This is a genomic window from Amycolatopsis benzoatilytica AK 16/65 (assembly GCF_000383915.1).
GTDB classification, from domain to species: domain Bacteria; phylum Actinomycetota; class Actinomycetes; order Mycobacteriales; family Pseudonocardiaceae; genus Amycolatopsis; species Amycolatopsis benzoatilytica.
In genome coordinates, this window is record NZ_KB912942.1 from 4,715,025 (window position 1) to 4,772,695 (window position 57,671).

Annotated in this window: 46 protein-coding genes (2 of these 46 cut by a window edge); 20 read left to right on the forward strand and 26 right to left on the reverse strand. The window is 70.4% G+C overall.

What is annotated here, in order from left to right:
• Nucleotides 1-713, forward strand: the 3' portion of a protein-coding gene (locus tag AMYBE_RS0121655; protein WP_020661483.1) for an FAD-binding oxidoreductase. It extends 649 nt beyond the left edge of the window; the window shows 713 of its 1,362 coding nt (coding positions 650-1,362); its start codon lies beyond the left edge, outside the window; it ends in the stop codon at nucleotides 711-713.
• Nucleotides 714-741: 28 nt separating this feature from the next.
• A complete protein-coding gene (locus AMYBE_RS0121660) occupies nucleotides 742-2,007 on the forward strand; it encodes a class I SAM-dependent methyltransferase (RefSeq protein ID WP_020661484.1) in 1,266 nt (421 codons plus the stop codon).
• Nucleotides 2,008-2,141: 134 nt separating this feature from the next.
• Here the strand turns inward: AMYBE_RS0121660 and AMYBE_RS0121665 are convergent, their stop codons facing one another.
• On the reverse strand, nucleotides 2,142-3,449 hold the full coding sequence (locus tag AMYBE_RS0121665; protein WP_020661485.1) for a flavin-dependent oxidoreductase: 1,308 nt from the start codon (nucleotides 3,447-3,449) through the stop codon (nucleotides 2,142-2,144).
• Between the two features lie 118 nt (nucleotides 3,450-3,567).
• The gene (locus tag AMYBE_RS0121670) at nucleotides 3,568-4,488 is read right to left on the reverse strand and encodes a prenyltransferase/squalene oxidase repeat-containing protein (RefSeq protein ID WP_154676269.1); all 921 of its coding nucleotides are present in this window, start codon (nucleotides 4,486-4,488) and stop codon (nucleotides 3,568-3,570) included.
• A gap of 260 nt (nucleotides 4,489-4,748) precedes the next feature.
• Between AMYBE_RS0121670 and AMYBE_RS0121675 the strand changes: the two genes are divergently transcribed.
• A complete protein-coding gene (locus AMYBE_RS0121675) occupies nucleotides 4,749-5,135 on the forward strand; it encodes a ribonuclease domain-containing protein (protein WP_020661487.1) in 387 nt (128 codons plus the stop codon).
• Nucleotides 5,136-5,274: 139 nt separating this feature from the next.
• On the opposite strand, the gene AMYBE_RS0121680 is transcribed toward AMYBE_RS0121675, so the two are convergent.
• The 7 genes from AMYBE_RS0121680 to AMYBE_RS0121710 form a co-directional block, all read right to left on the reverse strand.
• A complete protein-coding gene (locus tag AMYBE_RS0121680) occupies nucleotides 5,275-5,970 on the reverse strand; it encodes a 3-oxoacid CoA-transferase subunit B (RefSeq protein WP_020661488.1) in 696 nt (231 codons plus the stop codon).
• 1 nt (nucleotide 5,971) lies between these two features.
• A complete protein-coding gene (locus AMYBE_RS0121685; RefSeq protein WP_020661489.1) occupies nucleotides 5,972-6,757 on the reverse strand; it encodes a CoA transferase subunit A in 786 nt (261 codons plus the stop codon).
• 12 nt (nucleotides 6,758-6,769) lie between these two features.
• Complete coding sequence (locus tag AMYBE_RS0121690) at nucleotides 6,770-7,570, reverse strand: hypothetical protein (RefSeq protein WP_020661490.1); 801 nt, start codon at nucleotides 7,568-7,570, stop codon at nucleotides 6,770-6,772.
• A gap of 89 nt (nucleotides 7,571-7,659) precedes the next feature.
• Nucleotides 7,660-9,960, reverse strand: coding sequence for a hydantoinase B/oxoprolinase family protein (locus AMYBE_RS0121695; protein WP_020661491.1), 2,301 nt, complete (start codon nucleotides 9,958-9,960; stop codon nucleotides 7,660-7,662).
• 29 nt (nucleotides 9,961-9,989) lie between these two features.
• Nucleotides 9,990-12,119 (reverse strand): hydantoinase/oxoprolinase family protein, encoded by a 2,130-nt coding sequence (locus AMYBE_RS0121700; RefSeq protein ID WP_020661492.1) that lies wholly within the window; start codon nucleotides 12,117-12,119, stop codon nucleotides 9,990-9,992.
• 32 nt (nucleotides 12,120-12,151) lie between these two features.
• On the reverse strand, nucleotides 12,152-12,580 hold the full coding sequence (locus AMYBE_RS0121705) for an acetone carboxylase subunit gamma (protein WP_020661493.1): 429 nt from the start codon (nucleotides 12,578-12,580) through the stop codon (nucleotides 12,152-12,154).
• Nucleotides 12,581-12,605: 25 nt separating this feature from the next.
• Entirely contained in the window at nucleotides 12,606-14,519 is a 1,914-nt protein-coding gene (locus AMYBE_RS0121710) for a hydantoinase/oxoprolinase family protein (RefSeq protein WP_020661494.1), read from the reverse strand.
• Nucleotides 14,520-14,728: 209 nt separating this feature from the next.
• Between AMYBE_RS0121710 and AMYBE_RS0121715 the strand changes: the two genes are divergently transcribed.
• From AMYBE_RS0121715 to AMYBE_RS0121740, 6 genes are all read left to right on the forward strand, one after another.
• Entirely contained in the window at nucleotides 14,729-16,576 is a 1,848-nt protein-coding gene (locus AMYBE_RS0121715) for a sigma-54-dependent Fis family transcriptional regulator (RefSeq protein WP_020661495.1), read from the forward strand.
• Nucleotides 16,573-18,144 (forward strand): class I adenylate-forming enzyme family protein, encoded by a 1,572-nt coding sequence (locus AMYBE_RS0121720; RefSeq protein WP_020661496.1) that lies wholly within the window; start codon nucleotides 16,573-16,575, stop codon nucleotides 18,142-18,144. Before AMYBE_RS0121715 ends, AMYBE_RS0121720 begins: the two co-directional genes overlap by 4 nt.
• Entirely contained in the window at nucleotides 18,141-19,325 is a 1,185-nt protein-coding gene (locus AMYBE_RS0121725) for a thiolase domain-containing protein (RefSeq protein WP_034287166.1), read from the forward strand. The genes AMYBE_RS0121720 and AMYBE_RS0121725 overlap by 4 nt, the downstream gene beginning before the upstream one ends.
• Before the next feature lie 160 nt (nucleotides 19,326-19,485).
• Nucleotides 19,486-20,685 carry a L,D-transpeptidase gene (locus tag AMYBE_RS0121730; RefSeq protein ID WP_027927878.1) on the forward strand — a complete coding sequence of 400 codons (1,200 nt, stop codon included), beginning with the start codon at nucleotides 19,486-19,488 and terminating at the stop codon, nucleotides 20,683-20,685.
• Between the two features lie 342 nt (nucleotides 20,686-21,027).
• Nucleotides 21,028-22,098 (forward strand): NAD-dependent epimerase/dehydratase family protein, encoded by a 1,071-nt coding sequence (locus AMYBE_RS0121735; protein ID WP_020661499.1) that lies wholly within the window; start codon nucleotides 21,028-21,030, stop codon nucleotides 22,096-22,098.
• Between the two features lie 4 nt (nucleotides 22,099-22,102).
• Nucleotides 22,103-23,683: a phytoene desaturase family protein gene (locus AMYBE_RS0121740; RefSeq protein WP_020661500.1), complete on the forward strand. Its 1,581-nt coding sequence runs from the start codon at nucleotides 22,103-22,105 to the stop codon at nucleotides 23,681-23,683.
• Nucleotides 23,684-23,910: 227 nt separating this feature from the next.
• On the opposite strand, the gene AMYBE_RS0121745 is transcribed toward AMYBE_RS0121740, so the two are convergent.
• From AMYBE_RS0121745 to AMYBE_RS0121770, 6 genes are all read right to left on the reverse strand, one after another.
• The gene (locus tag AMYBE_RS0121745; RefSeq protein WP_020661501.1) at nucleotides 23,911-24,375 is read right to left on the reverse strand and encodes an SRPBCC family protein; all 465 of its coding nucleotides are present in this window, start codon (nucleotides 24,373-24,375) and stop codon (nucleotides 23,911-23,913) included.
• 270 nt (nucleotides 24,376-24,645) lie between these two features.
• Entirely contained in the window at nucleotides 24,646-24,930 is a 285-nt protein-coding gene (locus AMYBE_RS0121750) for a DUF4235 domain-containing protein (protein ID WP_020661502.1), read from the reverse strand.
• Nucleotides 24,931-25,528: 598 nt separating this feature from the next.
• Nucleotides 25,529-26,056 (reverse strand): hypothetical protein, encoded by a 528-nt coding sequence (locus AMYBE_RS0121755; RefSeq protein ID WP_020661503.1) that lies wholly within the window; start codon nucleotides 26,054-26,056, stop codon nucleotides 25,529-25,531.
• Nucleotides 26,057-26,936: 880 nt separating this feature from the next.
• A complete protein-coding gene (locus AMYBE_RS0121760; protein ID WP_020661504.1) occupies nucleotides 26,937-27,593 on the reverse strand; it encodes a winged helix-turn-helix domain-containing protein in 657 nt (218 codons plus the stop codon).
• Between the two features lie 10 nt (nucleotides 27,594-27,603).
• Nucleotides 27,604-29,253, reverse strand: a complete 1,650-nt coding sequence (locus AMYBE_RS0121765) for a right-handed parallel beta-helix repeat-containing protein (RefSeq protein ID WP_020661505.1) — start codon at nucleotides 29,251-29,253, stop codon at nucleotides 27,604-27,606.
• Nucleotides 29,253-29,957, reverse strand: a complete 705-nt coding sequence (locus AMYBE_RS0121770; RefSeq protein WP_020661506.1) for a helix-turn-helix transcriptional regulator — start codon at nucleotides 29,955-29,957, stop codon at nucleotides 29,253-29,255. The genes AMYBE_RS0121765 and AMYBE_RS0121770 overlap by 1 nt, the downstream gene beginning before the upstream one ends.
• Before the next feature lie 135 nt (nucleotides 29,958-30,092).
• Between AMYBE_RS0121770 and AMYBE_RS0121775 the strand changes: the two genes are divergently transcribed.
• Both AMYBE_RS0121775 and AMYBE_RS0121780 read left to right on the forward strand, forming a co-directional pair.
• Nucleotides 30,093-30,758, forward strand: a complete 666-nt coding sequence (locus AMYBE_RS0121775; protein ID WP_020661507.1) for a response regulator transcription factor — start codon at nucleotides 30,093-30,095, stop codon at nucleotides 30,756-30,758.
• Complete coding sequence (locus AMYBE_RS0121780) at nucleotides 30,755-32,056, forward strand: sensor histidine kinase (RefSeq protein ID WP_020661508.1); 1,302 nt, start codon at nucleotides 30,755-30,757, stop codon at nucleotides 32,054-32,056. Before AMYBE_RS0121775 ends, AMYBE_RS0121780 begins: the two co-directional genes overlap by 4 nt.
• Nucleotides 32,057-32,092: 36 nt before the next feature.
• Here AMYBE_RS0121780 and AMYBE_RS0121785 read toward each other — a convergent pair whose 3' ends face one another.
• From AMYBE_RS0121785 to AMYBE_RS0121805, 5 genes are read right to left on the reverse strand one after another with little or no spacing between them, the layout of a single operon-like run.
• Nucleotides 32,093-32,521 carry a hypothetical protein gene (locus tag AMYBE_RS0121785; RefSeq protein ID WP_245573404.1) on the reverse strand — a complete coding sequence of 143 codons (429 nt, stop codon included), beginning with the start codon at nucleotides 32,519-32,521 and terminating at the stop codon, nucleotides 32,093-32,095.
• A gap of 5 nt (nucleotides 32,522-32,526) precedes the next feature.
• On the reverse strand, nucleotides 32,527-33,000 hold the full coding sequence (locus tag AMYBE_RS0121790) for a hypothetical protein (protein WP_020661510.1): 474 nt from the start codon (nucleotides 32,998-33,000) through the stop codon (nucleotides 32,527-32,529).
• Nucleotides 32,957-38,272, reverse strand: a complete 5,316-nt coding sequence (locus tag AMYBE_RS46275) for a WXG100-like domain-containing protein (RefSeq protein WP_051124762.1) — start codon at nucleotides 38,270-38,272, stop codon at nucleotides 32,957-32,959. Before AMYBE_RS46275 ends, AMYBE_RS0121790 begins: the two co-directional genes overlap by 44 nt.
• A 12-nt stretch (nucleotides 38,273-38,284) precedes the next feature.
• Complete coding sequence (locus AMYBE_RS0121800) at nucleotides 38,285-38,611, reverse strand: hypothetical protein (RefSeq protein ID WP_020661511.1); 327 nt, start codon at nucleotides 38,609-38,611, stop codon at nucleotides 38,285-38,287.
• A complete protein-coding gene (locus AMYBE_RS0121805) occupies nucleotides 38,608-38,991 on the reverse strand; it encodes a YbaB/EbfC family nucleoid-associated protein (protein ID WP_342663886.1) in 384 nt (127 codons plus the stop codon). The genes AMYBE_RS0121800 and AMYBE_RS0121805 overlap by 4 nt, the downstream gene beginning before the upstream one ends.
• Nucleotides 38,992-39,132: 141 nt before the next feature.
• Here AMYBE_RS0121805 and AMYBE_RS0121810 point away from each other — a divergent pair, with 141 nt between their 5' ends.
• Genes AMYBE_RS0121810 through mycP form a run of 3 tightly spaced genes read left to right on the forward strand, consistent with a single transcriptional unit; the run spans nucleotide 39,133 to nucleotide 41,758 of the window.
• Complete coding sequence (locus AMYBE_RS0121810) at nucleotides 39,133-39,477, forward strand: hypothetical protein (protein WP_020661513.1); 345 nt, start codon at nucleotides 39,133-39,135, stop codon at nucleotides 39,475-39,477.
• The gene (locus tag AMYBE_RS0121815) at nucleotides 39,462-40,406 is read left to right on the forward strand and encodes a DUF6177 family protein (protein ID WP_020661514.1); all 945 of its coding nucleotides are present in this window, start codon (nucleotides 39,462-39,464) and stop codon (nucleotides 40,404-40,406) included. Before AMYBE_RS0121810 ends, AMYBE_RS0121815 begins: the two co-directional genes overlap by 16 nt.
• Before the next feature lie 53 nt (nucleotides 40,407-40,459).
• Entirely contained in the window at nucleotides 40,460-41,758 is a 1,299-nt protein-coding gene (gene mycP, locus AMYBE_RS0121820) for a type VII secretion-associated serine protease mycosin (RefSeq protein ID WP_020661515.1), read from the forward strand.
• Nucleotides 41,759-42,110: 352 nt separating this feature from the next.
• On the opposite strand, the gene AMYBE_RS0121825 is transcribed toward mycP, so the two are convergent.
• On the reverse strand, nucleotides 42,111-42,410 hold the full coding sequence (locus tag AMYBE_RS0121825; RefSeq protein WP_020661516.1) for a hypothetical protein: 300 nt from the start codon (nucleotides 42,408-42,410) through the stop codon (nucleotides 42,111-42,113).
• Nucleotides 42,411-42,451: 41 nt separating this feature from the next.
• Nucleotides 42,452-42,793, reverse strand: coding sequence for a hypothetical protein (locus AMYBE_RS0121830; protein ID WP_020661517.1), 342 nt, complete (start codon nucleotides 42,791-42,793; stop codon nucleotides 42,452-42,454).
• Nucleotides 42,794-42,938: 145 nt separating this feature from the next.
• Here AMYBE_RS0121830 and AMYBE_RS0121835 point away from each other — a divergent pair, with 145 nt between their 5' ends.
• Genes AMYBE_RS0121835 through AMYBE_RS0121855 form a run of 5 tightly spaced genes read left to right on the forward strand, consistent with a single transcriptional unit; the run spans nucleotide 42,939 to nucleotide 50,366 of the window.
• Nucleotides 42,939-46,889, forward strand: a complete 3,951-nt coding sequence (locus AMYBE_RS0121835; RefSeq protein ID WP_020661518.1) for a type VII secretion protein EccC — start codon at nucleotides 42,939-42,941, stop codon at nucleotides 46,887-46,889.
• Between the two features lie 29 nt (nucleotides 46,890-46,918).
• Entirely contained in the window at nucleotides 46,919-47,275 is a 357-nt protein-coding gene (locus AMYBE_RS0121840) for a hypothetical protein (protein ID WP_020661519.1), read from the forward strand.
• A gap of 9 nt (nucleotides 47,276-47,284) precedes the next feature.
• Nucleotides 47,285-48,661: a hypothetical protein gene (locus AMYBE_RS0121845; protein ID WP_027927880.1), complete on the forward strand. Its 1,377-nt coding sequence runs from the start codon at nucleotides 47,285-47,287 to the stop codon at nucleotides 48,659-48,661.
• A 9-nt stretch (nucleotides 48,662-48,670) separates the two neighbouring features.
• Entirely contained in the window at nucleotides 48,671-49,147 is a 477-nt protein-coding gene (locus AMYBE_RS42115; protein WP_020661520.1) for a hypothetical protein, read from the forward strand.
• A 10-nt stretch (nucleotides 49,148-49,157) separates the two neighbouring features.
• Nucleotides 49,158-50,366 carry a hypothetical protein gene (locus AMYBE_RS0121855; RefSeq protein WP_020661521.1) on the forward strand — a complete coding sequence of 403 codons (1,209 nt, stop codon included), beginning with the start codon at nucleotides 49,158-49,160 and terminating at the stop codon, nucleotides 50,364-50,366.
• A 194-nt stretch (nucleotides 50,367-50,560) separates the two neighbouring features.
• Here the strand turns inward: AMYBE_RS0121855 and eccB are convergent, their stop codons facing one another.
• Together eccB and eccD are read right to left on the reverse strand one after the other, a co-directional pair.
• Nucleotides 50,561-51,991: a type VII secretion protein EccB gene (gene eccB, locus AMYBE_RS0121860; RefSeq protein ID WP_020661522.1), complete on the reverse strand. Its 1,431-nt coding sequence runs from the start codon at nucleotides 51,989-51,991 to the stop codon at nucleotides 50,561-50,563.
• 3 nt (nucleotides 51,992-51,994) lie between these two features.
• Nucleotides 51,995-53,371 carry a type VII secretion integral membrane protein EccD gene (gene eccD, locus AMYBE_RS0121865; protein WP_020661523.1) on the reverse strand — a complete coding sequence of 459 codons (1,377 nt, stop codon included), beginning with the start codon at nucleotides 53,369-53,371 and terminating at the stop codon, nucleotides 51,995-51,997.
• Nucleotides 53,372-53,472: 101 nt separating this feature from the next.
• On the opposite strand from eccD, the gene AMYBE_RS0121870 reads away from it, so the two are divergent.
• Complete coding sequence (locus AMYBE_RS0121870; protein WP_034289026.1) at nucleotides 53,473-54,909, forward strand: serine/threonine protein kinase; 1,437 nt, start codon at nucleotides 53,473-53,475, stop codon at nucleotides 54,907-54,909.
• Between the two features lie 128 nt (nucleotides 54,910-55,037).
• Here AMYBE_RS0121870 and AMYBE_RS42120 read toward each other — a convergent pair whose 3' ends face one another.
• Both AMYBE_RS42120 and AMYBE_RS0121880 read right to left on the reverse strand, forming a co-directional pair.
• Nucleotides 55,038-57,245 carry a transglutaminase TgpA family protein gene (locus AMYBE_RS42120; protein ID WP_084470115.1) on the reverse strand — a complete coding sequence of 736 codons (2,208 nt, stop codon included), beginning with the start codon at nucleotides 57,243-57,245 and terminating at the stop codon, nucleotides 55,038-55,040.
• Nucleotides 57,242-57,671, reverse strand: the final stretch of a protein-coding gene (locus AMYBE_RS0121880) for a DUF58 domain-containing protein (protein ID WP_020661525.1). The gene runs 704 nt beyond the window's last position; the window shows 430 of its 1,134 coding nt (coding positions 705-1,134); its start codon lies beyond the right edge, outside the window; the stop codon is at nucleotides 57,242-57,244. Before AMYBE_RS0121880 ends, AMYBE_RS42120 begins: the two co-directional genes overlap by 4 nt.

Here is a 57,671-nt window from a genome sequence, read left to right on the forward strand (position 1 = left end):
ACCTGACCGTGGGCACCTTCACCGACACTGCGCCGGCGACGAGCGACTACACGTGGCTCCAGATTTATTACCAGTCGATCCGGCGCCGGTCGACCGACTACCTCTCCGTTCGCGACTACCTGTGGCGTTGGGACACCGACTGGTTCTGGTGTTCCCGGGCGTTCGGGGTGCAGCACCGGCTGCCGCGGTTGCTGCTCGGCCGTCGGCTGCTGCGTTCGTCGGTCTACTGGAAGATCGTCGCGTTCGAGCGTCGGTTCCAGATCGCCGCCCGGCTGTTGCGGCTGCGGGGCTTGCCGCCCGAAGAGACGATCGTGCAAGACATCGAGGTGCCGCTCGCGCGGGCGGCCGAGTTCCTCGACTTCTTCGAGCGCGAGATCCGGATCAGCCCGGTGTGGGTCTGCCCGATCCGGCCACGGCCCGGCGGAGCGCGCTGGCCGTTGTACGAGCTCGATTCCGGAACGCTCTATGTCAACTTCGGGTTCTGGTCTGCCGTGCCGCTCGCGCCCGGCGAGGATGACAGTGTGCACAACCGCATGATCGAAGCCGAGGTGACGAAGCTCGGCGGGCGCAAGTCGCTGTATTCCGACAGCTTCTACCCGGAAGACGAGTTCTGGCGGCTGTACAACGGCACCGCCTTCCGGAAGCTCAAGGGCGACTACGACCCGGAGGGACGGCTGCTCGACCTGTACGAGAAATGCGTCCGCCGTCGGTGACTGTTCGGCCGCGTGAAGAGAGACGAGCATGAGCAAGGCAACGAAATCTGTCGGCGAAGTGTTCGAGCGAGTGCTCGGGCCGACCGCAGCGGTGTCGATCACCGCCTATGACGGCAGCAGTGCCGGACCGGCCGACGCGCCGGTGGCGATCCGGGTGTGCTCGCCGCTCGCGCTGGACTACCTCATGTCCTCGCCCGGCGACCTCGGTCTGGCGCGCGCCTACGTCTCCGGCGCCCTGGAGGTCACCGGCGACTTGTATGCCGCGCTGCGCACCCTTGCCGCCCACGTCGACCAGCTCCGCCCAGCGGACCGGCTTTGGCTGCTGCGCGCCCTCGGGCCCCGGCACCTGCGCCGGGTCCGGCCGCCGGCCGAGGAACTGCCCGGGCGGGCGCAGCGGACCCTGTCGGGACTCCGGCATTCCCGGGCCCGCGACAGCGAGGCGATCTCCCGGCACTACGACGTCTCCAATCGGTTCTACGAGCTGATCCTCGGCCCATCGATGGCCTACACCTGCGCCGTCTACCCGGCCGCCGGCAGTTCGCTGGAGGAGGCACAGGCGCACAAGTTCGACCTCGTGTGCCGCAAACTGGGCCTTGAACCGGGCATGCGGCTGCTCGACGTCGGGTGCGGCTGGGGCGGAATGGTCAAGCACGCGGTCCGGCACTACGGCGTGCAGGCCCTCGGCGTCACGCTGTCCCAGGAACAGGCGCGCTGGGCGCAGAAGGACATCGTGGCCAACGGTCTGGCGGATCGGGCCGAGATCCGATATCTGGACTACCGGGACGTCGCCGAGTCCGGGTTCGACGCGATCTCGTCGATCGGCCTCACCGAGCATATCGGCGCCCGCAACGTGCCGGCGTACTTCCGCTTCCTGGCGAGCCGGCTCAAGCCGCGCGGCCGGTTGCTCAACCACTGCATCACCAACCCGGACACGGGCGTGCCCCACCGCTCCGGCGGCTTCATCGACCGGTACGTCTTCCCGGACGGCGAACTGGAGGCGCCCGGCGAGATCATCACGGCCATGCACGACAGCGGACTGGAGGTCCGGCACTCGGAAAATCTGCGCGAGCACTATGCCGCCACCCTGGCCGGCTGGTGCGCGAACCTGGAAACGCACCGGGACGCAGCCGTCGCGGAGGCCGGCGCGGGCCGCACCCGCGTGTGGGCCCTGTACCTGGCGGCCTGCCGGCTGGCCTTCGAACGCCGCGAGATCGAGCTGCACCAGGTATTAGGCGTCAAGACCGGCGAGGACGGCGCGGCGGGGATGCCGCTGCGCCCGGACTGGGGAGTGTGAGCCCCGGCGGCAGCGAGGCCTCCGCCGCGCGCCCTCCCGGGATACCGGGCACGACTTCGACCCGGGGCGAACTCCCGGCCACGCCTATACGACGCGTGCGCGCCCATGATCGCATCCGCTCGACGACCGTCTGATCAGGGCGCGCTGGAAGCGTCGGGCTCGGGCCGGGATTCGACCGATGAGGGAACCGACAGGGACTCCCGGTTGTTCAATCGGTCGATTTCTGACCCGGTGGTGAGCTTGTAATCGTCGGCGATTCCTTCAAGCTCCTGCCGGGTCATGACGTCGAGAATGTCGTTGAATCCGTCGGGTGCTCGCTCCTCCACGAGGTCCTGACAGCGGTGCGGGCCCGCCTTCCGGTTCGACTGTGCGATCGCGGCCGTCGCGGGGCGGCGTTGGCTGTCGTAGGCGGAGAGAGCCGACTCGATCGTTTGCCGCGACGCGAGTTCGCGGGCCAGCACGCGCGCATCGAGGATCGCCTGGGATGCGCCGTTGCCACCAACCGGATGCATCGGGTGCGCGGCATCGCCGAGGAGAGTTGTGCGTCCGAAGTTCCAGGAGGGAAGAGGGTCCTTGTCCACCATCGGGTACTGGTAGATCACGTCGGCATCGCGAATGAGCTGGACGACGTCAAGAAAGTCGAAGGTGAAGTCGGCGAAAGTCTCGACGACTCGCTCTCGCTCCGCGAGATTTGTCCAGTCCTGCGGCGGCATCCCGGAGGTCGACACCTGGCAGGTCGCGACCCAGTTGATCAATGATCCGTTCCGTTGGTCCGGCACAAGAGAGATCGGGTAGACCACGGTGCGCCGTTTGCTCGAGCCGATGTTCACCATCGAGCGGCCGGACAGAAACGGCGCCGCCTGGCTCACGCCTCGCCACATGAGCACGCCGTTCCAGCGAAGCGGATCGCCTTTCGGGTAGAGGGCGTTTCGAACCGTGGAATGGATACCGTCGCAACCCACCAGAAGGTCGGCCTCAGCTCGCGCGGCAACTCCCGCGGCGTCCCGCCCGATGAACTCGGCCCAGATGCCACCGTCATCGCGGTTGCCGAAACGGGAGAGCTGGTGGTTCGTGTGGATTCGGCCGGGGCCAAGCCGCTTGAGCACGGCCCGGTGCAGCACGCCGAGCAGTTCGCCTCGATGGATCGAAAGCTGTGGCCACCGGTAACCGGCGGCGATCCCCAGCGGCTCGCGCCAAATCTGCTGACCGTGTCTCGAGTAGTAGGTGTAGTCCGCGGTCGGCACACCGATTCGCGAGAGTTCGTCCTGGAGACCGAGCTCCGCGAGCTCCCTGACCGCGTGGGGCAGGACGTTGATCCCTACGCCCAGCTCGCGAACAGCCGGAGCCGACTCGTAGACGTCGATGTCCGCCAGGCCGGCCGCGCACAGCGAGAGGGCCAGGCTCATGCCGCCGATGCCGCCCCCGACGATCACGACCTTCACGATGTGTCCTTCCTGCCTGCCGCGCGTGCGGCCTGCTGCGAGCAGACACCTTGCCTTGAGGTCGCCCCGACCGAGGCACGCGTTACGCCTCCCGGGTCGGCAACGAGACGCCGGGGTACTACGTGCCCAGGTTCCGCTGAATCTCCAGCCAGCGATCGGTCGCCAGCGCGCTGGGCTTTCCCCTGCGAGCGAACCGGAAGCTCTGCCAGGCGCGTGGCGGTGCGTCCACGACGACGCCGTCGTGGTTGGTGTGGGTGCGGAGCTGTTCGAGTGCATCGACGAAACGCTGGTCGGCTCGGGCGCGCCGGTAGTGGGACAGCACGTAGACGTAGTAGAAGAGGTTGTAGCGCCAGAAAGGGTACTCGACCTTCGCGAAGCGACTGCCGATGCCGAACGCGCACGGCCCCAGCGGAATCCGCGTCTCCCAGTGGCGCAGCAGAGAGTCGACTCCCTTGCCGAGAACCTCCTCGTCCTCGGCCGTGTTGCGACGGAAGCGAAACGCGTCGAGAACGAAAAGAGTGGCACCGGGATTGCTCGCGTCGGTCTCGGGCGAGTTGCCCAGCCGGACCGTCGGGCAACGCCAGCCGCCGTCGTTGCACCGGCCGTCGAGCAGCCACCGGTACCCGGCTTCCGCGCGCGCGTCGCCGGCGAGCCCGAGTCGCGCTAGTCCGGCGAGCGCCTGCCCGGTGATACAGGCGAGCTTGCCGCTGGTCGGCGAGTACCGGAAAGCGCCGTCCTCGGCCTGGTTCTGGAACAGCAGGTCAACGGCCCCGGCGAGCACCGGGTCGCTCTCGGCAGTGCCGCCGAGCTCGCCGAGGACGTTCAGCACGAGCAACATCGAGAACCCGGCCGGAGCGTGCAGGTTCCCGTCCGCACGGGACCAGAACGGCCCGCCGTTCACGTGCTCCTGGTCGATGATCGACCGGATCTCTTCCGTCCACGACACCGGGTCCGTCACCACCTCGTGCTCCCGCCGGCTTGGGGCGAGTATGCCAGTGAGGCCCTTGCCGAGCACCGCATCGATCGTCGTATCGCTCAAGCGGCCGCTGGATTCCATCCGGCCGTGCTGAGGCGACGCATGCGCGCCAACCACACTTTGCCGACATTGCGCACCTTCCAGGCAAGCACCTGGCCGACGCGGAAGACCGAAGACGAGAAGTTTTCATCTTCAATTCACCATGGCGGCAAGGCCTGCGGCGCATGATCGTTCGTGGCTTGATCGGGTGATCAAGCCACGGCAGCGCACCTCTCGGAGCGTTGGCGTTTCGTCGATATCGCGCGGGAAGGGTTAGCACCGTCATGAGGAAGCGCATCGCCGCCCTGCTCTTGCCGGCCGTCGTCGGCCTCGGCCTGGCCATGGGCACCGCCCCGGCTCAAGCCAGCACGTACGGCTCCTGCACCATTTCGGGCTGCTCCGACGCCTACACCGCCGAGCAGACCTGGAACTCGCTGGGCGATCCGACCAGTCGCGGCTGGTACGACCTGCCCGACGGCAGCTGTTCCTTTGCCGGCGGCCAGTACTACAACAACGACGGTCAACTGCCATCCGGAGACACCTACTACGAGTACGACGTCTACGAACGTTCCTGCGGTGCGCATCGCGACGCCTACCGCATCATTCACGACATTTCCGCCGACACGTGGTACTACTCGCCGGACCACTACTCCGACTTCTACCTGATGTAGCTTCCGCGCCCGCACGCGGTGCCCGTCCCAACACGTCACGGGCGGGCACCGCCGACAAATGCGCGCGATGGCGACGCGCATCGGAGCCGACCACATCGCCCACCGTCCGCTTCGGACAGTGCCCGCCACGCTGCTGTTCTCAATGCCCGCGTGCGATCCCTTCCGACAGGCGCGGCACCTCGTCGCCGATCGTCGTGGCGAGCGGCCGCAGGATGAGGGGCGCATCAGTGGCGAGCTGAACGTCCTCGGCCGTTACCCCAGGAGCGGTCTCGATCAGCCGGAGCCCGTCCGGCGCGACGTCGATGACGGCCAGGTCCGTGATGATGCGATCGACAACGCCGCGCCCGGTGAGGGGCAGCGTGTTCTCCCGCAGGATCTTCGGTGATCCGTCGCGAGCCCGGTGCTCCATCAACACGATCACCCGGCCAGCGCCGTGGACCAGGTCCATGGCGCCGCCCATGCCCTTGATCAGCTTGCCCGGAACGACCCAGTTGCTCAGGTCGCCGCGTTCGCTGACCTGCATGCCGCCGAGGATCGCGACGGCGATCTTGCCGCTGCGGATCATGCCGAAGCTCAAGGCGGAGTCGAAGAAGCTCGCGCCAGGCAGGGTGGTGACCGTCTCCTTGCCGGCATTGATGAGGTCGGGATCCTCTTCGCCCTCAACGGGATAGTCCCCGAATCCGAGGATGCCGTTCTCGGACTGGAGCACGATCTGCACACCGTCCGGAACGTGCGCCGGGACGAGGGTCGGCAGGCCGATGCCCAGGTTGACGTAATCGCCGTCGCGCAGTTCCCGCGCGGCCCGTGCGGCGAGTTCGTCGCGAGTCCATGCCATTTCAAACCCCTGCCTGCGGCTGAACACGCACGGTGCGCCGCTCGATTCCCTTGCGCGCCGCCTCGGCCGCGGACAGCGGCAGGACGTGCTGCACGAACGCGCCGGGCAGGTGAATCTCGTCGGGCTCCAGCCCGCCGGCCTCGACGAGGTGCTCGACCTCGGCGATCGTCACCTTCGCTGCCATCGCGCACAATGGATTGAAGTTGCGCGCGGCCCGGCGGAACACCAGGTTGCCGTGCCGGTCGCCTTTGTACGCGCGCACAAACGCCACGTCGGGGCGCAGCGCCTCTTCCCGGACGAACTCGCGTTCGTTCCCGTCCCAGGCGAACGTCTCAGTCGGCTTGGCGGCCGAGGCCAGCGCGACGGCGCCATCGGCCGAGTAGCGGATCGGCAGGCCGCCGGTGGCGACCTGGGTGCCGACTCCGCTGCGCGTGTAGAACGCCGCGATGCCGGTGCCGCCGGCCCGCAGCCGCTCCGCGAGCGTGCCCTGCGGGTTCAGCTCGATCTCGACCTCGCCGGCCAGGTACTGGCGTTCGAGTTCCTTGTTCTCGCCCACGTAAGACGCGATCAGGCGGCGAATCTGGCGATTCTCCAGCAAAAGCGAATTGCCGACGCCGACAGTTCCGCAGTTGTTCGAGACAACGGTGAGATCGCGGCTGCCGCGTTCGGCGAGCGCCTGCAACAGGACGGCTGGGATGCCGCAGATGCCGAACCCGCCGCTGGCAAGCATCATCGAATCCTGGACCGCGCGTACGGCCTCGGCCGCGGTGTCCACGGTCTTGTCCATCGGGTCGCCTCCTCAGTCGATCCGGCCGAGCTGTTCGAGCACCCGCTCGGGTGTCGCGTCGCGCGGGATCGTGGCCAGCAGTACATCTCCGTCGGGCAAGGCCCCGCCGTCGGTCCAGTACTCGCTGGGCACGACGCCGAACACCGTCTCCCCCCGCGTCTCGACGCCGTCCGTCGTCCACAGCGCGACGGTCCAGCCAAGATGGTCGGCGACGTTCGTGATCGAGGTGTAGGCGGCAAGCGACTCGGGCGCGATCGCCGCGCCGCCGGCCCCGCCGCGGGCGTCGAAGACGACCAACGCCACCGGCAACGCGCCGAGCTTGCCCAGCCACTGGGCGATGTACATCGACGCGGTGTCCGCGGCGTCGGGGTCCACCTCGGCCACCGGCTTGGCCGCCAGGTGCTGGGCAAGGGCAAGCCAGCGCCCCGGCGACGGGCACGCCAGCACCAGCGGGCGGCGCGTGGCGCTGCCGACCGTCTCGCCCGCGCGCACTAGCTGCTCGATGCCGTCCGGGTCGCCGAGCAGTGTCCGGAGCGCGTAGCCGGTGCGAGAACGTGCGCCCATCGCCTGGCCGAGATCCGGGTTCGCGGCCAGCCGATCCGCGTAGAACGCACCGCCGTCGATCCAGGTCGCGTCCGGCGACAGCAACGCGTTGACCTGGCCGACGAACCCGGTGAACGCCGCGAGTTCGCCCCACGGGATGGGACTCCCCTGCCGAACGACCGCGGTCGCGTAGTCATCGGAATCGAGCAGCAGCGCACGCTGGCGTCCGCTCGGTGGTGCCGCGACGAGGTTGTCTAGCCGCACGGCCATGAGCGTCTCTCCTTATCTGGTCAATCGCGGGTGGCTGGCCGGGCGGGGCGGCAGCGTCTGGAGCCGCCGCCCCACCGCGGGAAGCCGGGTCAGGCAAGGCGGTGTACCTCCTCGCCGTGCTTGTCCTCGAGTTCGAGCACGCGTGCCTCGAGCCGGGCGATTTTCAGTTCGCGCCGATCGGGGATGTTGATCAGCGGCAGCTGCTTGAGCGGTGCCACGACGCGCTCCGCGCCGTCGATGGTGAAGACGGTCGCCGTGATGTCCTCGGTGTCGCCCCACGAGCCGTAGTAGAGGAGGTCCTTCGGCGGCTCGGGCTTGACGAACTCCTTGATGAACTCGGCGTACGGTTTGCCGCGCTGCAAGCGGGCCTGCCGGGCCTCGGCACGGGCCTGTTCGGTGGCCGCGGCGTCGGTTCGGAAGGTCTCCGGGTCGTAGCGGACGCCGAAGATCTCCTCGGCGACCTTCTGGCTGATCCGGCCGAGCTCGGCGTCCTTGACGACCGATTCGGCGAGACGCTCAAGCGGATCGCCATACCCGCCGCCGGCGCCCTGCGAGATCATGTACAGCTCGCCGTCCCGGGCGAGTTCGAACTGCAGCCCCATGTGGTAGGTCGAGTAGCGGCCTTCCTCGAAAGGACGTTCGTTCATGACCTTCTCGATGGACAGGTCGAACTTCGACGGGTCGTTGCGCAGGTGCTCGTAGACGTTGGTGCCCTTGACCATCGCGAGCGGATACGTGCCGCAGCCGTAGCCGCCGTACATGCCGTAGATGGAGGAGAACTTCGCCCCGGACGTCACCGTCATGAAGCCCCAGGCAGGGGTCCCTTCGGCGGCGACGATCATTTCGTAGCCCATGCCGCCGGTGAACTTGCCGAAGCCCATGTTGTCGCGGACCAGGCGCTTGGAGACGAGCTGCATGAACGGCACCTCCTCTTCCATCACCTCCTGCTCGGCGGTGTCGGCCATGGCGCAGAACAACGGGGACACGGCGTCTTCGCCGTCGCGGAACGGCTTCGCGCCGCCCGGCATGCCGTTGAGGTCGGCGCAGAGGTTGCCCACCATGTCCCCGTGCTGGGTGACGCCGCCCCACAGGAAGGTGTTGATCTGGTTGAACCAGTTCGCGACCACGTTGCTGTACTTGTTCGGCGTCGAGAACGAGATCCGGCTGTAGAGCGCCTGCAAGGCCGAGAAACCGCGGAACGATGCCTGCAACGACTGCCCCATCGGCGCGTCGTAGGAGGCGTCGGCCCAGGTGCCCTCTTCGGAGATGATCTCGATGCAGCTCATCGCCGAGGTGCAGCGAGGCAGGTCGGGCCACCAGAAGGCGAGGATTGCCTGCATGAACATCGACTTGACCGAGCAGAGCGGGGAGTTGATCGCCCGGTTCAGGATCTCCGGACCGGTACCGCGCAGGTCGACGGTCATGTGTTCGCCCTTGATCGTGATCTCGCAGGCGAACTTGTGCAGGATGTTCTCTTTCAGGGTGCTGTCGTTGAACTGGTCGAGACGGTAGGTGCCGTCCGGCAGCTCGCCGATGCGGCGCCGCACCTCCATGTCGACGTCCTCGACCGTGGTCCGCAGGGCCGCGACGAAGGTGTCGACGCCGACTTCCTCGATCACCTTGTCGATGCGCTCGATGATCTTGTTGACCGCGGTGATCTTCACCTTCAGGTCGGCCAGTTGGAGCTTGGGGTCGCGGACCGAATGCTGCAGGAAGGTGAGCAGATCCCGGCGCAGTTCGCCCTGCTCGACGATCTTGAACGGGCTCATCCGCAGACCGTCGTCGAACGGGGTTTCCGAGCCCGAGGGCATGCCGCCCGGCTCGCACGCGCCGTTCTCGCCCTCGTGGATGGTGGCCGCGACCCACGCGATGATCTGCTCGTCGCGGATGATCGGCATGATCATCGACTGGTCGGTGTTGTGGATGTTCCCGAACCGGGCGTCGTTGTGGATGAAGCCGTCGCCCGCCTTGATGCCCACGGTGGGCTCGTCCTTCCAGTACTTCATGATGTACCGGATCGGATGGTGCAGGATCGCGCTGAACGCGATCACCCCGTGGCAGGACAGGTAGGAGACGTCACCGGACGCGGTGTAGATCGCGGTCGTGAGGTCGCCCCACTTGGCGCCCGGCGCGGCGCCCTGCGCCTCGCACATTTCGTAGCCCTCGTCGAGGGCGCCGGCGATGCGCTTGCGGATCCGCTCCGCCTGCAGCCGGTCCACGCCCGCGCTGATCGCCAGCTCCTCGTGGTCGGTGCGGGCGGAGATGCTGTGATCACGCATGATCGCCGGGTCCGGGCCGAGGAACAGCGTGGTCTCGTCCATGAACTCGTCGACCCACTCCTGCTCCTGCGCGGAGAGGGCGTTGTCGGGCTTGCCGTGCACTGCGGTCATTTCGATAACTCCTTCAAATCTCGCTCGGGTCAGTCCTGCAGGAACCAGACCGCGCCCTGTCCGGTCGGCTCCAACCGCCAGCCGGGCTCGACCAGGAACGTGGTGTTCTCCGTCGTCACGATCGCCGGGCCGGGGATGACGCTGTCCGCGGTGAGCACGCTCTGGTCGAAGACCGGGGTCTCCAGCGGAGCCTCGTGGCCGATGAAGTGGACCGGGCGGTGGCTCACCGGCACCGGCGCGGTACGGGTTCCGCCGCTGTCGAGGGACTCGAAGTTGACGACATCGCCGTCGACATAGGAGGCCACCCGGATCGTGTTGCAGCGAATCCCGGCTTCCGGCGCGGCCGAGGACGCACCGAAACGGTGGCTGTAGACGTCGCCGAAGACGCGGATCATCGCGAGCACGTCGCCGACGCCGTTCATTCGGGTCAAGTCGTTGAGCGCGACCGCCTGAGTCAGCAATTGGTTGCCGTACCGCATGTCCAGCTCAAGGCGGTGCTTGACGTCCGCGGCCGGGAAGCCCTGCCGGACGAGGTCCTCGCGGCCGCGGGCTTCCAGTTCCGCGACGATCGAGTTGAACTCCTCGTAGTCCTCGTACAGCGCCCGGCTGGTGGCGTTGTACATCGTGACGTGCACGCCGCGCTCGTGGAAGTGCAGCTGCTTCATGTTGCCGGCGCCGCAGGCGGAGAACACCGACGAGAACGGCGGGGCGAGCACCCGCTTGATGCCGGCGTGCCGGGCGATACCGCACGCGTGCAGCGGCCCGTTGCCGCCGTAGGCGAGCATCGTGAAGTCTTCGGGCAGGTATCCCCGGACCCGGAGCTCCTTTCCGATGCCGATCGCCATCTGCTCGTCGACGCTGTCCTTGATGATCCGGCACACTTCGACGACGTCCAGGTCCAGCGGGTCGCACAGCGTCTCCTCGATCGCGAACTCGGCCCGCTTCGGGTTCAGCTTGATGTAGCCGTTGGCGTAGTTGTCCGGATCCAGATAGCCGAGCAGCAGGTCGGCGTCGGTGACCGTCGGGCGCACGCCGCCCCGGTCGTAGCAGGCCGGGCCGGGGTTCGAGCCGGCCGACTCCGGGCCGACCTTGATCGCGTTGTAGATCCGGTCGTACGAGGCGACGGATCCGCCGCCGGCGCCGAGGGTGTCGAGGTGGACCATCGGCACCGACACCAGCCACCGGTCGATGGTCGGCAGGAAGTCGTAGTGCTTGACGCCGCCCTCGGGCACCAGGCCGATGTCGAACGAGGTACCGCCCATGTCGGTGGAGATGACATGGCCGAGGCCGGTCTCGGTCGACAGGTGCTCCGCCGCGCCGACGCCGGCGATCGGGCCGGAATGGATCGTCTGCAGCGCGTCGGTCGAGTTCATCTGGGCCATGCCGCCGGAGTTGTGGATCACCAGCATCGGCTTGTCGTAGCCGAACTCGCGCAGGTTGTTCGACAGCTGCGTGAGCGCGTGGAACATGATCTCGTGCAGGAATCCGTCGATGATGGTCGAGGTCGAGCGGACGTACTCGCCCTTGCGGCCGGAGACCTGGTGCCCCAGCAGGACCGGGATCGCCCCGAGCTCGTGCGCCGGGAATTCGTCGAGGATGATCTCCTGCACCGCGAGTTCGTGCGACGGGTTCTCGGTCGCGTTCACCAGGGAAACGACGATCGCCTCGGCGCCCGCGTTGACGAGGTCGCGGACGGTCTTGCGGACGTCCTCTGGATCAAGCGGAACGACGACCTTGCCGGCGGAGTTCACGCGCTCCTTGATGCTGCGGATCATCGACCGGGGAACCAGTGGCTCGGGACGCTCGGCCGCCGGCAGGTTCTGCTGCATCGAGTCGTCCAGGCCCTCGCCGTATCCGCGACCGCGAGACAGCGGGATGGTGTCCTCGAAGCCGTGCGTGACGATCGCCGCGACCTTCGGGCCCTTGCGCTCGATGAGCGCGTTGGTGCCCAGTGTGGTGGCGTAGCGCACCGAGTCGACCTCGGACAGCACGGTGGCGCGGTCCAGCCCGGCTCGCTGGCAGGCCAGGTCGAGGGCCTCGTTGAAGCCGAGGGCGAGGTTGTGGTGAGTGGTCAGTGCCTTGGCGTCGATGTAGTGGTCGTCCCAGACGAAGAAGCAGTCCGTGAACGTACCGCCGATGTCGACGGAAATGCGCCGCATGCGTGACTCCTTGGGTCAGTGGTCGGTCCGGATCAGCGGACGTGGCCGATTTCTTTGAGGGCGGCCGTGTACTTCTGGGCGTCGTCGCCAGGGCCGTAGTTGTGGACTTCCTCGGCGTCGACGCCGCGCGCCTCCCACTGCGCACGCAGGGCGGCGACGTCGATGACCAGGTCGACGGTCGGCGGGTGGCCCGGCGGCAGGTACTCCGCTTCGATCTGGGTGCCGCAGCCGGGGCAGTAGTACTCCAGGATCCGGCAGTACGCCGGGTCCGGGCTGAAGGTGTACTCGTACCGGTTCGGGTCGATGATCGGCTGGTGGATCTCGCGCGGGTCGCGGTCGTACACGAGCGTTCCGGCCTTGTAGTTGCCGTGGGCCGAGCCGATGTCCTGCGAGCAGACGCGGCAGACCCATCGTTCGGTGTCCAGGTCGATCACCAGGTACTCGGTCATCGGGACGCGCATGGGAATGCTCCTTTCGGAATGGGGATCAGAGGGTGTCTTCGAGGAGGAGGTCGCCGGCCGCGGTGACCCGGAACGTCCAGCCGGGCAGGACGCGCGCGGTGAAGAACGGGCCTTCCACAATCGCCGGACCGGCACCGGCGGCGCCCGCCGGCAGGTCGTCGAGAACGTGCACCGGAATTGCTTCGACCCGGTCGGGCGCACTGCGCACTTCACGCGTTCGCGCGACGGCCGCGGGCGATTCGGCCACCGGGGTGTCTTTCGACAGCTCGGGATGCCCGAGCGGAGCCGTGACCGTCAGTCGCAGCGACAGGCTTCGACCGGGCTCGTCGACGGGATCACCTGCGTTGTATCCCGATGTCGCGACGTGGGTGCCGTCGCTTTCCTCGATGACCAGATCCCACGCGGTCTCGCAGACCTCGAGGTCGTAGCCCTCCTGGAACATGTCGCGCTCGGCTCGCACCAGCAGGTTCGCGTGGGTGGCTGCCGCGGCCTCGGTGGTCGCCTCCGGAACCTGCACCTCGTACGTCTTCCCGACATCGGAGAACGAGATGCCGACCGCGGAGAAAACCGCCGCCGTCCGAGGAATGAGCACTCGCCGGACTCCGGCCGGCCGAGCCGCACCGGCCGCGCTCATCGGACCGGCGCCGCCGAAGGCGGCCAGTGTGGTGTCCGGTGTCACCAGGGCGGCAAAAGACTCCGAAACGGCTTCGAAGTACGCCTGCTCCATCCGGATCAGTGCTTCCTCCAGGCTGATGCCCAGCGGCCGCGCGACCGTCTCGCTGATCGCCGCCCGGGATCGGTCCGCGTCCAAGGTGAAGGTGCCGTCGAGATAGGTGTCGGCGTCGAGTACGCCGAGCAGCAGGTTGACGTCGGTGATGGTGGCTTCCTTGCCGCCGAAACCGAAGCAAGCCGGGCCCGGGGCGGCGCCGACCGACCGCGGGCCGACTGCGATCGCGCCGTCGCGCACGCTGATCACCGACGAACCGCCGACTCCCGCGGAGTGGATGTCGCTCATCGGGTAGGAGATCGGCACGCCGCGGATCTCGCCTCGCAGCGAAACCGCGACCTGGTCGCCGTCGACGACGCCGACGTCGGTGGTGGTGCCGCCGATGTCCATCATCAACGTGTGCTTCAGTCCGTAGACCCTGGCCAGCGCAGCGGTGCCTTCGAGTCCGCCGCGGGGGCCGGACGAGTAGGACTTCAGCGCGATGGACTTCGCCACTCGCGAGGAAGCGCCGTCATTGCGGTAGACCAGCAGCGGATTGGTGACCCGGTACTCCTTGAGCCGCCGTTCGGCGCCGTACAGGAATCGCTCCATGGTCGGGTGCAGGAAAGCGTTGAGGACGCAGGACCACACCCGCCGAGCGTGGTCGCGGTCCCCGGCGAGATCCCAGCTGTAAATGATCGGGATCGAGCCCAGCAAGTGCCGGGGGAACTTGCGCAGCAGCACCTCGCGAAGCCGGTGCTCCTCCGCCGGGTTCGCACAGGCGACCACGACGCGCGCCGCACCCGCGGTCGTCAGCCGGTTGACGAGCTGCACGACCTCGAATTCGATCGTCTCGGCGCTACCTTCGAAATCGATCCGCGCGAGCCGGTCGCCGACCAGACCGTCGAAGAGATCCTGTGCCGGTCCGGTGGCCCGCAGCAGCCCGTCCAGGCCGGGGATCGACGTGAGCACGCCGATCATCGGGCCGCGCCGCTCGACCAGTGCGTTGGTGCCCTGGGTGGTCGAGTAGCGGATGTGCTTGGCCTGGTGCAGCAGCTTCTCGGTGTCCGCCTCGCCGAAATGCGCCGCGGAAACCTTTTCGATGCCCTCGAACAGGCAAGCGGAAAGGTCGTGCGGCGTCGTCAGCGTTTTGGCGAAGGTGAAGCGGTCGCCGTCCCAGAGGCAGACGTCGGTGAGCGTGCCACCGTTGTCGATGTTGATGAGCGCGTTCATCCTGGTCCTTTCGCTCGTCGGAGTCGCGGGGTGCCGTTCTGCACCGGCCACGTCGGGCAAGTAATTCCTGTCACAGCCTGGAGCTGTCCCAGCCGGCTCCGGTGTCCCAAAAGCGGACAGGCCGATTGCTTGCGCATCACCCCCGCCGTCTGGAGCATGGGTGTGGTAAGGGGCCCAGCGGGGTGCCACTGACAGACCGGATCCCAGTTATGCCGACCACCGAGAACCGCCTGCTGCGAGTGGCCGCGGCCCGAGCCGACTTCCTGGACAGCGGACGAGACGGCGCCGCGGGCATGCCCGACGTCCTCGCGGCTTCCTGGGAGCGAAGCCAGGCCGCCGGTGTCCGTACCGAGAGCGCACGGACGGACTACGACGCCGAGTTCGATTCCGGGTCGCTTCTCGTGCGGTGCGCGCGGCCGGTGCTCCAGCGGATCGGCGTGGACGCGGCCGACATCCCGTTGGTGATCGCGGTGACCGACCAGAAAGCCCGCGTCGTCCAGCGCATCGACTCCTCCTCGAGCGTCGGGCGCCTGCTGGATCGCGTCGAGTTCGCCCCTGGCTTCAATTACTCCGAATCGGCAGTGGGCACCAACGGAGTCGGCACCGTCCTGGAGGCAGGGCAGGCGATCAGCATCGTGGGACCGGAGCACTTCACGGACGCACTTCAGCCGTTCGCCTGTTCCGGCGCGCCGATCATCGACCCGGTCTCCGGCCGGGTCGAAGGGGTCGTGGACATCTCCTGTCTGACCCAGACCTGGTCACCGTTGATGCATACCCTGGTCAAGAGTGCCGCGGCGGACATCAGCCGCAACTTGCTGCTGGACCGGAGCCAGTCGCAGCAGGCGATCTTCGACACCTACCTGCAGGCGACCTCGCGCGCACCCCGCCAGGCGGTCTTCGCGTTCGGCGAAGCGATCTTCGTGGCGAACAACCCCGCCCAAGCCATGTTCGACGCGCAGGAACAGCAAACCATTCGCAACCACGCGAGTTTCCTGATGCGGCGGCACGCCAAGGCCACCGACTCCTTCGTACTGCCGAGCGGCCGGGTGGTGCGCATCCGCGGCACCCGAATCGTCTCGGGCGGAGAACTGGCCGGCATGGTCGTGCTCGCCGAGGTGGTCACCAGCCAGCGACCGGAAACTGCCGAAATCTTCTCCGAGCATGTGCTTCCGGAGATCGCGGTCGCGACCCAGCGCACCTCGAAGATCGCGGGCGGGCTGTCCCGCGCGCCGGAGACCATCGCCGACGGACGTTCCCCGGCGTGGGTACGCGCGTGCGACGAGCTTCGCGAGGCGCTGGGGGACGGCCAGTCCGCGTTGGTGATGGGCGAGACGGGCACCGGCAAGTTCACTCTGGCCGCCGAGATCTTTCACTTGCTCTTCCCCGGCGGCCGCAGCGTGTCGGTCGACGCCGGTCAGCTCAACACCTGGCCCGAACTGGACGACCTGGACTCGCTGCTCGCGGGCCAAGCCGAGTCGACCCTGGTGATCGTCCGCAACCTCGACCAGGCAGACACCGAGGGAACGGAGAACCTCGATTCCCTGCTGTCGGCCGCTCGGCGGGCGGACGTCGGAGCGCGGGTCGTGGCGACGGTGTCGGACGCCTCACTGGACTCCGACCTGCCGTTCCGTTCACTGCTGAGCCACTTCGAGGTGGCGGTCGCCGTCCCGCCGTTGCGATTGCGCAGCGAGGACATCCCGGCCATCACCTCGATGGTGCTGCGCGAACTCGAGGCGGCCCGCACCGTGCGGCTGAGCCCCGGAGCCGAACGGCTGATCGCCCGCTACTCCTGGCCACGCAACGTCACCCAGCTGCGCGAGGCGCTGAAGCACGCCCTGCGCAAGCGGCCCGTCGGCGAGATCCAGGAGCAAGACCTGCCGGCCTACTGCCACACGACGTCGCGACGCTCGCTCACCCCGCTGGAAAGCGCCGAGCGGGACGCGATCATCGCCGCGCTGGCCGAGCAGTCCGGCAACCGGGTCGCCGCGGCGGCGCATCTCGGCATGTCCCGGTCGACGCTGTATCGCAAGATCAGCACCTACGGGATCACCGCGTGAACACCTTCGAAGCGCTTTGGCGGGAGTCGGTCCGCGATCACGGCGAGCACGCGTTCCTGCTGTTCCGGGGGGCCGACGGTGCGCGGACGAGCTGGAGTTACGGCCAATTCGACGAGACGGTGGATGCGGTCGCCGCACGGCTGCGCCGCGCCGGGGTCGGGCACGGCAGTGCGGTCCACCTCGTCTTGCGCAACTGCCCGGCGTTCGTCGCCCTCTGGCTCGCGGCGAGCCGTCTCGGCGCCTGGATCGTGCCGGTCGACCCCGAATCCACGGCCCGCGATATCGCGCGCCAGGCCGGCCGGATCGATCCGGTCGTGACCATCTGCGCGGCAGCTCGCCTCGAGGTCGTACAAGACGCCGCGCTGCCGGAAGCGGTCGAGGTCATCGCGCTGCACGAGGATGCCCGCGACCTCCGCGCCGGCAGCCCGCTGCTGGATGCATCCGCCGCTGGCGCCGAGACCGGCGGAGAGCGACGGGCCGCGAACCCGATGGATCGGCTCGCCGTCATGTTCACCTCGGGGACGACCTCCGAACCGAAAGGCGTCGAACTCACTCAGGCCAACTACGCCTACGCCAGGACGACCATGGCGCAGCTGGCCGGGCTGACGCGGTCCGACCGGTGGTACGTGTGCCTTCCCCTGTTCCATGCCAACGCGCAGTACTACTGCTTCGCGTCGGCGATCGCGGTCGGCGCCTCGGTGGCGCTCACCGCCAGGTTCACCGCGAGCCGATGGCCGCACGAGGTCGCCGAACTCGGCGCCACCCATGCGAGCCTGTTCGCCGCACCGATCCGGATGATCCTGGCGCGGCTGCGCGACGACGCTCCGCGGCTCCGCCTCCGCCACGTCTGGTTCGCCCAGAACCTGGCCGAAGGACAATGGCGCCGATTCGCCGAACTGTGCGGGACCGCACCGCGCCAGATCTACGGCATGACCGAGACGCTCGCCGTCGTCACCGCGAACCCGGCCGAGGCCCCGGACCCCGCGCGCATCGGTACCGCAGTGGCCGGGCGTGCGGTGCGCCTGATCGATCCGGCGACCGGCGCCCCGGTGCCCGACGGCGAACCCGGGGTCATCACCGTCGCCGGTCGTCGCGGCGTCGAACTGTTCGCGGGCTACCTCGAGAATCCCCAGGCGAACGCGCGCGCGTTCCCCCCGTTGCCGATCGCGCCGCCGAGCGCCGGCCAGGCGTGGCTGAGCACCGGCGACCTGGCCCGGCGCTGCCCGGACGGCCAGCTCGCCTTCGTCGGACGATCGGACGACGTGATCAAGGTAGCCGGCGAGAACGTGTCGCTGACCGAGGTGGAAGCCGCGCTCGCGGAAGCGCCCGGCGTGCTCGAGGCCGCGGTCGTGGCCGTCGCCGACCCGATCCGCGACCACGTGCCCGCCGCCTTCATAGTTCCTGCGGACCCGGCCGCCGCGCCGACCGCCGAAACGCTCGAAACCTGGGCCGACAGCAATCTGACGCCCGCCGCCCGCCCACGCACGTGGACGTTCGTCGACCAGCTGCCGCGGACCTCCGTCGGCAAGATCCGCCGCTTCCAACTCACCCCCGAAGGAACCTCATGAGGGCCGCCTCCTTGCCCATGGACATCGGCATCATCGGTGCTGCGCACACTCCGTTCGGCAGGCTCGCCGACGACACCGTCTCGTCGCTCGTCGAGACAGTCACCCGGGCCGCGCTCAAGGACGCCGGCATCGGGGCCGACGAGGTCGACGAAGTCTTCGTCTCGCAGTTCAACAGCGGCCTGACGCCGTTCGCCTTCCCCTCGTCGCTGCCGATCCGGGGAGACGAGGGACTCTGGGGCAAGCCCGCCACCCGCGTCGAAAACGCTTGCGCTTCCGGATCCGCTGCGGTGCACCAAAGCATCCGGGCGATCCTGTCCGGACTCGCGGACACGGTGCTCGTCGTCGGGGTGGAGAAGATGACGCACGCCAGCGGTCAGCAAGTTGCCGCCGCGCTGCTGGGCGCCGACCCCGAACTCGCCGGAACCGACTCTCCGACCGGCTTCGCCGGTGTCTTCGCCAACGTTGCCGACGCGTACGCCGAACGGCACGGTGCGGACGCCTGGCTCGACGACGCCCTCGGCGCCATCGCCACGAAGAACCACCGCAACGGCTGCGCCAATCCGTGGGCACATCTGCGCAAGGACTTCGGTGTCGAGTTCTGCTCCACGGTGTCGGAGAAGAACCCGATCGTGGCCGGCCGGCTCCGCCGCACCGACTGCTCGCTCGTCAGCGATGGCGCTGCGGCGCTGGTGCTGCGGCGATCGCCCGCCACCGCTCTGGCCACCATCCGGGGATTCGGCCACGCGAACGACTTTCTCGACCCCGCCCGGCGCGACATCACCGACTTCGCCGGCGGCCGCGAAGCCGTCGCGGCGGCGCTGGCGATGGCTGACGTCGGCGTCGGCGACCTGTCCTTCGCCGAAGTGCACGATTGCTTCACCATCGCAGAACTCATCACCTACGAAATGCTCGGACTCACCCCTGCCGGAGAAGGACGACGCGCCATCGACGAGGGCTGGGTCCACCCCGACGGCCGGCTGCCGATCAACGTCTCCGGCGGCCTCAAGGCGAAGGGACACCCAGTCGGCGCGACCGGCGTCTCCCAGCACGTCCTCGCCGCACTGCAGCTGTCCGGCCGCGCGGGCTCGATGCAACTGCCTGGCCCCAGCGTCGGCTTGGTGCACAACATGGGCGGCCTCGCGGTCGCCAACTACGCGACCGTACTGTCTGCCGCCGAGTAGCGATGTGCCCGGCAAGTTCCTCGCATCGCTTGCCACCGGGTGCCGCTCCTCCGAATCGTGATCACTGATCTGATCGTCTTCGAGGTGGCGTCACGTTCCCGGCAGTATCGAATCGTGACGCAACCCGGGGCAGTGGTGGAACGTCTGAGGGGTCGTGAGAGTGATCCGTAGTGCCGGCCTCGGCTTGGCGGCCTTCCTGCTGGCTGCCTGCAGTGGACAGAACGACCTGGTGGGGGCTGCGCGAGCAGCCGGAGCGACCGGAACCACGACAGCACCCGCGGTACCGGCGGCGACGGTGGCGTTCGCGCCCGCGGACCAGTTGAGCCCGAAGGACCCGATCGTCGTCAAGGCGTCGGGCGGCACGTTGCAGGCGGTCACGGTCGTGAACCCGCAGACCGGCAACCGTGTCGCGGGCGATCTCTCGCCGGACAAGACGACCTGGACCAGCAACGACCGCCTTCGCTACGGGGCGACCTATCAGGTGGTCGCCACTGCGGTGAACCAGGCGGGCGCGGCGACCGAGCAGCGCGGGGAAGTGCACACCGTCAAGCCGGCCGGGGTGGCCACGCCGTCTCTCTTTCAGCCGGTTTCGGGCGATTTCGGCGTCGGTCTGGTCATCGGCCTGAAGTTCGACCACGACATCACCGACAAGGCCACCGTGGAGAAGTCCTTCAAGGTGACCTCCTCGCCCGCCCAGGACGGCGGCTGGTACTGGGTCAGCAAGCGCGAAGTGCACTTCCGGCCCAAGGAGTACTGGAAAGCGGGCTCGACGGTGAAGCTCGAGACCACCACCTTCGGCCTGCCGATCGGGGGCGGCGTGTACGGCGGCCAGGACGTCTCGGCCACCTATAAGGTGCACGACTCCTGGATCGCCAAGGCCGACGGCAAGACGCACCAGATCACCGCGTTCCATAACGGGCAGCTGGTGAAAACCGCGCCGATCAGCATGGGCAAGACCGTCGACACCCCGCCCCGGGGCCCGACACCGACGTTCAACGGCACGCACACCGTGCTGGCCAAGGTCGACCACACGATCATGGACTCCTGCACCTACGGCGTGTGCGAGGGCGACCCCGGCTACTACAAGGCACCGGAGAACTGGGACGTCCGGATCTCCAACGACGGCGAATTCCTGCACGAGAACCTCAAAACGGTCGGCGTGCAGGGCAGCGACAACGTCTCCAACGGCTGCCTCAACATGAACACCGAGAACGCCAAGTGGTTCTTCGACAACTTCAACGTCGGCGACGTCGTCGAGATCACCAACTCGGGCGGCCCGCAGCTGGCCATCGACAACGGGCACGGCGACTGGGCCATCAGCTGGAACGCCTGGCAGGCCGGCAGCGCACTGCACAGCTGAAACCCAGCACGCGAACCACCGGGCGTTCAGAGCGCCCCGCGACGGCGGTGTTGTCCTTCATCACAACCCCGCCGGCCGGACAGCGGGCCGCCCGGTTCGCCCGTGATGTCCACCGTGACGTACTAAGCCGCCCAGCGGGTTTGCCGCCGGTCCGGCCCACAATCGCCGCGGCGGCACCCGGGCCGCTTGCTCGTGCGGCTCGTTGACTGCCTGCCGCGAGCCGAGCAGGCCCGCGGCCGCACTTTCCCTCGTCGAACGCTCCTCCTTCCTCGCGACCAGCAGAACACTCCCGAGGCTCGCGACGCCGTGTTTCCGACGTCGCACAAGGGGTAAACGACGCGCATGCGGATCGTGATCACGGGGGCGAGCGGCAATGTCGGCACAGCGCTGCTGCGGTGCCTGGAGGACGTCCACGAGGTCGTCGGCGTCGCGCGCCGGGTCCCGGATCACGCCGTCGGGCCGTATTCGCGCGCCGACTGGCATTCGGTGGACATCGGCGAGCCGGGCGCGGACCGGGTGTTAGCGGATCTTTTCGCCGGCGCGGACGCGGTCGTCCACCTGGCCTGGGGAGTCTCGCCAGCGCGGGAGGACCCGCCGATGTCGCGCACCAACGCCGACGGCACCGCCAACGTCCTCGAAGCAGTTCAGAACGCTGGCGTCGGGCATCTGGTTTGCGCGTCCTCGGTCGCCGCATACTCGCCGGCTCCCCGCGACGACAAGGTCGGCGAGGAATGGCCGTGCCACGGGATCGCGGCCAGCGCGTACAGCCGGGGCAAGGCGGAGCTGGAGACTGAGCTGGACCAGTTCGTGTCCGCGCACCCGCAGATCCGCGTCGCGCGGATGCGCCCATGCGCTGTGCTGCAGCGGCAGGCAGCCGGAGAATTCGCCCGGTGGTCGCTCGGCCCGGCGCTGCCGCCCCGGTTGATCGGCAGCCGGTTCCTGCCGATACCGGCTTGGGCCGGGTTGCGGGTGCAGGCCGTCCACGCGGACGACCTCGCCGAGGCGTTGCGGCTGGTGCTCGACCAGCGGGCAGTAGGCCCGTTCAATATCGCCGCCGACGACGTGCTCGACTCGACCGCGCTCGCGCACGTGCTGGGTGGAACCAGGCTGCCGGTGACGAACCCGGTCGCGCGGACAGCGACGCGCGCGGCGTGGCTGGCCGGATTGCTGCCGTTGCACCCGGGTTGGCTCGAGCTGGCCGATCAGGCCCCGCTCGTCGACGCCACGCGGGCACGCCTCGTGCTCGGCTGGATCCCGCGGCACAGCTCGGCGGACGCGGTCCGGGACCTGGTCGAAGGTCTGCGCCGCGGCGACGGCGCGGCCTCCGCCCCGCTAGCCGTCTCCCGGCCCGGTCTGCTCGGCCGGGTGAAGGCTATGGGCACGGGCCGCCCGACCCGTCAATCGCAGGCTTGAAACCGTGCACACCGCCGACGCGATAGTCATCGGATCCGGGCACAACGGCCTCGTCGCCGCGAACCTTCTCGCCGATGCCGGCTGGGATGTCGTCGTGCTGGAAGAACAGCCCCGTCCAGGCGGGGCGCTGCGCACCGAGGAGATCACCGCACCAGGCTTCCGCTCGGACCTCTGTGCCGCGTTCTTCCCGCTCGGCATGGCTTCGCCGGTGTTGCAGGGGCTCGGCCTGGGTGAGCACGGTCTGCGCTGGTGCCACGCTCCCGACGCTCTCGCGCACGTTTTCCCCGACAACCGTTGCGCGATCCTCTCGCGCGATCTCGACCGCACTGCCGCTTCGGTCGCCCAGTTCGCGCCCCGAGACGGAGATTCCTGGGGTTCCCTCTTCACGCAGTGGCGCGGGATGCGCGACGAGTTGCTGGATGCGTTGTTCAGCCCATTCCCCCCGGTGCGCGCCGGTGCGCGGTTCCTGCGTCGCACCGGGCCAGCCGAAGCATTGCGGCTCGCGAGAATGATGACGCTTCCCGCACGCCGCTTCACGCACGAGCGTTTCGACGGCGAGGGCGCCCGGCTGCTGCTGGCCGGCAACGCCGCGCACAGCGACCTGTCGGTCGACAACGCCGGCAGCGCGGTGTTCGGATGGCTGCTGGGAATGCTCGCCCAGGACGTCGGGTTTCCGGTGCCCGAAGGCGGCGCGAGCGAACTGGCGGCTGCGTTGGCGCGCAGGCTGGAATCCGCTGGCGGGTCTGTCCATTGCGGAATGCCGGTGAGCGAGGTGCTGGTCGCGCGCGGCACGGCGGTCGGAGTGCGCTGCGTCGACGGGGAGCCGATCCGGGCGCGCAAAGCGATCCTGGCCGACGTCACCGCGGAAACGCTGTACGGGGACCTGGTCTCGCCGGAGTGGCTGCCCGCACGGCTCCTCGCGGACCTGCGGGCGTTCGAGTGGGACAGCGCGACGGTCAAGGTCGACTGGGCGCTGTCCGAGCCGATCCCGTGGACCGCACCCGACGTTCGCGGCGCGGGCACTGTCCATCTGGGCTGCGACGAGGACGGGCTGTCAGCGTTCGGCGCGGCGTTGACCCAAGGTCAGGTGCCCGCACAGCCGTTCGTGCTGCTGGGCCAGATGACCACTGCGGATCCGACCAGGTCTCCATCCGGCACGGAGGCCGTCTGGGCCTACACCCACCTTCCCCGCGGTGCCGACCGCGCCACGGTGCAACGGCAAGCAGAACGCGTCGAGGCGGCGGTGGAGCACAACGCACCCGGGTTCCGGGACTTGGTGCTCGCCCGGAGTGTGCAAGGCCCGGCCGAGCTGGCCGCGCACGACGCCAACCTCGTCGGCGGCGCCATCAACGGCGGCACGACAGCGATCCACCAGCAGCTGCTCTTCCGTCCCGTGCCGGGCCTCGGCCGCGCCGACACGCCCGTGGACCGGCTGTACCTGGCCGGTGCCGCAGCCCATCCCGGCGGCGCGGTCCACGGCGGGCCAGGAGCCAATGCCGCGCGCGCGGCGTTGGCCCGCAACGGTCTCCTGGGCGCGGGCTACGCCGCAGCGATCCGTGCGGCAAACCGGGCGGCCTACGGGTGAGGCCACGAGCCCTGCGGGGGGGGGGGGGGGGAACTCGCTGCAGCCCAACAACTGCGCACGACGTCCTGGCTAGGAGCTTGTCTCCGGCAGTGCGCGCCAAGCGGCCTGCCGGTCTGTCCGTGAAGGGCCCCTTCCGGGACTTAGATTCCCTCAAGGGGCCCTTCACGGACAGGCCGGAATGGGCGGTAGCTGCCCTCGCATCACGACAGCACTGGCTGACACACGCTCTAGGTGGCCGGGCCGGTGCCAGCGCGCCGATGCCGTCCCACGGCCAAGGCCTCCAGCCGCGCAAGCGACTCCTTGTTGCGAGGCGCGAGCACGAGCGCCTGTACCGTCTTTGGAAGCAGACCGCCCGCGCCGCCGGTCACCGACTCGGCCAGTCGGACCACCGTCTCGTCGCTGCCCTGCGGGACCAACGTGAGCACGATCTTCGCGGTGCCGAGCGCGCCGCCGCGGGCCTCCAGCTCCAACGACACCCCCGGCTCGACCGCGCGCACCACCGTCGTGTCCTTCAACTGCAGCGGCCACGCCCCGATGCTGTGATGAATGTGCGAACCGACCGCGGGCCAGCTCTCGTCGACATCCCGGATGTGGCAGCTGCCCACCACCCAGCCCGCGAACGACCAGCCGTCCGCCACAACGTCGAAAACAGCTCCCGGTGGCACCGGCACGGTCCGGCTCACTTCGATCATCCGTCGCCTCCTGATCTCCCGCGCCGGTTTCCCCCTTACCGCACAGACAAACGCCGACCGCGTCACCGGTGGGCAGGGTGGGCGAAACAGCCTTCTCACCGGCGATGGCATTTCCACCGTGCCAGCTGGACCGAAGCGGATCAGCACGACCGCGGCCCAGTTCCCGCATGCGCAGCTCAGTAGCGAGCCGGTCGGCAGCCGAGGCGACGCAGGTGCGACAGCCTTCTGGGCACACCTTTTCGGCACTACGGAGAGGCACGTCCCGGCATCTCACGCACGGTCGTGCTCGTCGGTGTCACCGGGCCACTGGCCGGTGAGCTTGTCGTAGCCGGCCGCGCCGCCCCGGTCGACGGCCGCCTTGACCAGGCCGAAGATCGCTCCCTGGACGGACGCTGCCAGGAGCACCTCGCCCCAGCCCCGGTTTTTCTGGGTCGGGGTGGGCGCCTTCTCGGTGCCGGAGATCATCTTCCACACTCGCTCGAACACCGCATTGGCGGCCAGACCGCCAAGCACGCCGAACAGCATGCCCAGCGGCCGGTACAGCAGCTTGTTCATGTTCGTCTTCCCTTCCGCACGAACTTCCACAGCGGTAGCGCTACGGTCGCCGCGCCGAGCGCGACCGGGCACCGCCGTCGCTGCCCTTCGGCCCGTGCGGCGGCCTGCTTCACCGCGCCCGCTCTGCCCCTTGAGCCGTCCGGACACGTTCGCCTTGTGGGCCAACACTTCCACGCTGCCGCCCGGTTGCCCCGGGGCTTTGCTCGGTCTCCGGTGCACGGTTCCTGATCGGCACCTCGGTCTCGGTAGCGGCGCGGGTCACGGCCGCCTCCCCTCGATCAAGCATTACCCGCAACTGCGACGGTGTATGCGCGGTCTTCGGTGGAAACCGGCTCATCGCGCGCCGCCTACGGGTGGCCCGGCAGCTGCGGCGCACAACGCCGAACGATCCCCGCTCCCGGAAGTACAGGCCGATCCGCTTCTCCCTGGATCGCCCGGTGGTGCCGTTTCGGCACCGCCGGGCGAGTTCCACGTCGCTGGGCTGTCAGGGGCCACGCTGGGGGTTGCTGCCCACTTTTGCTCATCCGCCGACCGCGCCGCTCAAGACGAACAGGCAGCCGAGGCGGTCCTTCCCCCGTCGTATCCGGGAGCCAGGCGATCAGGCGGGCGTTCCGGTGAACGAGCGGTCGCCGCTCTCGCAGACGAACTGTCCGCTTCCGCTGGCACCGCCGGCGTAACCGCAGTTCCAGCCGTCCACTTCGAGGAAGTGCCCGCTGCCTTGCGCCTTGGTCGGTTCCTGCGCCAGGTAGTGGGACATCACGCGGACCGACTCGTCGCAGCCGGGCGCACCGGCCGCCGTCTCCTTGGCCGTCACCTCGACCTTCCCGCCCGGGCTGTCGACAGCACCGCAGTCGTGGCTCTCGTCGGAGTCGCTGCTGCCAGACAACCCGCCCGCTTTGGCCTTGCCCGGCGCGGCAGCAGGCTTCGGCGCAGCCGGCTTGTGCTTCGCGGCCGGTGCCTCATCGGGCACCGAGGCCGGGGCGCTGGGCAGCGCGGACGAAGCCGAAGCCGCCGGCGCAGTTGCCAGCGAAGGTGCCGGCGACGCGGCTTGCGAGCCCTCGTTGCATGCGGCCACCCCTAGAACGACCGCGAGCATCGAACCCGAAACCAGCGTGCGAGCCACCATTGTGCGCATTGTTCTGTCCCCTTCACGTACTGCCTCGTTCCCAACACCCAGAAAGACGTGCGGCCAACGCGGCAGTTCACCGGCCGGGACCGGCACTGCCCGTTCGGGCAGAAACCTGCGTCCGGACGCAACCGTGCACGAAGACGGTGCTGCTCCTCGGCCGTTGCGAGATCACCCCGGTGCTCACCGCCTACCAGGGCCGTGATCGAGCGCTGCAGCAAACGTCGTCGGTGCCAAGCGTGGTGCTGCCTTGATCGCCCTCACCGGCCCGGCGTTATCGACACCCCGACCTTGACCGCGGTGAGCCCGCAGACCGAGCATCGCCGGATCATTCGCGCAGACAACGGAAGACCTGCCGTGCGATTCAGGCCGTTGCGGGATGCCCAGCCCCAGCTCTGATGCGGCGGCTGCCGGAGCCGGTCCGGATCGGCCAGGATGAGCAGGCACCGAGACAGCGCGTAACCCGAACGCCAGCCGAGTCAGCGGGTCAGTCCTCAGCCAGAACCGGCATCGCGCGGCTTTGCGTTCGCAGGGCAGTCAGTCCAAGATCCCGATTCTGCTACGCATGACTGGTCGCAAGGGGAAGATGCAGCACCTGCGGACCGGCTGCCCCCGGCCGGGGCGCCGGTCGCTTCGGACGTGGCGTTCCTCGCCTCCGAGGAGGCCCGCATGATCCACGGGATCACGCTGTAGGTCGACGGCGGAATCACCACGACCCGGTTGCCCTAACCAGCGGGTTCGAGTCCCCGATGACGCGCACCCCGGGTTGCCCGAAAGCGGCGGCCCGGGGCTTTCTTGCCCGGTATGACTTTTTCTGTCGCCGACTGTCCATTATGGTCTTCTGCGAACCCGGGCACGCGCGGAGACGGGCCGGGATCGTTCACCCGGCCATCCGGTAGCCGATGCCGCGGACGGTGTGGATCAGCACCGGATCGCGCAGCTTGCGCCTCAGACGAGCGATCACCACCTCCAGCACGTTCGACGCCGGGTCCGCGGCTTCGTCCCAGGCGTACCCCAGCAGCGCGGTGCGGGACACCGGGCGTCCGGCGGCGGTCATCAGCCGTTCCAGGACCAGGTATTCCTTGCGGGTCAACGTGAGCAGCACGCCCGCCCGGGTGACCTGGTGCCTGCCGTTGTCCAGTTCGACGTCCGCGCAGCGCAGCACGTCCGGCGGGCTGGTCAGGTCGCGGCGGCACAGCCGGCGCACCCGGGCCACCAGCTCCGGCATGGCGAACGGCTTGACCAGGTAGTCGTCGCCGAAGCGCAGGCCGTCGATCCGGTCGGCGACGCTGTCGCGCGCGGTCAGGAACAGCACTGGCATCGGCCAGTCGTTGCGGCGGCGTCCGCTCACGTACCGCAGCGCGTCGCCGGACGGCAGCATCCGGTCGAACACCGCGCAGTCGTACGGGGTCACGAACAACGCCTCGTCGGCGGCCGGCAGGTCGGACACGGTGTCGACCGCGAACCCGGCGGCGCGGAGGGCGGCGCCCAGCGCCAAACGCAGATTCTCGTCGTCCTCAGTCACCAGCACGCGCATTCCCCGCACGTTAGCGTGCGGCGGCCGCCACCACGTCGTCGGCGACCAGCTTGCGCAGTTCTCCCACGTCCGGGATCCGGCCGAGCTGCCGCAACCGCCGGGACTGCGCCTTGCGCATGCCTTCGAACAACCGTCGCGCGTCCCTGGCGTTGCCGAAGTTCCGTTCGCCGGCGGCGCGCGCGAAGAACTCGATCAGCACCGGATCGGCGGCCCGGTCCAGTTCGTACTCCCCCGCCGACGCCATCCGGCCGATGATGTCCAGCAGCTCGTCGGGCGTGTAGTTCGCGAACTCGATCGTCTTGCCGTAGCGGGAAGCGAGTCCGGGGTTGGCCGACATGAACTCGGTCATCTCGTCCGTGTAGCCGGCCACGATCACCGCCACCTCGCCCCGATGGTCTTCCATCAGCTTGACGAGCATGTCGATGGCTTCCTGGCCGAAATCTCCGCCCGCCGACCCCGAGCGCGACAGCATGTACGCCTCGTCGATGAACAGCACTCCGCCCAGTGACTCCTCGAAGACGAGCGCGGTCTTTTCCGCGGTGTGCCCGATGTATTGGCCGACCAGGTCCCGGCGCGACACCTCGCGGAACTGCCCGCGCGGCAGCACACCCAGCGCCTTCAGCAGCTTCCCGTAGATCCGCGCGACCGTCGTCTTGCCGGTGCCCGGCGCGCCGGCGAAAACCAGATGGTGCCCGGTCTCGCCGACCGGCAGCCCGGCCCGCCGTCGCCACTCGTTGACCTGCAGCTCGTCGACCAGGGAACGCACCTCGGCCTTGACCCCCGGCAGGCCGACCATTTCGTCCAGCTCGGCCAGCAGATCGTCCAGCTCCTGGCTCCCGAGTCCGCCGGGAGCGGCCGGGTCGCCGGTCTCGACGACAGTCGTGGCCGCCCCCTCCGCCACCACGATGCCCGGTTCTGCGGTGTTCTCCACCTGGCACCCGGCGACACGGCCACCGCAGCCGGACGCGAACGCGATCCCGGATCCCCGCGCGTCCCGAACCGTGCAGCCGGACAGCTCGGGCGCGCCGTGGTAAGCGACCGCGATGCCTTCCTGGCCGGTCCGGGTGATCTCGCAGCGTTCGAGCACCGGGCGGGCGTACTGGTAGACGTACACCCCGCGCAGCCCGCACCCGGTCACCGCGCAGTTGCGGAGCACCGGGTCGGCGCCCATCGCGACGATGACGCCGTCCCCGGTGACGTCCTTGATCGTGGTGTCGGCGAGGGTGCCGGAGCCGCCTTCGATCACGATGCCCTGTTCTCCGCCGGTGACCGCGCATCCGGTCACCTCGAAACCGGCGGTCCCGCGGACCCGGATCGCCGGACCCCGCCCGCCGGTGAAAACACACCGCCGCGCGGTGAGCGCGACGCCGTCGGCGGAGATCGCGGCCGCGTCGCCGGCGCGGACCTCGATCCCGCTCAGCGAAAGGGATCCGCCGTGGACGGCGAAGACCGGCCGGTCCGATCCGCTGCCGTCCACGACGACCTCGGTGCCCTCCGCGGCCACCAGCGTGACGTGGCGTCCGGCCAGTTCGAAGACCTCGTAGTAAGTGCCGGCGGCAACAGTGATCACGGCGTCGTCGCCGTCGGCGTCGGCCAGCGCGTCGCCGATAGTCGCGTACGCGCCGGGACGTGCCGCGACCTCCAGGGTGCGGCCGGTCATCAGCCCGCCTCGGCGAGCAGCCAGCCGCGGTCGACCGCTTTGGCCCCGGCCTGGAAACGGCTGCGCGCGCCGAGGCGGTTCATGATGTCGGCGACCATCCGCCCGACCGTCCGGACCGAGATGCCCAGCTGCACTGCCGCCGACTCGTCGGTGGTGCCGGAGCAGAGCAGCACCAGCAGGTCCCGCTCGCGCGCGGTCAGCATCTGATCGTCGGCGCGCTCGGGCAGGTCCGATGTCCCGAGCGGCACCGCGGAGCGCCAGGCCCGCTCGAACAACCCGGCTGTCGCGGTGACCATCCCGGGCAGCCGGAACGCCGCGATGCTGTGACTTCCGGGGCTTCGCCCCGCGCCGGGGGCTCCGCCGCCGGGGGCCTCCGAACCGATGCCGGTGCCGGGACGCTCGGCCGGCAGGACGACGGATCGGCGGTCGAGCACGAGCGCGTCCATCGGCACCTCGGTGTCGGTGCGTACCTGTGCCCCGGCGAGCGCCAGCGCCCGCACGGTGCCCGACAGCCGCGCGGAGTCCGGGAACAGCGCCCGGCAGGGAACTCCCGCACGCAGGTTCGCATGGGCGATCCGGCGGAACTCGCCGACCGAAGCGGCGCTAGTGTCGGCACTCATGATCAGGACCTCGCTGGCCGCCGTGTCCGGCAGCGTCTCCGGTCCGGTCCCCTCGACGAGACTGAGCCTGCTTCCCTGGTTCATCGCGCCATCCCCTCTTTTCCCACCGCCCGCCGCGGCCGGTTCATGCCAGATCTCGCGTATCCGCTGGTCTCCGCTCGCCGACGCGTTACCGTCCTCGAGCATGTGGCCACTCTCCCCCGGGCACCTGAGGTTTTGATGACAAGCGTGCTGGTCGTCGAAGACGACGAAAATCTGCGGGTCGCGGTGGCCGCGCGGCTCGGCGCGGCGGGCCTGGACGTCGAGGTCGCGGGCGATCTCGCGAGCGCGGACCAGGCCCTGCGGGCCGGCCGGCACCGTTGCGTCGTGTTCGACCGGATGCTGCCCGACGGGGACGCGATCAGGTACGTGCACGCCCGCCGGGTCGAGGGCTGGCGCACCCCGGTGCTGTTCCTGACCGCCCGAGACTCGCTCGCCGACCGGGTCGCCGGCTTCGAGCACGGCGGCGACGACTACCTGGTCAAACCGTTCGCGGTGGCCGAGCTGACCGAACGGGTGCTGAACCTCTGCCGCCACGCGGCGCTCGACCGGCCGGCCGTGCTGCAGCACGACGACCTGGTGCTGGACTGCGCCCGCCGCGAAGTGCGCCGGGCCGGGGTCCTGCTCACCTTGACGAACAAGGAGTACGCGGTGCTGGAATACCTGATGGTGCGCGGCGGCGATCCGGTGGAGCGGATCGAGCTGCTGGAGCACTGCTGGGACAGCACGACCGACCCGATGTCCAACGTCGTAGACGTGACGGTGCGGCGGCTGCGGCGGAAACTGCGGGAACCGGAATTGATCCACACCGTGCGCGGCCTCGGCTACCGGCTCGGCGACCAGTGAACGGGGTGTTCTCGAAGGTCTCGGGCGGCGACGCGGCGCGCTCGGGACGGAACGGCTCGTCGGCTGATCGGCTGCGCCGGCTCCGCTGGGCGCTGACGGCGCTGTTCACCGCGATCAACGCGATCGGCCTGGTCGCGTTCGCCTGGTTCATGATCAGCGAAGACTCCGACCAGGGCACCGAACGGATCAACGCCGACCTGCTGCGAGTCACGTCGTCGGTGAGCAGACTGGTCGGCTACGACGACGCGATCGACCTCTCGCTGGTCAACACCGACGTGCTGAACGAGCAATGCCCGCAGTTCGCGATCCTGCCGGGCGGCGCTCCGGCGTTCCAGCCGTACCTGTCCCGGCACGCGTGCGTGCCAGTCGATGTCCGGGTCCTCAACGGGCTGGCCACCGAAGCGGTGCGCAGCGGCACGGTCGTCATGGGCTACCAGCGCGGCACGGGCGGCGAACTGGTCCAGGTGCGGGCGGAGACGCTGCTCAGCCGCACAGGCAAGCCGTTCGCCGCGGTAGTCGCCGTCGAAGACACCGCGGCGGTATCCGCGGCGCACACCCGGTTCGTGCTCCTGGTGGTCGGCGGCTGCGCGTTGCTGGTGACGGCGCTCGGGTTCGCCGGCCACGTGCTGTCCGGCCGGATGATCCGGCCGGCGGCTTCGGCGTTGCAGCAGCAGGAAGTCCTGCTCGCCGAGACCGCGCACGACCTGCGCACGCCGGTGGCGGCGCTGCGCGCACTGGCCGAGACCGCGATGCTCGACCCGGCCCAGCGCACCGATCTGCTGCCCCGGACGGTCCGGCTGGCGGCCCGGATGGGCGGCATCATCGACGACCTGCTGGTCCGCGCCCGGCTCGCGGCGGGCGTCGAACAGCTGAGCATCCAGCCGGTGTGGCTCGACCAGCTCGTCGCGGGCGTCGTCGAGGACACCGAACCGGACGGCGCCCAGGTCACCGTCACGACGGCGCCGACGAAAGTGAACGCCGACCCGGCGCTGGTGCAGCGAGCGGTCGGCAACCTGCTCAACAACGCGCTGCGCTACGGCCGTCAGCCCGGCGCGATGGCGATCGTCCACGTGATGGTGGCCGGCGGCACCGTGACAGTCGCCGACCACGGACCGGGCATCGACACGACGCTGACCGAGGACGCCTTCGACCGCTTCTCCAGCACCGGCGGGTCATCGGGACTGGGGTTGTCGATCGTCCGCTGGGTAGCGGAGTCGCACGGCGGGACGCTGTCGGTGTACAACGCGGACGAGGGCGGGGCGATCTTCGAGCTGCGTTTCCCGGTCAGCGCGGGCTGATCGGTCTTCGCGCTCCGGGCGGCGCGGGCACCTTCGTCAGTCCGTGGCCAAGCGCTGCCGAAGCCAATCCGGCGTGTTCTCGCGCGGGTACTTCTCGGCTTCCGTGGAGAAACACTCCCGTGGCGGGACGTGATCCCAGTCCGGCTCGCCGTCCCAGTCGTATTCGGCCTCGTAGCGACCCGGGTGCACCAGGTGATATCGCAGCGACGTCCACGCACCCTCGCCCGGCCTCGCCATGTCGTCCCTGAGCTCGGCGAAAAACTCGGCGACCCCCGGCGGCGGTGTCCAGTCGATGCCGCCGCCGAGCACGGTGATGATCGAGGCGCGCAGCTCGACGTACTCGCCGACCGACCGGAAGGCGAGGAACAACTGGTCCCAATCGGCCGGCACTGAATGAATCATCCAGGTCGTGAAGTCCTTGAGCAGTTCGTGGGCCTGCGCCGCGGTGAGCGGCATCCGGGGCATGGGCACTACTTCTGCTCCTCGCTGATCGCAGCTGACAGCTTTTCGCGCAGCCAGCCCGGAATGTGCTCCGGTTCACGGGGAAACGCCTTCAAATCCTCGGCGTAATCTCCGGCCGTCATCGGCGGAGTAAGCCGGGGCTCGTAGTCGTAGTTGTAGTTGTAGAAGATCGCTCCCGGCGGATCCATCGAGACCCGCGCCGAGAACCAGGCGCCGCGCCCGGGCCGGTAGGTCAGCGTGCGCAGTTTGGCGAGGACGACGTTCAGCTCGTGCGGGGGCCGGATCTCCGGCCGCGACCCGTCCTCCATGATCACGGTCAGGCCGAGGTCCTGCACCGGCACGGTCATCGAACTGACCAGGTCGATCCGCCGCCAGCCCTGCTCGGGCACCAGGTCCAGCAGCGCGATCCCGAGTTGCTGGACGAGATCCTCGTGGCTCTCACCGCCGGAAGTCGCGGGGCCAGAGTGGGGTGTTGTGGTCACCGGGGAAACTCCTGACGTTGACGGTGATTCGGCCTTGCTCGTCCAGTCCGTAAGAACGGTAGTGGCGGGTGTGCGGATCGTCGGCGCCCGGGTCCCGCGCAGGCATGACATCCTCGTGCGCCACCTGGTCGAGGTGTTCGTCCCGGTGGCGTTCCATCTGATACCAGCTGTCGTCGGCGTCGTAGGTCGCTTCGACGTCTTTGCTGCCTGCGTTGCTGTTGTCGATCCGCCCCTCCGTCGACATGTTGATCGACTCGCCGCCCTTGCCGGCCGAGGTGCTGCCGTGGTGGCCGCCGTCGTCGATGTTGCGATTGGCCAGGTCCTTGCCGCCCAGCGCACCCACCTCCGACTGCGCCGTGGTGTCGCGTCGGATCTGACTGGCGCCAGCGGCGTCCGGCGGGCCCGAAGTCGCCACCGTGTTGCCGCGCGAATCCGTGCGGTGCACGTCGCCTTCGGTGATCCGGGTGCTGCCGTCGGGGTTGCGCACTTCCAGTCCGTGGTCCACCCGCACCGTCGCGCCCGGAGGCGGATAGTTCAGGTCGGCGTTGGTCGGCTGGAAAGTGTGGACATGGGTGACCGTGCCGTCCGGTCCGGTCTGCACGGTCGAGTACGGGTGCCCCTTCTGATCCACTACGTGGATCCGCGTATTGGGCGGCAGGTCACCGCGGCTGGTCAGCGGCGAACCCCGTTCGCCGCTGAACGGGTCGGTCACCGCCTTCACTTGCGCGTCGCTCCAGCCGTCCGGACTCCCGGAGGTGAAGCCGCCGCCCTTCTTCTCATGGGAGAAAACGACTTCCCGGTCAGGCGCGGGCCACGAATCCTGGACGGCCTTGGCCTTGGCTGTGCCGTAGAAGCCGTCTTGAGTGACCTTCGCGCCTTCCGGAGCGTGGGCGATCTCCGGATTGGTCCGCGCGCGCTGCCCGGTCGTCGTGTCGACATGCGTGATCCTGCCGTCCGCGTCGGTGTGGAACGAACCGCGGAACTGGCCGTGATCGTCGGTCACCCGGTGCTCGCGCTCCCCTGCCAGGGTCGAGTTGCCCTCCGCGTCCACGTGGCTCTGCCGGTTGAATGCCTCGCTCTGCCGGAGATTTCCATTGTGCACTACCGCCGCACCCGAGTGCGGCGGCTGCCGCCAGGTGGCCGCATGCTCAGGCCGGCCGTCCGCCCCCACGTGGAATTCCTGGTAGTTCGGCCCACGATCGACCCGGTAATTGCCGTTCGCCACTCGGTGCTCGCAGTCCGGGTTGGGCAGGCCGTCCGAGCTCGCATGGGTATCGATCCACTTGACGTTGCCGTCGCTGTCGGTCTGAAAGCTGCCTCGCGGATTCCCGTCCCTGTCCGTGACGTGGTAGCGGGTGTCCGGTTCGAGATCCCGCCGCGCGCTGAACGGCTGGTCCGCTCGCGGCGCCCGCGGGTCGTGCGGACCGACTTCGGTGTGCCGGGCCGGTTCGGGCGGGGTTTCGACGTGGTCGATGCGTGTGATGTCCCGCTTCCCGTGCACGGTCTTGACGTCGTTGTGCGTAACCGTCCGGACGGTTCCATCCGGCCCCGTCGGGTAGATGTCGTGCCGGCGCCCGACCTGCACCCGGTAGTCGGCGCCCGGAGCCGGACGGGCGACCTCCGGGTTGGCCCCGTGCAGAGTGTTCGGCGCTTGCGCGTCCACATGGGACACTTTGCCGTTTTGATCGGTGTAAACCCGGGTGCGGACGTTGCCGTCGTGGTCCAGGATGTTGTAGCGCGTGTCGGGCCGCAGCTCGTGGGATTTGTCGAAGAAGTTCTCGTCCGCGCCGAGCCGCACATCCTCGCCCGGTGGGGTGAAGTTCTCCGGTTCCCGCCAGCCTTCCTCGATCTGATGTTGCGGGTTGAGGTCGTCGCCGTCGCCGCGGTGCACGGCGCTGTCGCCGTCGATGTCGTGCGGGTCGCCGTGGTGGGAGCCGGGAGCGAAGCCGTCGTCGCCCGCCCGATGGACGGTGCCGTCGGGGCGATGGGTATTCCACTCGCCGTCCGGCGGGATGCGGGGGCGGAGCTTGCCGTCCGGGCCGATTTCGAAGTCGGAGGAGAAGACGCGGCCCTTGCGGTCGGTCCAGGCGGCCTTGGTCGGCGCGGTGACTTCGGTATCGAGTTCGCGCGCCAGAGCGTGCGCGAACTGGTTCGAGCCCGCGTCGCAGCCGATCAGGCGGATGGGCTGGCCGTGGTAGTCGTCGTTGCGGCGCAGGATGTCGGCGAATTGCTTCGGCGAGTACTGGCGGTCGCCGATGCGGGCGTGCCCGTCCGGGGTGACGTGCACGTCGACGGTGTAGCGGCCGTCCGGATCGGGCTCGACTCGGTGCGGGAGGTCGGCCAGTTCGGGGTCGCCGGCGTGGTACGAGCTGCCGGACGGGGTGCTTTCGGCGTGCCGGGCGTTGACCTCGTCCGGGGTCAGCGGCTCGGGACCGGGGGGCGGGGCGGGGTCGTTCGGGTCGTGGTTTGGGTCGTGGTTTGGGTCGTCGTGGCCGGGATTGTGATGCGGGTCAGGGTCCGGGTCGTGGTGGCCAGGATCGTTTTCGTGCGGAGGGTTTTCGTGCGGAGCGGGGTCGGCTGGGGCGTGGTGCGGGTTCTCGGCTGGATCGTGGCCGTGCGGCGGCTTCGGGTCCGGGTTGATCGCCTTGTCGATATCGACGGCTGGGTGGTGCGGTTCCAAGGGGTCGGCGGCCGGGCCGGGCTCGTGTTCGCCGGGTACCTGGTGGGCGCGGGCAGGTTCGCTCGGGCCGGACTCGGCGGGCGGCGGTTCGTGGCCCGGATCGTGGTGCGGGGCCGGTGGGTCGGCGGGCTCTCGGGGGGTGGGCGGCTCGGCTGGCGCGGGCGGCTGTTCGGTCGGTTTGGGCGCCGATTCCGGGGTGCGGGGTTCCGGCTGCGCGGGGCGGGGTTCTCGCGGCTTCGGCACGCGAGGTTCGGGATGTTGCTCCGGAACACGGGGTTCGGGGCGGTGATCCGGGGTGCGGGGGCCGGAAGGCGGCTCCGGGGTGCGAGGTTCCGGGTGCGCGTCGGGTTTCGGTGGTGCGACAGCGGCTGCGGACTGGCCGGGTGGTGCTGGTTCCGGGTGCGGTTCGGCGGGTTTCGGCGGAACCGGCTCGGAGTGCGGTTCCGCCGGCGCGGACGGCGCGGGTTCGGAGTGCGGCTCTGTCGGGCGCGATTCGGCCGGGTGTGGTTCGGACAGGTGCTCGGGCGGGTCGATGTGGTCGACCTTCATGGTTTCGAAGTCCACGTGCGCGACCGCCAGTTCGCCGAACTTCGGCGGCAGTCCGGGGTCCCTGGGCGGTTCGGCAGCGGCGGGTTCGTCCGGCCCGGCCGAATCGGCTTTGCGGTGCCTGCTGCTCAGCGTGGGCGGCGGGTCGGACACCTTGGCGCTCATCGGGGGGTGGTCGAGGCCCGATCCGGTGAGCATGTTGATCAAGGAGTGCACCAGTCCGGTGCCTACGACCGTGCCGTAGATCATCTTCTGCGGCAAGGTTTTCAGGTCCGGCAGGAGCGGTCCGGCGATTTTCTCCTGTTCCAGCCAGTTCGGGGATTCCTTGTCCACCACGGCCGAGGTCCGCGGTTCCGAAGGAGTTTCGGCCGACGGAGCCGGTCGGTTTTCCCCGGTCTCCTGATGCGCGGCGGATTCCGCGGAGCCGGGCGTCTGGGCTGCCGGCTGTTCCTGGTGGTGCTCAACAGCGCGTTGGCCCGGCGCGTGGGCGGGTGTCTGGTGTTCGCCGGCCTGTTCCTGATGTGCTGGCGAGGCCGCGTGGCCGGGCGTCGTTTCGGCACCGGGGTGGTGCGGGTCGGCGGCCAGGGACTCGCCCACGGACCCGTGCTCTGGCGGGGGTTCCGACGCGTGTTCGGAAGGTTTCTCGGATACCTGCTCGGACGGCGAGCGTTCCGACGGAGAATGCTCCGAAGGAGACGACTCGGCGGACGGGTGCTCGGCAGGCGGGTGCTCGACAGGCGGATCCTCAGCAGGTGGGTGCTCAGCAGGCGAATGCTCACCGGGAGAGCGCTCAGCAGGTGGCCGCTCGGCGGGCGGACTGTCTGCCGAGGGCTTGCGAGGGGTCCGCTCCGGGGGCGGAGGGTCGTCGGGCGGCTTTCGACCGCCCTCGGACGGCTGCTGTGACGGCTCTCGCGGCGGAGGCGGCTCCTCGGTGTGCGGCTTGCCCGGCCCGTGTCCCAGGCCGACCTTGCTGAGCACGTTCTCGACGCCGGGAATCTTCCGGACGACTTTGCCGGCCACCTCGGTGGCGGTCGGGATCTTGGTGATCGCGTTGCCGACGGTTTCCAGTGCCCGGCCCGCTGTCGCCACCGCGCCGACCTTGCTGCCGATTTTGCTCGCCGCCAAAGCCGCGCCGCCGCCCCGGATCGCGGCGCCCGCGCCTTTGGTGCCCAGCACGGAGCTGACGATGTTGAACGTCGCTTTGCCGCCGGCGCGCGCGGGGTCCTCGCTCCATTCGTCCCAGGCGACCAGGGACTTGCCGGCGTCCACGAGGGTGCGGCCCATCTCGCCGCGTTCGAAGAACGGCAGGCCGTGGGTCTGGTCCAGGTACGTCAGGAGCGGGTTGCCGTAGGTGGCGGCGGCGAGCGCGAACTTGCCCATCCCGCCCCACGCCTGCCCGAGCGTCGACCACGACCAGCTGCCGTCCGCGCCGCGGCCGATCAGGGCCGCGAATCCTTCCAGCCCTTCCTTGGCGCCGTCGTAGATGCCGCCGAAGAACGAGCCGACGTTCCCCCAGAATCCGTGCGGTTTCTTGGGTTTCGGCGGTTCCGGAGGCTTGCCGAACTTGTCGGCCAGATCCGTCACGATCTTCGCGACCTGCTGCCCCACGCTGATCGCGAACACCGTCCGTGCGGCCCAGCTGGTGCAGTGCGCGAACAGGTCTTCGTTCTCCGCGACGTACAAGCGGATCAGGAACTTGGCGCTGCTGACCTTGTTCGAGTAGTCCTGGCACAGCGTCGCGAGGCCGGTCATCGCGGTGACGAGGTCGGCGATGCCCGCTTCCCCGTTGCCGCCGTGGTTGAGCGAGTGAATCGCGTAGTACTGCTCGAAACCCGCGGCATCCGTCCACACCGCACGCAGATCCGCCGCGGCCTGGTCGGAATTCTGGACGCCCTCGCCCACGGCTGTCGCCGCATTGGTCCACGCCTGGGCGAGGTTGTGCGCGTCGGTTTCGCTGTCAGGCGGCCACAACGTGTCCTGCGGCTGGCCGCTGTTCGCGACTACCCACCGCCAGAGCGAGCCGTCCGGTTCGAGGAGATCTGCCATCGCCGGGGCGGCTCATCGAGGGAATTCGGCGGCAGCCGCCGCGTCCGCGGCGACGTAGCCCTGCACGTACTGGTCGCCGTTGTCGGCCAGCGTCTGGTAGGCGCCGGCCAGCGAACCCATCACCTCGGTGATCGACTGCTTCGGCTGGTCGTAGACCGCGGTGAACGCCTTGCCGAGCGGGCCGCCGCCCAGCCGTCCGGGTGCGTCGATCGCGGCTTTGGGCGCCTGCCAGGCCGCGTCCATCGTCACGCCGGCGGCGCGAAGACGGCCGAAGCAGGCGGTCGTCTCGTCCGGCTCCATGTCGATCTTGCCGTCGCCGTCATGGTCGATCCCGCTCATCGCACGGCTCCTCGCGCCCGGCGGTCGAGTTCGTGCAGCAGCGGGTCGAAGCGCAGGTCGGTGTTTTCCGGGGTGGCGTCCGAGGGCAGCAGGCTCGCGACGATCTCGATGCACTCCTGCTCGGCGCGTTCGACGGCGCGATGGATGGTGCCGGCGATGTCCTTGGCCAGCGCGGCGGAATCGGTCTTGCGGTAGATGCGCGGGTCCAGCCGGAGGTCGAGCAGTTCGCCGGCGCCGCCGACGGTCGCGCTGATCAGCCCGTCGTCGGACTCGGCGTCGGCGCGGATCTCGGCCATCCGCCGCTGGGTGGACCTGATGTCGCCGGCCAGCCGCTGGTGCTCGGCCCGCAGGTCGAACCGGAACGGGGATTCCACTGCCACCTCCGACGAATCGTGTGTCCCGGCAGTCTTCCGCCGCGCGACCGGCTGAGGAGCGAGCTGGCGGGTTCCGGCCACGAGCCCGTCGGCTGGCGCCGCGGGACCGGACGATGGACCGGTCCGCACCGAAAGGAAGCCCCTCCGATGACCTTTGACGTGGTCGCCCTGTGCCCCGCCGAACCCGGTCCCAAAGCCCTCGTCGCGGCGATCCTGACCGCCGGTGCCGGGTATTTCGCCGAGTCCGACGAGGAACGGCGGCTGATCCGCGTCCGGCACGCCGACGGCCGCGCGTTGCTGACGATCGAGGGGTCCCGGCTGGTACAGGTGCCGGGCGAGGCGGAGCGGCTGCTGGACATCGCCGCGGCTGTCCCTCAGTGGTGGGTCGAAGGCCGCGCACCGGACGACGATGCCGAGGCCGAGTCCGTCGCTCGGACGTTCGCCGAGGCACTGGCCATCGCGACCGGAGGCCGGACGTGGACGAGCCGGTGACGCCCGCCGCCGACCGGGTCACCGCGGAAGCCGTCGTGGTCGAGCAGCACCGCGCCGTGGTGCCCGCGACGACCTGGCTGGTCGACGCGGCGCGGGCAGCCGTGCGCGACGGAAAAGTGCTGCAGGTGCGCACTCCCGCGCGCAGCCGGCTCACCGTCCCGCTGGAGCTGCTGCTGCGGGACGCGCTCGCGGACTGGGTGGTGCGCGACGACACCGGTGCCCACCACGACGGTTTCCGCGGCTTTCCGTTGGCGTGGAACGGGATCCGGTTCGTCCGCGACACCGAAGCCCCGCCGCGGACTTCGCCGGCGCCAGTTCCCGGTTCGGGCGATCTGGAGGTACGGATCATCACCGTCGGGGAGGCGCCGCGGCTCGGCGCGAGCACCGAAGCCGCGATGCAGGCGCTTGGCGGCGGTCCGCCGGGCGGCTGGGGCGTGGCCGAGCCGGTCACGCAACCGTGGTCTGCGGGCGACCTCGCGGCGCATTGCCGGCAGCGGGCAGCGCGGCCGGTGAATGTGCTGGTCACCGGGCCCGGCACGGTCGGGCGGGTGCGCGTGTCGCAGGTGGACGGCGAGCTCGTCGAAGAGGTCGAGCTGAGCGGCCCCCGGGCCGGGACCGTGGCCAGGGACGACATCGAAGCACTGGTCGAGCGGGTCGCCGCCGAAGCGCAAATGATGACCGTCGGAGCGCATCCCGGCCGGCGGCGCGGTCTGCGCGCGCCAGGGGCGCCGCCGGTCCTTCCCTACGGAGTCCTTTTCGGACCCGAGTTCGTCGCGGCCTGCGGCGTCGCCCACGCTCACCGGGCTCCGGCCGCGCGAGTGCGGCTGGTCGGCACTGGCCGGCGGACCGCGGCCTGGTGCCGGTTCGACGGCGGCCGGACCCCGGCATACGAGCAGTTCGCCGATCTGCTGCAGCACTTCGGCCAGTAGGGACTTGGCTGGTTGTCGCCATCCGGCCGCACCGTGGCCGGCCCGGACGGACGATGGCGGATGTGAACCGACACCACCGAATCCGGGCCGCTGCCGTCGTGGTGGCCGCGGTCGCGCTGAACGTCTTCGGCGGAGCGCCGGCGGCGCGCGCGGCCCCGCCGGCCGGAGCCTGTCACGACCCGGAACCGGCGCGCCCAGCCATCCCCGCCCAGCCTTGGGCCCAGCAGACCCTCGACCCGGAACGAGCCTGGCCGCACAGCCGCGGCGCGGGCGTGCTGGTCGCGGTCGTCGACTCCGGGGTCGACGCCGATCACCCGCAGCTGAGCCGTCCCGGGAAAGTCTTGCCGGGCCGGGACTTCTACCTGGCCGGCGCGCTGCCCGGATCGTTCGACTGCGTGTCGCACGGCACCGGCGTGGCCGGCATCATCGGCGCGGATCCGGTGCCCGGCATCGGATTCCACGGCGTGGCACCGGACGCGACCATCCTGCCGGTGCGGATCAGCGACCGGGACATCGGCGACCAGGGCGAGTCGCTGCGCATCGACCCGCAGGTCGTCGCGAACGGCATCCGGTACGCCGCGGACCAAGGCGCGAAAGTGATCAACCTGTCCATGGCCGGCCACGACGACTTCCCGGTGATCCGGGACGCGGTCGCGTACGCGGTCGCACGGGACGCGCTCGTCGTGGCTGCGGCGGGCAACGCGCAGAAGGACGCCAGCGGCGAGCTGCCGTCCTACCCGGCCGCATATGACGGTGTGCTCGGCGTCGGCGCCGTCGATATCGACGGGGCCCGGATGTCCGGCTCGCAGATCGGACCGTACGTCGACCTCGTCGCCCCCGGTGCGAAGGTGCTGACGACGACCCGGGCGGGCGGGCACGCCTATGTGGACGGCACGAGTTTCGCCGCGCCGTTCGTCTCCGGGACCGCGGCGCTGGTGCGTTCCGCGTGGCCGCAGCTCAGCGCGGCCCAAGTGGCGCAGCGGCTGACAGCGACCGCGGATCCCGCGCGCGGCGGCCGCGACAGCCACTCGTTCGGAGCCGGCCTGGTCGACCCGTACCGCGCGGTGACCGATGGACTGGATCCGGCGAAACCCGCTCTGCTGCCCGCTTTTGTGCCCCAGCCACCCGATCAGGCCAAGCTGGCGCGGGAAACCGCGGCGCACGAAACGGCCGCCACCGCGAAAGTGCTGACGCTCGCGGCGGCCGGCGTTCTTGTCCTCGCCGGGCTGACCGCTCTCGCGGTGACGCGAGGGCGACGGCGTCGATGGCAGCCCGGCTGGGCCGCGCCGGTGCCCGACGAGCACCCGTCGGCCGAACCGCCGGAGCAGGTCTTCCTCGTCTCCGAACCCTGACGGTTTAGTACTGAGGTTTTCTCAGTAGCGGGTGCGTCGTCAGTGCCCGGGGGGGTTCTTCCCCCTGGCGGGTTGGGCTTGGTGCGCGGTTCGTCTGTCCGTGAAGGGCCCCTTGGGGGAATCTAAGTCCGGTAAGGGGCCCTTCACGGACAGGCAGCTGCGGGAGCGGGGCTGCGCGCTACTGAGAAAATCTCAGTACTGTGCCGATCGTTACCAATCCGACCACAGTCACGGCCTAATGGCTTCGTAGCAACGGTTACGTGCCAGGTGGCGTCGGCCTGCCTTTGGCCGGATTAGCAAATGCGCCCGGCCCCGGGAGAGTTTCCCCGGGGCCGGGCGCTTTCGCCGTCGGTCAGATGCTGCGGATCGCTTGTTCGGCGGCGCGCACCGCGCTCATCAGGTAGTCGTCGGCCCGGACGAGGCCCTGGCTCTGCGTGTGCTGCTGCTCCCAAGCTTCATTGGCCTTCGCCTGGACGTTGCCCACGACCTCGTAGTAGCTCGAGCCGAACCCGTCGGTGAGTTCGTTCTCGTAGAGGAATCCCGCGCCGTGGTGGTGGTCGTCGGTGTGCTCGCGGCTCTGCTGCGCACCCTGTGCCACGGTCTGCGCCGTGCTCTGGATCGAGTCGCTGTTGCCGGTGATCCGGGAAGTCATTGCCGATTCTCCGTTCGTCAGAGTCAGTGTCGGAGTCAGTGTCAGATCTGTGCCGAGATGCCGAACCCGCCGGCCTGGTAGGTCACGCTGTGGGCTTCCCGGTTGGCCGCGTCGTCCGCGTCCTGGTAGCCGCCCGCGCTGCGGTGCATCGCGTCGGACGCCGCCACGTACTTCGGGGCGAGGTCGTGGTTGACGACGGTCTGCCGGCTCTGGTCGGCGGTGGCGAACCCGTCCGCCCACCGGCCGTTGCTCGCCGATCGCAGATCGACTCCGGCGCTCGTCACGTGCTGAGAGCTGTCCTGCAGATTGGTGGCGGTTTCCGTCGACTTCTTCGCCTGCTGCAGCATGGCGACGACGTCACCGTCGATTCCCCCTGAACCCATCGTCACGATATCCTCCGGATTTATTGCCGCATAACGTTTCCTGCCTGACTCAGCCAGGCTATGGCGCGGCGGCGCCGGAAACCGGCGCGCGTCTGGTTCCGGTCATCGCCCCCACCAGGCCGCTCCGGGCGGGGACGCTCGTGGGGTGGCGACAATCGTGGTTAAGCGGCCGGCGCGCCGGCCTTCGCCGGAGCTGCCCTCCGGCGAGCTGATCCTGCAGGCGCCGCCGGAGATCCCGGCGCCGCCGGCGCGGCAGTGGGCACAGCTGCTCATGGTCCTGCCGATGGCCGGCACGACCGGGGCGATGATGCTGATGTTCTCCGGCTCGGCCGGCGGGTCGATCCGCTACGCGGTCTACGGACTGATGGGCGTCGGCATGCTCGGCATGGTCGTGATGGGACTGCTGCAGGGCGGCGGCCCGAGCCGCCGGGAGATGGGGCACGCGCGTCGCAAGTACCTGCGGCACCTGGCCCAGCACCGGCTGCGGCTGCGCCGTTCGGTGCGCCGCCAGCGCGAAGCGATGGAGTACCTGCACCCGGACCCCGCGTCGCTGTGGTCGCTGGCCGCGAGCTACCGGTTGTGGGAGCGGCGCAAGGACGACCCGGACTTCGGCGTCGCACGGATCGGCCGCGGCGCGCAAGGCCCGGCGACCACGCTGGTCGCGCCGGACACCAAGCCGCTCGAGGAGCTCGAACCGCTGTCCGCGCTCGCGTTGCGCCGCTTCATCACCGCCTACAGCACCGTCGACCGGCTGCCGCTGGCCGTCGCGGTCAACGGGTTCAGCCGGATCCACCTGCGCGCCGACCGGGCGGCCGCGCTCGGCCTGCTGCGCGCGATGCTGGCCCAGCTGGCCACCTTGCAGTCGCCGGACGACCTGCGGATCGCGGTGTGCCTGTCCGACGACCGGCGCGGCGACTGGGACTGGGTCAAGTGGCTCCCGCACGCGCTGCACCCGGAACGCTCCGACGCGCTCGGCCCGCTTCGCCTGGTGGCGCCCACGATTCCGGCGCTGGAGTCGGTCCTGGAAGAGGAGCTGGCCAAGCGGCCCCGGTTCGACCCGGACTCCGACGGCCGGGTCCCCGGCCCGCATCTGGTGGTGATCCTCGACGGCGGTTCGGTCGCCGGTTCCGATCACCTGATGACCGGCGGCGGGGTCGAGGGCGTCACCGTCGTGGACCTGACCACCATGCCGCCGCGTGCGCTCGACCGGACCACCGTCGTGCTCGCGGTGGACGCGGACGGCGACCTGATCAGCGAAACGATCGACGGCGAGGCCCCGCTCGGCCGCGCCGACGCGCTGGGTCCCCGCGCGGCGGAAGGGCTGGCGCGGCAGCTCGCCCCGTTGCGGTTGACGGTCGGCCGGGGCGGCGAGGCGCCGATGACCGCCGAGCTGGGCCTGGCCGAACTGCTGGAGCTCGGCGATCCGTACGCGTTCGACCCGGCCGACCACTGGGTGCCCCGGCCGAACCGCGACCGGCTGCGCGTCAAGTTCGGCATCCAAGCCGACGGGACCCCGATCGAGATCGACCTCAAGGAGTCCGCGCAGGACGGCATGGGCCCGCACGGACTGCTGATCGGGGCGACCGGGTCCGGCAAGTCGGAGCTGCTGCGCACCCTGGTGCTGGCGCTGGCGGTCACCCACCCGCCGAACTCGCTGAACTTCGCGCTGGTCGACTTCAAGGGCGGGGCCACCTTCGCCCGGCTCGACGCGCTGCCGCACACCAGCGCCGTGATCACGAACCTGGCCGACGAACTGCACCTCGTCGACCGGATGACCGACGCGATCAACGGCGAGCTGATCCGCCGGCAGGAGCTGCTGCGCGCGGCCGGGAACTTCTCTTCCCTGCGGGACTACGAAAAGGCGCGGGTCGCCGGCGCCCCGCTGCCCGAGGTGCCGACGCTGCTGGTGATCTGCGACGAGTTCTCCGAGCTGCTGTCGGCCAAGCCCGACTTCATCGACATGTTCGTCCAGATAGGACGCGTCGGCCGCTCGCTCGGCGTGCACCTGCTGCTCGCCTCGCAACGGCTCGAAGAGGGCCGGCTGCGCGGGCTGGAAAGCCACCTGTCCTACCGGGTCGGGCTGCGCACCTTCTCCGAGATGGAAAGCCGGGCGGTGCTCGGGCATCCGGAGGCGTTCCGGCTGCCGCGCGCGCCCGGGCACGGGTTCCTGAAGGTCGGCACCGACCAGCTCGACCGGTTCCGCTCGGCTTACGTCTCCGGCGTCTACCAGCAGGCCGCCACCGGCGCCGGGATCGCGGCCGCCCCTGCGAACCAGCTGGTACTGCAGGAATACACGACCGGTTATGTGGCCGCCGAGCTGGAAACCGGCGACGCCGAGCCCGAACCCGCCGACAGCCCGGCCACCGGCGAAACCCTGCTGGACATCCTGGTCGACCGGCTGGAGAACCAAGGCTCCCCGGCCCACCAGGTGTGGCTGCCTCCGCTCGCGGACTCGCCGACGCTGGACGAACTCGTCGCGCCACTGAGCGCGGATCCCGTGCGCGGGCTGTCCGCCGGCGCGCTCCGGCCGGTGCTGGGCATCGTGGACCGGCCGTTCGAACAGCGCCGCGACCCGCTGGTGCTCGACCTGTCCGGCGCCGCCGGGCACGTGCTGGTGCTCGGCGCGCCGCAGAGCGGCAAGAGCACCGCGTTGCGCACGCTCATCACGAGTCTCGCGCTCAGTCACACGCCGCGCGAAGTGCAGTTCTACTGCCTGGACTTCGGCGGCGGCACGCTCGCCTCGATCGGCGGGCTGCCGCACGTCGGCGGAGTTTCCGGCCGGCTGGACACCGGTGCCGTGCGCCGCACCGTCGCCGAGGTGGCGACTCTGCTGGCGCGGCGGGAACGGCTGTTCGCCGAACACCGGATCGACGGCATCGCCACCTACCGCAAGCTGCGGGCCGAAGGCCAGTTCGCCGACCAGCCGTACGGCGACGTGTTCCTGGTCGTCGACGGGTGGCAGACGCTGCGCAACGACTTCGCCGAACTGGAGGAGACGATCAGCGACATCACCGCGCGCGGCCTCTCCTACGGCGTGCACGTCGTGGCCAGTGGCGCCCGCTCGTTCGAGCTGCGGATGAACATCCGGGACTTGTTCGGCAGCAAGCTGGAGCTCAAGCTGGGCGATCCGATCGACTCGATGATCGACCGGCGGGCCGCGATGAGCGTGCCCGCCGCCGCGCCCGGCCGCGGGATTTCCCCGAGCGGGCACCAGATGCTGATGGCACTGCCGCGCATCGACGGGGTCCCGGCGGGCGACCGCCTCGCCGAGGGGCTCGGCGCGCTCGTCGAAAGCGTCGCGGCGGCCTGGCCCGGCCAGCCGGCGCCGTCCGTCCGGCTGCTGCCCGCGCTGCTCGGATACGACGAACTTCCCGCCGCCGACGCCCGGACCGGCGACGACGCCGGGCTCGCGGTCGGCATCCACGAGCACGACCTTTCGCCGCTGCGCCTGGATTTCGCCGCCGATCCGCACTTCCTGCTGCTGGCCGACGCGCAGAGCGGCAAGACCGCGTTCCTGCGGACGCTCGCCAAGCGGATCCAGCATGCCTACTCGCCCGCCGAAGCCCGCATCCTGGTGATCGACCACCGCCGCGGCCTGCTCGGCGAAGTCGCCGACGAGTACCTGCTCGGCTACGGCGTCAACGACGAGCACAGCGGCGGCATGATCGCCGAAACCGCCGAAGCGCTGACCAAACGGCTTCCCGGCCCGGACGTCACGCCCGAGCAGCTGCGAGCGCGGAACTGGTGGCAGGGACCGGAAATCTTCGTCCTGGTGGACGACTACGACATGGTCGCCACGCACAAGGCGCACCCGCTGATGGCGTTGCTGCCGCTCGCCGCGCAAGCCGGCGACATCGGCCTGCACGTCGTGCTGGCCCGGCGCACCGGCGGTGCCGGGCGCGGGCTGTTCGAACCGTTCCTCGGCCGGCTCCGCGAAGTCGGCACCCCCGGCCTGATGATGTCCGGCGACCGCGACGAAGGCCCGCTGCTCGGCGGCATGCGCGCCCAGGTGCTGCCTCCCGGCCGCGGCTGGCTGATCGACCGCCGCGGCGGCAAGGGCCTGGTCCAGATCGCCTGGCATTCCCCCGCTGCCTGAACATCGCTGCCAGAGAAAGGAGACGAACCATGAGCGACATCGACGGCGACACCGACGCGATGCGGGAATTCTCGAAGGCGCTGCTGGGCAGCCTGGACCTGAATCCGGTCCTCCCCTCGATCCACCGCGACCGCACGACCCCGTGCCAGGGCGGTCTCGGCACGCCCTGGTGCGACGACCTCACGGCGGCGGACAACGCCAGCATGGAGGCCCTGCACCTGTTCCTCACGCAGGTGGAGGAGGGCTTCAAGCTCTACAGCTCGTTCGTGCATCAAACCGCGAGGGCCTACACGGCCGCCGACGAACTGGCGCGCAACGAATTTCTCGCAAGACTCGATTCCGCGCACGGCGACGACTCCGTCATCGACCCCAAATTCGGCCGTTAGGAGACGGAAGTGGGCAGTCCCTTCGAACCCTGCACTGTCGAGTCCGTCATCGACGACATCTGGAAACAACTCACCGTGGAACGGGACGTCCACATCCCGAAGCTGGCCGCGTCGGCTCAAATGTGGCGCGCCGCGCGAAGCTGGATCTCGTCGCAGGCGTCGCGCCTTGTCACCGAGGCGGAGAAGCTGACTGCGGCCGACCGCTGGCCGGATGCGGCCGGACAGGCTTTCCTGCAACGAGCCACGCGCGACACCGTCGCCATGTACTCGTGGGTCGACCGGTCCGGAATCACCGGCGCCATGCTGTCCCACGGGGTGCCGGTCGCATCGGGCCCGTCGTCGGCACAGATCTTCGACAGCCTCGACGTGCTGTCCAGGGGGATCTTCGACGCCCAGGCCAAAGTAGAGAAATTGCGCGACGACTACCGCAAGATGTCCGATGAGGACAAGACGAAGCATCTCGGCGAAACCTACAGCCAGATCGTCAGCCAGCTGGATGCTCTGCAGCCGAAGTACGAAGCCGCGGCTGCCGCGTTGAAAGGCGCCCAGGGCCAGCCGTGGAAAGGGCCGCGCGGCGTGTCTCCGGAGCAGGCGGGTCCGTCGGCGGGTCCCGGCCCGGCGACCGCGCCGGGACCCGCTACGCCGACGTCCGCGCAGCCCGCCCCCGGTCCGGCCGCCCCGGTGTCACCGTCCACTCCGGACAGTCCGAACGCGACCGACCCGTGGAAGGCGGCGCTGGAAGAGGCACCGAACGCGCTGGACGCCGCGAGCCAGGCACTCGCCGGGCTGCAGCAGCTGACCGGCGGCGGAGCCGACGCACCGAGCCCGACCAGCCCGCCCAGCCTGAGCGATCTGGGATCCCTTACCCCGCACCAGGTCGCGGACCGGCTCAGCGCTCTCGGCGACTCCGGCCTGCCGAGCCTCGCCAGCGCGGGCGGGCCGGTCGGCGGCGGGCTCTCCTCTGCGGCACCGGTTCCGACTCCGCTTTCGATGTCGGTGCCCGCTACCGCCGACCTCGGGACCACAGCGACGACGGCGGCGGCCCTGACCGCCGGAGCCGGGCTCAGCTCCTCCGGTGCCGCGGCTGCCGCTTCGAGCCCGGGGATGATGCCGCAGACGCCGGCGAACGGCACCCGCGCGGGGAAAGCCGCGAGCGAGATCAAGCCCGGCGACGCCGAGTACCCGGTCAGCCGGTCCCGGAGCGGCAAAACCGCTGGTACGCCTGGCGTTCCGTTGATGGGACGCGCCGGACGGCGCAGCACCAAACCGAACTCGCCGGCGCCTCGGCGCTGGGAACCCGGGCCCGACACCGTGCAGCTGCTGGACGAGGAGCTGTGGCAGCCGGGAAAGCAGGAGAGCGCGCCGAAGCACCGCGCCGGACACTAAGGAGGGGCAATGTCCACATCGAACATCGACGGCGACACCGAAGCGATGAGCGCCTACGCCGGTCAGCTCACCGCGCCCGCGATGCCACCGTCGCTGGCCCGGCTCGGCACACCGCCGGACCTGACCGGGCTGTTCGAGGGCATCGCGATGTCGGTGCTCGACAAGGCGGCGACCGCGACGATGAGCGCGCTGCTGGCCAAGCTCACCGAAGACATGGTCACCGACACCGCGACCGTCAAGGCGGCCGCGGCCGGGTACACCGCCGCCGACGTCGCGAGTGCGCTCACGCTGGCGACCTCGGCCACGAAGGTCATCAAGCAGGGCGTCGACCTGCTCAAGAAGACGACGAGTTCGATGTCGGGCTCGGGCTCAGGCTCGGCGTCGGGCTCGGTGTCGACGTCCGGTTCGACGCCGCCCGTCCATTCCGCCGGGACCGCCGTGCCCATCACCGGGGGCGCCGCGAGCGTTCTCCCGAAGAGCGTCTGAGGAGAGAACCATGGTCGTGCCCTACAACCTGTTTCCCATCGAGATGCACCGCGACATGGTCCAGGCCGAGGTCAAGAAGATCCCGGTGCTCATGGACGCGGCGAAAATGTGGACCGAATGCCGGGCCTGGATCGACGCGGCGAGCGCGGAGCTGAACACCCGCGTCGGGCAGCTGAGCCCGGAGTGGCGAGACAGCGCCGGGCGCAGCCACGAGGAGAAGGCGCAGCGGTCGCTGGCCGAGCTGAAAATGTGGGGAGAGCGGATCGACGCGGCGCAGCCGGCCCAGACGCTGACCACGCTCGCCGGGTCGATCTCGGCCGCGTGTGCGGAAGTGCTTTCCTCCTACGCGATCTATCAGGCGGCGGACTTGTTCCCGCCGACCGCGGCCGCGGTCAAACTCGGCGCGTGGCAGGCTTCGGCGACCTCGATGAACATCCTCGCCGGGCACTTCGACGTGTCGATGCTGAAGGTCGTCGCCGCGTCGGGCATGCAGAACCCCGGCGACCTGCTGCCCTCGGCGAAGGAAACCGCGGAGGGCAACTCCCCGGCGGACTTCGTCAAGGCCGCCGAGGCCGGGATGAACGCGCTCACCGAAGTGCAGGGCCTCGCCGAGTCAGCGGGCCTCGGCAGCGGCGGGAGCAGCGGCGCTTCCTACGCCGGTCCGTCCGGTCTCGACACTTCCGCCTTGGGCAACTCGCCGGGCCTCACCCTGGCCGGGCTGTCCCCGGCGGCGGCGCTCCCGATGGCCGGTGCCGCGCTCGGCGGTCTCGGCGGCGGCGCGGGCACTGCACCGGTGGCTTCCGGGCTGCCGGGCTTCCTCGGCGCGGCAAGCGGCCTGGCCGGGATTCCGACGCTGGCCAAGCCGGTGACCGGAAAACGCGCGCCCAGCCTGGCGTCCGAGATCCGGGCCGGGACCGCCACCCCGGCCGTCGCGAAGTCCGCGGGCAGCTCGGTGCCGCCGATGATGCCGCCGCAGACCGGCAAGGGCGCGTCGGCCGGCACGCTGCGGCCGAGCTCGTCCGCCCAGCCGACCGGCCGGTCCGGCGGCAGCCGCCGCCCGGCCGAAGCCGCCGACGGCGTTCCGGCGAAGCTGCGCGGCCGATCGGCCAACGCCAACGCGGACGCGGGTTTCACCCTGCCCGCCCGCCGCCGCGCCGGCGAAGCCGAGTCCGACTCGGTGCAGCTCCTCGACGAGGAACTCTGGCAGTCCGGGCGCTGACCGAGAGTCGGTCCGCGAACCGGCCCTCCCGGCTTCCGCCGGGAGGGCCACTTGGGCGACTGCGGACGCTGCACCAACGCACGACGAGAGCTGGTCCGTGAAGGGCCCCTTGAGGGAATCCAAGTCCCTCAAGGGGCCCTTCACGGACCAACGACCAGCGGGCCAGTGGCAGCGGGTCAGCGGCAGCGGCCGGGTCAGCGCTCCGTCTGGTTGCGGGCAGCCGCCGGGTCCAGGCCCGGGCCTTCCGGCAGCCGGGCCACCAGGCCTGCTGGCAGCCGCACGACGTGGTCCGTGGAGTAGCCCAGCATCTTCAGCACGTCCGGCGCCGACAGCGAGTACCGCCGCCCCAGGTCCGTCACCAGCGTCAGGGTGCCTGACGGAGACTGCGCCGACGGCATCGCCTCGACGATCGCGGCGCTGCCCGGCGGCACGTAGACGCGGTCCGCCAGCGGGGTTCCGGTCGACGAGCGGCGGCTGGTGGCTGCCATCGGGTCGGCTGGGGGCAGCGACGGGTCAACAGTGAGACGGGGCGCGGACGCTCCGGGCGCGAAGGTCGCGCAGACGGTGGCTTCCCGGTCGCGGGGCCGTGCGATCTGCGGACGGCTGGCCGGGGCCGCGCCCGCGGTGTCGTCGGCTGGGTCGAGGCGGTGGGAGGTCGTCGCGAGGGACGGGGGCAGAGCGATCGGCGTCGGGTCGCTGCCGGCATACGCGGCGGTCGTCTGGGCCGCTGCTCGCTGGATGTCGTATTGCAGCGGGGAAATCGGGCGCAGCGCGGTTTCCTCCGCCAAGTAGTACTGCCGCCCGCCGCCTGAAGGTTCCACGACCAGCAGCATTCCGGCGCGCAGGTCGGAGCGGCCGGGCACCGCGGTGGACGGTGCGCCCGGCTGGGCTACGGGGATCGGCCCGATCGGCGCGCCCTCGGGCAGGACGTCCAGCCAAGCCCGGCCGACTCGGGCCCACGGCTCGGCGGTCAGTGCGAGTCCGGTGCCGACCGCGCTGTAGTCGTCGATCCGGTGCCGGCGCCCGTGCCAGATGAGGTACCGGTCGCCGTTCGTGACCAGTTCGGCCAGCAGCGCCTGGTCCCCCGTTTCCGCGCCGCCGGCCGGGTTGGCGCCGGCGAGCAGCACCGATTCCTCGATCCGGCTGCCCGCGACGTCGCTGGCCGGCGACGAACACAGCGACCACGAACCGGACAGCAGGTGATCGGCGCCGGGCAGAGCGTCCGGCGCGTCCGGGATGCCGATCCGCGGCCCGCGCGGGACTCCGGCGAGGGACTCCCGCGATACCTGTTCAGTGGCTTTGTGATCGCCGAGCAGCAGGAGCGCGGAGGTGTAGTTCGCGACCGGGTGCAGCCGTCCGTCGAGGTAGACGTAGCGGGTGCCGGTCTCCTTCTCCACGATCACCGCGGAATCCTGCTTCCACGACGTCTTCCCTCCCGGCACGATCATCCCGTACACCCCGACCGCCGCGAGCGACACGATGCCGAGGGCGACCCCGGCGAACGTCGCGCTGCCGGTACGGCGGAACGGCGGCTGCTCCGGATCGGTCTCGCGGGTGACGAGCGCGGATGTCGCCCGCTGCACGAGGAACTGGTACGCCTGCAGCTGATCCCGTTTCGACGCCATCGCTCAGCCCCCCAGCCCGCGCACCACGGCGTACAGGTCGAGCACCCAGCACACCATCGGCACGATCGCGACCATCAGCAGGATTTCGAAGTACTCCGCGAACCGGCCGAGGTAGGGATTCGCGCGCCGGGTGCTGAGCAGGACGCCGGCGGCGATCGCGCCCGCCGCCGCCGCGAACGCCAGCGGTCCGGCGGGCAGCAACGCGCCGTCCGTGGCCAGCGGTCCCAGCGCGAGACAGCCGAGCCCGAACATTCCCCCCAGCAGCAAGGAAACCCGTTGCCGCAAGATCGGGTACAACCGGGCGCGCAGCAGAAAACCCAGTGCCAGCACGGAAACCAGCATCACCGGGGCGGTGCCGCCGGCTCGGATCAGCACCGCCTGGCAGTACCCGGTCACCACCGCCGTCCCGGCCAGCAGACCGGTGAGCAGCCCGTCCGCTCGCGCCACCGCGCTGTGCACAAGCGGCAGCGGCGGCTGCGGCTCGTCCCGGACCAGGTCCGCCGTGCTGCGCGGCAGCACCGGCATCGGCACCCGCGCGAGCCGAAGAGCGAGCGGCGCGAAAGCGCCGGACAGCGCCAGCAAGCCGCCGCCGACGACCGCTGCGGCGCGGTATCCGGCGAGGTCGTCGAACGTAGCCAGCCAGCCACCGAGGACGGCGAGCAGCCCGACCGTGGCCGCGGCGGTGAACAACGCCGGTGCGGCGGCCACGCCGAGCCGGCCCGCGAGCGCGGCGGTCAGCAGCGCCGCACCCGCCAGCACGAGGTGTCCAGCAGACAGGTCGGTGATCGGGGCTTGCCCGGCCAGGACCAGCCCACCGCCGACGAACGCATAAGGCAGGGCGGACGCGGCGAGCACCGCGCCCGCGGCGGCGTCCCGCATCGCGCGCGCCAGCACCGCTCCGGCGATCAGCAACAGAACCGCGGCAGTCAGCGCCCACCACGCCGGGCCGGGCCACGGCGGCCCGGCCCGGAGCACCACGACCAGCCCGAGCAGCAGTGCGGCGGCACCGGCGGACAGCCCGGCCACCCGGGTGTGCCGCGGGCCCCAGGCCCGGCCGGTGTGGCCGGAACCGGTGGCGATGGCGTCGACCAAGTCGTCGTATTCCAGCTCGGGCCAGTCCGTCCGGCGCGGGGTCAAGTGCAGGATCTCGCCGTCGCGCACCCGGTGCGCGCCGAGAGTCCGGTCGAGGTCGAAGGCCGTCCCGTCAGCCCGGCGCAACGACCAGCCGCCGCCGGGGACGCCGTCGTCGGCCAGCCCTTCGCCCGCGCGGGCTAGCAGCCCGGGCAGGATTTCGGCGACGGCGGCGTGTTCTGGCAGCGCGATGTCGATGCGCCGGTGCGGGGTGGCGACGGTGAGTCTGACAAGGCCGGCGGTCTGCATGGCAGCAGCCTCGGCCACCAGCCGCGCCGATGGACGGCGACGGCAGGAACCGGCCGCGCGAAACCGCCCTTCGCCCGGCCTTCGTGCGAGACAATGACGGCATGAGGATCGAGACCGCCGCTGTCGACCTGCTCGCCCACGGCCCGATCGCCACTCTCTACGCGATCCGGGCAGCCGGCGAGGCGGTCAAGGTGTTCCCGGGCCCGTTCGACCGCGACACCTCCGCGGGCGTCGAACGCGAACGCAAGGCGCTCGCCTCCGCCGGACCGGTGCCCTCGATCCTGCCCGCCTTGGGCGTGGTGGAGTGCCCTGACGGGCGCGCGGGCCTCCGGATGGAACTGTGCGCGGGTTCGCTGGGCGGGTTGCTCGCGTCCGGTGCCCGGTTGCCCGGAGAGGTCGTGCTGACACTGGGCACCGCGGTCGCTTCCGCGCTGGCCGGCGCCCACCGAGCGGGGGTCCTGCACGGCGGGGTGACTCCGGAGAACGTGCTCTACCGCGCGTCCGGCGATTTCGTCCTCGCCGATTTCGGACAGACCCTGCGCCGCCGGTTCCCGCGCGACCCGATGCGCTCGGTGGAGTACACCGCCCCGGAAACCCTGCGCGACGACACGATTTCCGCCGCGTCCGACCTCTACGGACTGGGCGCGGTGCTCTACACCGCGCTGACCGGGGCACCGCCGTTCCCGCGCCGGACCGGGCAGCAGCCCGGCGAGCGGATCCTGCAGGTTTTGCGCGAACCGGTCGCCCCGATCCGCGGCGCGGACGTGCCGGCCGGGCTGTCCGATGTGGTCACCCGGCTGCTGGCCAAGGATCCGGACGACCGGCCGGCGGACGCGGCGGCCGTCGTGGCGCTGCTGGAAAACCTGCGCCGGGGTGTGGTTCCCGCGAGTGCCGCCGCCGAACCCGTCGCGCCGGAGCCGGCGCCCGTTGACGAGCCGGAACCGGAAGCAGCCGACGTCGAGTTCGACGATTTCGCCGAGATCCCGCCCGCGACGCCGCCGTCCGTGGCGGCCCCGGCCCCGGCCGCCGGAGTGGAAACGCCGCCGAACCCGAGCGGGCGCACGCTGATCCGCACGTTCGGCGGTCCGGCCGAATCCGCCCAGCGCACGGGTTCGCCGGCGCGGCGCCGCGCCGCGCTTTCGGCGGGGGCCGGTCTCGTCGTCGCGGGCTTGGCCGTGCTGCCCTTCTTCACCAGGCCGGACGAGGTCGTCGGCCATCCGTTCCCGGTAGCGCTGGCCGCGCCGCCGGCGGACACCGCGGCCGGCCCGGTCCCGGACGTCCATCTGGCCCTGGCCCAGCCCGCCGACCTCGGCAACCGCGTCCGGCTGACCTGGCAGGCCGACGGCGACCTCGACTTCGCCGTGGTGGTGGCGGGCGAGCGGATCGACACCATGGTGCTCGTCGCGCACCGGCAGCACGCGATGGAGGTGCCGATCGATCCGGCCCGCCGCTACTGCTTCCAGATCCGGGCCACCGACGGCAAGCACATCTACAGCAGCACGCCGGTACCGATCCGCGGCGGTCACTGCACCCTGTAACGCCCCGCCTGCCGGACCTGCGACGGTTTTCGGCTTGCCCGAACCGGCTCTGGTGGTCCGTGAAGGGCCCCATGAGGGAATCCAAGTCCGGCAAGGGGCCCCTCACGGACCTCCATAGAAGCGACAGCTCAGCTCCGGCGCCGTGCGGGCGGCAGGAGCGTGCGCGGGTCCAGGGCCGCGCGCAACCGGGCCGGCCACGGCCGCGTCGCCAGGCTGCGGCGCAACTCCCCCACCTCATGCCAGGCCCGCCGCACGGCGCCGTCGGTCACCGGCACGCCGGACCACAGTGCCATGTCGACTACCTTGCCCAGCCGGGTGATCGGTTCCCGCTCCCCTTCGCCGGCCAGCTCGGCGAGGTCGCGCGGGGTCATGCCGACCCGGTAGCCGACGCCGTCCGAACGGAGCCGGTCCCGGGCCTCCGCCCACGCGCCGATGACGCCGTCGGCACCGGCCGACCGGCGACGGCGGCGCGCGCGGATTCGTTTCGCCAGCGGCACTCCGCACAGCCAGCCGGCCAGCAGCAGCCCCACGACGATCGCCGCGGCCAGGCTCCAGCGGACCGGACTGCCGGAGGCAGCGGAAGCGCCGTCGGCCTCCTGGTGTCCCGGCGGCAGCTGCGGCGGCTGCAACTGCTGTTGCGGCGGGAGCTGCTGCCGCGCCTGCGCGGTCGCCTTCGCGAGGCCGGTCTGCTGTCCGGTCTTCACCGCGGCGGCGGTCGGGTCCAGCGGCACCCATCCGACGCCGGCGACGGCCACCTCGGGCCAGGCCAGCACGTCCCGGTTCCGCACCACCCGGTAGCCGCCGTCCACTTCGGACGAACCGGCGAAGCCGACCGCCAGCCGGGCCGGGATGCCGGTCAGCCGGGCAAGCGCCACGTAGGCCGCGGCGAACTGCTCGCTCGTCCCCCAGCGGGTGTCGAGCAGGAACCGCTGCAGCTGGGGCCAGCCGTGCCCGGTCGGCAGGTCGGTGCCGACGGCGACCTGGTAATTCGTGCTGAGGAACCGCTCCAGCTGCAACGCCGACTGGAACGTCGGGCGCAGGCCGCGCACCGCTTCCTGGGCCAGCTGCTCGACGGCCGGCGGCACCTCGCCGAGCTCGCCGAGACCGCCGGCCGCCTTCGCGTCGACTGACGCGCCTTCGAGCCGGGCCGCGTCGATGTCGGGCGACGACCAGGTGAGCCGGTACCGCGGGCTCCGGCCGGGCGGGTCGAGCAGCAACACGCCCGCGGTCTGGTCGATGAGCGGGTCGACGCCGGTCACGCCGGTCGGCACCGGCTGGCTCGGCAGCCACGGGCCGGACAGCCCGGTCACTTGCACGTCTGCGGCGTGCGCGGTGCCGCCGGACGCACCGTCGAGGCGCTGCCCGAGCCGGCGCAGCCGCAAGTCGGTGGACCAGTTGGCACCGTCGAAGCCGTCCAGGACGGCGAGTCGCCAGCGGTCGACCGGAGCGTCGCCGCGGTAGCGGAAGACTTCCGAACCGGGCTGCGAGAGCCGGGTGCCGATCTGGTCCAAAGGGTTGCTGATCGCGCGCTGCGAGAGCGGCGCGACCTGGCGGTCGGCGAGCTGGACCGGGTCGCGTCCGGCCGGATCGAGCGTTCCGAACACCGCTGCCCCGGCGAGCAGGGCGACGACGGTGGAGGCCACGAGCCAAGTGCCCGCCGCCGACGGCTGCCGCGACAGTTTCGGTCCGTTCCGCTGCCGGCGGGGACGATTCCACAACGCCAGCGCGGCCACCGCCGCGTAGAGCACCGCCGCGCCTGCCCCGGCCAGCCCGGACCAGGCTTGGTACGCCTGAGAAAGCGCGGCGACGAGCAGGCCCGGCAGCAGCGCGAGGAACGGCTTTCGCAGCCGCAGCAGCACTTCCAGCCCGACCGTCGAAGCGAGCAGCACGGCGAGCGGGACGAACAGCAGCTGGTCTGGAACCGGCCGGGCCGGCCAGGTGGACTGCAGGGTGAGCAGCCAGCCCTCGGTCGCGCCGCGAGCGAGGACGGCCAAGGTCTCCCCGGTGGGCAAGCCGGCGAGCGTGGTCGGAAACGCCACCGCTTCGATCAGGCCGAGAATTCCCGCTGCCAGTACCAAAAGCGGCCGGTACGGCACCGCCTTCGGCCACCGCGCGCACAGCTCGGCGCAGGCGTAGGCGAGCGCTCCGACGAGCAGGACCGGGACCAGCAGCGCGAGAAGACCGAACACCGGGGCGAACAACAGTCCCGCGACGGCGGTCGAGCCGAGCACGCCGGCCACGGCGAGCCGGTCTAGCCCGTTTCGTTCGCCCTTGCGCCGGTCGGCCGCGAGCCCCGCGGTCCTGCCGCGCCGGTCGGCCGCGAGCCCCGCGGTCATGCCGCACCTGTCATCAGGGAGTTCCACCGGGCCGCGGCGTCGGCTGCGTCGACGGCGCTGATCTGCCCGGCTCCGGCGGCCGGAGCGGACTGCCGCGCGCCCAGCCGGAACACGGTGTCCGGACGCCAGCGCCGGGTTGTGCCGAGATCGGCGTCCGGACCGGTGACCACGACGACCACGCCGCCCGGGCGGCGGCTCGCGGCCAGCGCGGCGGGCAGCAGCGGCGCGTCGGCCGCCGCGTCCTGGCTGACCAGGCAGAGCTCGTCGAGCACCACCCGGGCCACCCGCAGGCCGCTGCCCACCGGGGTATCGGTGCCGGTCGTGGTGATCAGCCGGCAGTGCTGCCCCGCCGTCGCCGATGCGAACAGCAGCGACGCCACGACCTCGACGGCCTCCTCGAACGCGGCCGGGCTCAGCGCGGCGGGC

Bases quoted from the DNA above. Each gene is read 5' to 3' on its own strand.
- AMYBE_RS0121660 (WP_020661484.1), top strand. From the start codon at position 742: ATGAGCAAGGCAACGAAATCTGTCGGCGAAGTGTTCGAGCGAGTGCTC.
- AMYBE_RS0121675 (WP_020661487.1), top strand. From the start codon at position 4,749: ATGAGGAAGCGCATCGCCGCCCTGCTCTTGCCGGCCGTCGTCGGCCTC.
- AMYBE_RS0121680 (WP_020661488.1), bottom strand. From the start codon at position 5,970: ATGGCATGGACTCGCGACGAACTCGCCGCACGGGCCGCGCGGGAACTG.
- AMYBE_RS0121685 (WP_020661489.1), bottom strand. From the start codon at position 6,757: ATGGACAAGACCGTGGACACCGCGGCCGAGGCCGTACGCGCGGTCCAG.
- AMYBE_RS0121690 (WP_020661490.1), bottom strand. From the start codon at position 7,570: ATGGCCGTGCGGCTAGACAACCTCGTCGCGGCACCACCGAGCGGACGC.
- AMYBE_RS0121695 (WP_020661491.1), bottom strand. From the start codon at position 9,960: ATGACCGCAGTGCACGGCAAGCCCGACAACGCCCTCTCCGCGCAGGAG.
- AMYBE_RS0121700 (WP_020661492.1), bottom strand. From the start codon at position 12,119: ATGCGGCGCATTTCCGTCGACATCGGCGGTACGTTCACGGACTGCTTC.
- AMYBE_RS0121705 (WP_020661493.1), bottom strand. From the start codon at position 12,580: ATGCGCGTCCCGATGACCGAGTACCTGGTGATCGACCTGGACACCGAA.
- AMYBE_RS0121710 (WP_020661494.1), bottom strand. From the start codon at position 14,519: ATGAACGCGCTCATCAACATCGACAACGGTGGCACGCTCACCGACGTC.
- AMYBE_RS0121715 (WP_020661495.1), top strand. From the start codon at position 14,729: ATGCCGACCACCGAGAACCGCCTGCTGCGAGTGGCCGCGGCCCGAGCC.
- AMYBE_RS0121725 (WP_034287166.1), top strand. From the start codon at position 18,141: ATGAGGGCCGCCTCCTTGCCCATGGACATCGGCATCATCGGTGCTGCG.
- AMYBE_RS0121735 (WP_020661499.1), top strand. From the start codon at position 21,028: ATGCGGATCGTGATCACGGGGGCGAGCGGCAATGTCGGCACAGCGCTG.
- AMYBE_RS0121745 (WP_020661501.1), bottom strand. From the start codon at position 24,375: ATGATCGAAGTGAGCCGGACCGTGCCGGTGCCACCGGGAGCTGTTTTC.
- AMYBE_RS0121750 (WP_020661502.1), bottom strand. From the start codon at position 24,930: ATGAACAAGCTGCTGTACCGGCCGCTGGGCATGCTGTTCGGCGTGCTT.
- AMYBE_RS0121755 (WP_020661503.1), bottom strand. From the start codon at position 26,056: ATGGTGGCTCGCACGCTGGTTTCGGGTTCGATGCTCGCGGTCGTTCTA.
- AMYBE_RS0121760 (WP_020661504.1), bottom strand. From the start codon at position 27,593: ATGCGCGTGCTGGTGACTGAGGACGACGAGAATCTGCGTTTGGCGCTG.
- AMYBE_RS0121765 (WP_020661505.1), bottom strand. From the start codon at position 29,253: ATGACCGGCCGCACCCTGGAGGTCGCGGCACGTCCCGGCGCGTACGCG.
- AMYBE_RS0121770 (WP_020661506.1), bottom strand. From the start codon at position 29,957: ATGAACCAGGGAAGCAGGCTCAGTCTCGTCGAGGGGACCGGACCGGAG.
- AMYBE_RS0121775 (WP_020661507.1), top strand. From the start codon at position 30,093: ATGACAAGCGTGCTGGTCGTCGAAGACGACGAAAATCTGCGGGTCGCG.
- AMYBE_RS0121785 (WP_245573404.1), bottom strand. From the start codon at position 32,521: ATGCCCCGGATGCCGCTCACCGCGGCGCAGGCCCACGAACTGCTCAAG.
- AMYBE_RS46275 (WP_051124762.1), bottom strand. From the start codon at position 38,272: ATGGCAGATCTCCTCGAACCGGACGGCTCGCTCTGGCGGTGGGTAGTC.
- AMYBE_RS0121800 (WP_020661511.1), bottom strand. From the start codon at position 38,611: ATGAGCGGGATCGACCATGACGGCGACGGCAAGATCGACATGGAGCCG.
- AMYBE_RS0121810 (WP_020661513.1), top strand. From the start codon at position 39,133: ATGACCTTTGACGTGGTCGCCCTGTGCCCCGCCGAACCCGGTCCCAAA.
- mycP (WP_020661515.1), top strand. From the start codon at position 40,460: ATGGCGGATGTGAACCGACACCACCGAATCCGGGCCGCTGCCGTCGTG.
- AMYBE_RS0121825 (WP_020661516.1), bottom strand. From the start codon at position 42,410: ATGACTTCCCGGATCACCGGCAACAGCGACTCGATCCAGAGCACGGCG.
- AMYBE_RS0121830 (WP_020661517.1), bottom strand. From the start codon at position 42,793: ATGGGTTCAGGGGGAATCGACGGTGACGTCGTCGCCATGCTGCAGCAG.
- AMYBE_RS0121840 (WP_020661519.1), top strand. From the start codon at position 46,919: ATGAGCGACATCGACGGCGACACCGACGCGATGCGGGAATTCTCGAAG.
- AMYBE_RS42115 (WP_020661520.1), top strand. From the start codon at position 48,671: ATGTCCACATCGAACATCGACGGCGACACCGAAGCGATGAGCGCCTAC.
- AMYBE_RS0121855 (WP_020661521.1), top strand. From the start codon at position 49,158: ATGGTCGTGCCCTACAACCTGTTTCCCATCGAGATGCACCGCGACATG.
- eccB (WP_020661522.1), bottom strand. From the start codon at position 51,991: ATGGCGTCGAAACGGGATCAGCTGCAGGCGTACCAGTTCCTCGTGCAG.
- eccD (WP_020661523.1), bottom strand. From the start codon at position 53,371: ATGCAGACCGCCGGCCTTGTCAGACTCACCGTCGCCACCCCGCACCGG.
- AMYBE_RS0121870 (WP_034289026.1), top strand. From the start codon at position 53,473: ATGAGGATCGAGACCGCCGCTGTCGACCTGCTCGCCCACGGCCCGATC.
- AMYBE_RS42120 (WP_084470115.1), bottom strand. From the start codon at position 57,245: ATGACCGCGGGGCTCGCGGCCGACCGGCGCGGCAGGACCGCGGGGCTC.